Source organism: Vibrio sp. D54, from assembly GCF_021728075.1.
Classification (GTDB): Bacteria; Pseudomonadota; Gammaproteobacteria; order Enterobacterales; family Vibrionaceae; genus Vibrio; species Vibrio alginolyticus.
Genome location: NZ_JAKKCS010000002.1, coordinates 170736 through 228406 on the forward strand (window position 1 = coordinate 170736; position 57671 = coordinate 228406).

Genomic DNA, 57671 nt, shown 5'->3' on the forward strand with positions numbered 1-57671 from the left:
AATGTCGGCGTTGACAAGGTGTGCAATTGTGAAACCTCATGCGTAGAATCTGAAAGGCGTTTATATCAAATCTCAGAGCCTAACTCATCACCTGAGCGCTAAGGCTTTTGGCCCATTGCGGCAAGGTTTGCCGAAACCAGTCCAAATATTTGCTGGTCTGCGGATTATCTCTGGAGACCAGTATGTTGACTACCTCGACAACGATCCACGCTTTTGCTAGTCCGATATTGCGCGCCAATTCTGTTGTTTCACCTTTCTCTGCGCACTCTATATACTTGCCTGCTACGTTCAAGTAATCATCAAATGTGCCCATGCCCTCGATGAGCGGCGCTAAATCTATCGCGACATGCCCTGTAGAAAAGCGCTCCCAGTCGAACAGTACCAGCTCGCCATTTTCGCGCTGTCCCCAGTTTCCTGCATTGGTGTCTCCGGAGATCAAGTTCTGCCTATCAAAAAGGTGCGCCGATCGTTGTTGTAGCTGGTGGAGGAACTGTTCTGTCTCTGAGCCCAGTTTAAGTGTAGTGAGTGCTTGTTGAGTCGTTTGTGGTGTCCACTGATGGCGGTGATAAATACCATCTGATGTTGGTGGAAGTCGGTGCAGTTTGACGAGTTGTTCAATGACTCGATCATCTTCAAGTAAGAATGCTTGCTCGACTGCGTGGGGAACGTATTCAATGTGCAGAACGTTTTTCTGGTCGTCGAGTTGAATCAAGCGCGGTACGTGTATTCCAAGTGCGTTAAACTGCTCGGCATAGCGTTGATAAAACGCCACTTCTATTTGAGTAGGGTTACGTTTTTCTATTACTTGGACGCCATCTTTTTCGATGAGAAAAACTTTGGCACTGCCCATTTGATTGAGTTCTTGTTGCGACACCGGACTTCCTGTCTTCATGTAGAGAGAGCTCACCTTAATCGCTGCACTCACTTTTGCCAATAGCCACGACAAAGTGCCTCAAAAATATTAAATGCAACCGTTTAAATATGATTTTGCTGTGAGTGTCTAAATTTTACACAGTCTCGCCTGTACTCCGATAAATTCGTTCTACGCTTACTATTCGTCTTAATAAAGGAGAACCAAAATGGCTGTAATGAAGCAGGATATTCCAAATCGTGTAACGGTTTACCATGACAATATCGATCAAGAACAAGAGCTGAAAAATGCGATGCTGCCAGAGAAACCGCGCTACTTTAACGGTGCTCCGACTTACAAAGCGAACAGCATCGAAGAGTTTGAAAGCAAAATCAGTCAGATAGGTTTGTCTCTCGATAAATAATTTTTCTTTTACCTAAAAGCGCCTTCAAAATGAGGGCGCTTTTTTGTTTATGTGATTGATTTGAATCTTAGGGAATTAACCTTGTTGTGTACTGCCTTGGCAGACCTGTTTTTGCACTGCTGGTGGCGCAGGCTCGTAATGGCTTAAGGTCATACTAAAGCTGCCTTCACCACCAGTGATAGAGCGTAATCGACGAGCGTAATCTTGCAGCTCGTTTACAGGTGACTTGGCTCTGAGTAAGGTGAAGCTGCTGTCGATTGGCTCGGAGCCTTCGATTAAGCCTCGGTTGCCAGATAAATCACCAGAAACATCGCCAACATTCGCGGTTGGGATGTGCAGTTCCATCTGGACAATGGGTTCTAGCACAATAGGATCGGCGTTGTTAATCGCATCTAAAAAGGCTTTCTTACCTGCGATGACAAACGCAATTTCTTTTGAATCGACGGAGTGATATTTACCGTCATAAACGGTGACTTCCACATCCTTAATTGGGTTGCCAGAAATCGCGCCTTCCTCTAACGCTTGCAAAATACCTTTTTCAACAGCAGGAATGAGCGCGGTTGGGATGGCGCCACCCACCACTTTGTTGATGAACTTAAATCCGGCACCACGTTCGAGTGGACGAACCTTCAATTGCACTTCACCAAACTGGCCTGCACCGCCACTTTGTTTTTTGTGTCGATAATGCCCTTCGGCAGGTTTGGTGATGGTTTCAAAGTATTCGACGCTTGGTTGGCAGGTTTCGACGTCCAGTTTGTACACGTTCGCCATCTTTTCTAATGCGACTTTGAGGTGAAACTCCCCTTGGCCGCTGATGATGGTTTCGTTGGTGCGAGCGCGATGTTCGATGCGCAGCGAAGGATCTTCACTGGCAATTTTATTCAGCACATCTCCTAATTTTTGCTCATCTCCACGCTTAAGAGGTTTCAAGCACAAAGAATACATGGAGTCAGGAAGATCCAACGTTTTGAGTTGAACACCATCTTCTTCGTGAGAGTCATGAACGATTGAATCGAATTCGAGATCATCCACTTTGGCTAAAACGCAGAAGTCGCCTGCAAGCGCGCGAGGGATCTCGGTTCTATCTTTGCCCTGCAGTTGATATAAGTGCCCAACTTTAAATGCCTTGTTGCTTTCGCCGATATAAAGCTGGCTGCCCGCATTGATTTCACCCTGATACACACGTAAGTAGGCAAGTTTTCCCATATATGGGTCGACGCTGACTTTGTACACGTGTGCGACGGTGTGCTCTAAGGTTTCGCAATTTACTTTGATTTTTTTGCCGTTCTTTTCCAGTAGAGGAGGGTTACCCTCGTTTGGCATGGGCATGATCTCCGCCAAGGTGCGCAGCAGCAACTCGACGCCCGCGCCGGTTTGTGCTGAGACAAAACAGACCGGAATCACATGTCCAGTTCTCAGTGCTTCTTCAAACGGATCATGCAGTTGCTCTGCGGTGAGTTCGGAGCCTTGTTCCAGATACAGTTCCATCAGTTCTTCATCGACTTCGATGACTTGGTCAATTAAGGTCTCATGAGCTTCATCTACCGTTGCAAGTAAGGTTTCTCGTCCCAATTCTGGTTCGAAATAGCAGTCAACTACAGATTCCCCGTCAGCCGAAGGTAAGTTGATCGGCAAGCAGTGGTCACCAAAATGCTCAACGATGTTCTCCATCAATCTCTCTAACTGATTACCGTGGTTATCGAGCTTATTGATGATGATCATCTGACATTTTTGCTGCTCTTTTGCAAAGGTGAATAAGCGATCGGAAGTTTGGTTAAGCGGTGTTTGAGGGTCGATGACAAGGGCGGATGTTTCAACGGCAGGAAAAACGCTGATAGTACGGCCAAGTAACTCGTTTTGTCCCGGAGTGTCGATGATATTGAGCCGGTGTTTATTCCAGCGCAGTGCGACTGGCGTTGCTTCAATACTGTGTTGATATTGGATGGATTGAGGGTCGAAGTCGGTAACAGTATCGCCTTTTTCTACGCTGCCTAAATGGTGGGTGGCATCGCAGGTGAAGAGCAGTTTTTCTATCAGTGTGGTTTTACCGGTCCCGGTTTGACCGACAAAAGCGATATTGCGTATTTTATTGATAGGCATAGAGCCTCCTTGCAAGATGGCGTGAAAAACCTACGAATTGCTAGGAAGTGGGTTGTTATAGAAACCCACGCACTGCATTGGAGTAGGGCGGGATTACCGCCTATTCGTTTTCCACGTCATTTTCCGGATGACTCGATGCATAAGATCACCTTCTTGGACTACTGGAATCTTAGCATGCCTCAATAACCATATAATTTATGTGACTTATTTCATGATGGGGCTGATTGTTTTTTTATCGAGATCATAAACTCAGAGGTTCTGACTTTTGGAGTAAAACCTCTGGATTGTTTAGGCTATTTGGAAAGAACGATTTCGCCGTCGCGATAAACCAAGCTTGGCGTTACATCTTGTCCTAGTAACACCGGGCCATCAAGATCGACAACGCTCGCCTGAGCAGCAATGGGTAACGCGGCTCGCATCGCCAGCGACGTCCCCAACATACAACCGGACATGAGGCTAAAACCGAGTTTTTGGGCGTCGTCGGCTAATAATAGTGCTTCAGTGAGCCCGCCAGTTTTATCTAGCTTAATGTTCACCATCTCGTATTTGCCAAGCAGTTGATGCAATTGCTCTCTGGTGTGACAACTTTCATCGGCGCAAAGTGGAATGGGGTGTGGAATGCTGGCGAGTACGTCGTCGCAGTCTTGTGGCAACGGTTGCTCGATCATGGTGATATTAAACGGTTCGAGTTGAGCAAATACCGTCGCGAGGTCGAGGCCTTGCCACGCTTCATTCGCATCTAAAACAATTTGCGCGTGCGGCGCAGCATCGCGTACTGCTGCAACGCGCTCAAGCACGTGTTCACCATCCAGTTTTACCTTAAGCAGTTTTGCGCCTTGGCTAAGGTAAGCTTGTGCCTGTTTTGCCATCGCTTGCGGCGTGTCGATAGAAACCGTCATCGCCGTCACAATCGCCTCTGGTAACGTAAAGAGGTCGTGAACCTGTTGCTTGTGGCTCAAAAGCGCGTGAAGATGCCAAAGGGCGCAATCCAATGCATTTCTTGCCGCCCCCGCGGGCAATAACGATTGAAGCTGGCTTTTGAGAACCATGACATCAGCTTCGCCTTTGGCATACAAACTTTGCAGTTCATGTGCGGCGTGAGAAATCGCCTTAATCACCGATTCAACCGATTCACCATAACGAGGGTATGGCGTGCATTCACCTTGGGCGGTCATGCCTCGATGTTCAATTGTCACTCGGACTACGTGGCACTCTGTCCGACTGCCGCGAGAGATGCGAAATGGTGTCGCCATGGCAAGCGTGACAGGTTCTACATGAATTTTCATCTCACTAGTTTTCCCTAAACCACAGTTATTTTCTAAACCGTAAATGTTTCTTAAATCGTAAGGAGCTTATCTGCAACCGCATCAACGCCAAAACGTACAGGGTCGGTGACGGGCACTTGGTATTTGTCGCTCCAATCCTGGCATAACTGGGCTGCATCTTCTTCGCTGAGCGCCGAAGTGTTTAAGCAAATACCCACTAATTGAGCGTTTGGATTTGTTAGGCGAGCAGCGGCCAGATTCGCTTCTATCGTTTGTTCAATGGTTGGCAAGCTCACATGTGGTAAGTTGCGAATGTGCGGGCGACCAATCTCATGGCACAGTACCAGAGCGTCCGCTTGTGCGCCGTGAAGTAAGCCCAAACTTACGCCAGCAAACGAAGGGTTAAACAATGAACCTTGCCCTTCGATGATGTCCCAATCGTGATCGGTGAACTCAGGGCTGATCGCTTCTACTGCGCCGGAGATAAAATCGGCAACTACAGCATCAATCGAAATGCCACTGCCTGCGATGAGAATTCCGGTTTGACCCGTTGCTTTGAACTCTGCACGACAGTTTTTACGCTTCAATGCATGCTCAATGGCAAGGGCAGAGTACATTTTGCCAACGGAGCAATCTGTTCCTACAGTAAGTACTCGCTTGCCTGCGCGAGCTTTGCCATTGCCGACCTTGAGCGGGGCATCATAATGGCGAACATCATACAGTTTGGTTAATCCGCGTTGTTCTAGATCGGCAAGAGGAGAAAGTTCCGCCAAACGTTGGTGCATGCCCGATGCAATTTCAAATCCCATCTCTGCCGCTTCAAGTAAGGTTGCTTGCCAAGCTTCGGGAATGACGCCTCCTGGATTTGCCGTGCCGAGCACCAGCGTTTTTGCTCCTTGCTGCTGCGCTTGTTGTAGTGTCATGTCGGTTAAACCAAGCGATACGGTTTCTGGCGTCAGGCGGATTTGGCCAAGACAAATCTCAGGTCGCCATTGGTATATGCCACGCGCGGTTTTTGCTGCGAGTGGATCGGTTACATCGCCAAGAAAGAGTAGGTAAGGTTGAGCAATTTGCATGATGGTTCCCTTCGTCATCGTTATTGCTCATTAATGTAGCCAGACTGATTTAGGAAACCGAATGCTTATTTGTTAGGCAGGTATAACTTCAGGTTATACCTTTAACCCATCTGTTGTTTTAGGGCGGTGATAAATTGCTTTGTCGCAATGGATTGAGGTGTGTGCTCTGCGAATAAAATAGAGACGGAGAAGGACATATTTGGCTCCAAAGCATGCACGGAAACGGCATTATCTTGGCGATATTGTTTTGCAGTCCAAGGGTCTACAATCGCGAATCCTGCTTCGTTTTTCACCAGTTCAGCCGCCGCGGAGTAGCTGCGGACGGTAATGGCATGTTGATAATGCTCGTCACGCGCTGACAAGGTTTGATGTAACAGCAAGCCCAGAGGGTCTCGGCTATCTAAACCGATAATGGGTAAATCGTGACTGATGAGTTCTTCTAAAGTGACGGTTTTTTCTGTGGGTATCGCTGCGCTTTTAGGGGCAATTAGCGCCAAGTTTTCTTTTAATAACATGTGTCCCATGATCGCTGGTGGCGTTTCTTCACCGAACGCAATGGCGACATCCAGTTCATGTTTCAGTAAACCTGAGCACAGCTCATCGCGATTAGCCGTTGAGAGCTCAAAGGAGATGCCGTGCTCTTTCGACAGCAACGCGACAGTCGGCGCTAACAAGTGTGCGGCCAAAACAGGCGGAGCACCGACTCGTAAATGTTGAGTTCCCTGTTTGACTTTGTTGGTCAGAGAGCGAAATTGTCCGAGTTGTTGATAGACTTTTTCAGCCTCTGGCAATAAGGCTTTGGCTTCTTGAGTTGGAACGAGACGGCCCTTTACACGCTCAAATAAAGCGAAGCTCAGTTGTTGTTCTGTATGGGCGAGAACTCGAGTGACATTAGGTTGGGAAACGTGCAGTAAGCGAGCCGCGCCTGACACCGTTCCTGCTTGCATAATGGCGTAAAAGACTTCTAATTGCCTTAAGTTCACTGCGATTTCCCTCTGCTCATGTTGGTCACCTCAGAATACCCAACCTTGCTGATAAGCGATAGAGGTAAAAGTGCTGGCGTAAAAAATAGGAAGACGATGTTGGTTGCCTTCCTATCTCGCTTTTTCAATTTCTCAACTTCTCAATTTCTATGCTTCACTTTGCTGCTGCATGAAGGGGTAGGTCGTTAAACGGCTCGACGTCTCGACTGAGTAATCCCATCAAAATCACTGCTAACACCATGACAGCAGCCGCGATTGCAAAACCGTATTGTGTTAGTTCGTAATGACTCAATATTGCAATCAGGACGTAACTGAGAGATTGAATGGTGGTGGCAAACATGCTGATGCCGCCATCGACGCGACCTCGTTGATGAACCGCTACGGTGTGATGCATCCAGTTGACTCTCGCAATGCGATTTAGCGCGTTAAATACGCCAAACAGCGCCGTAAACAATAAGATGGTCAGCGGGCTCATCGTAAAACTCATCCCGATAAGCGCAAAAGAGACCATAACCATCGAAGCGAACATAATGTGGCTATGGGAGGCACGGCTTAGCACTTTGGTGACAATAAAGCCGGTTAGCAACGAGCCGAGGCCAAAACTGATGTTGAACCCTGCAAACCAATCGCCAGAGATGCCTTGTTCAGAAAACCAAATCGGCACCAGTTTGCTCAAATACGTCAATGCAGGATAAGAGAGGCAAGAGAGCAGAATAAAGCCATAAAATCGGGGTTCGAGACGGAATATTTGTTTGCTCTCTTTGAGTTGCGCGATGAAAGCAACGGATTTTGATGCCCTTAATTGTTGGGTATAAGGCGTCAGAATATAGAACATCGCTGCTAACGCAGAGGCGCTGGCCGCAAACAAAGCAAACTCTTTCATACCCCACATTTCAAGCAAAACAATACCCAACGCGCCAGCTCCGAGGGTCGTGGATTGCATTACAATTTCTTGCTGACCCGAAATTTTCGCATACTCATGGTGCTGATAATTTTCTTGGGTGAAGGCATTGTTGGTCGTCCATGCAAAATTACTCGAAACCCAATACACCAATTGCGCAAAAGCCAGCAACCAGTGTGACTCAAACCCTAACCAATAAGCAATGAACACCACCAAAGCCATACCCGATTGAATCCATTGATTGAGCACGAGTAGTACTTTGCGTGAATGTCGGTCAATTAAAGTGGAAAAGAAAGGTGTTGCTAGAAAAGCAATCGCGGTGCAGCTCAGAGAAACTAAAGCGACGAATGTACCCATGTTAGGTTCGGAAAGCATGACCCATGGCAGTGCCATCATGAACAAGCCAGAGGAGATACTGTCGAAGAAGCGGCCAGCTAAGTACGGCTGAGTTTTATTTTTCATTATGTTTGCCTCTAACTCCCGATGGATTTCAAAAGGTTGATGTCCAACTGTCTTGTGTTTAACAACCAAGTCGTTCGCGCTGAACACATTATCTTGAGATCGCCGGGGTTTAGCGTTAATTAAGATGGTGCAACTTTAAAACCTCAAGTAAACTTGAGGTAAAGCATTTTTTTAACAAAATTGATACACAGGGAGTCAAGGATGGAAATCAGCGTAGGAGAAGTGGCAAAACGTTCTGGAGTGAAAGTATCTGCCCTACACTTTTACGAGCAAAAAGGGCTGATTTCGAGTTGGAGAAATCAAGGTAATCAGCGTCGCTACCATCGCAGTGTGTTGCGCCGTGTTGCGGTGATCAAAGCAGCGCAGCAAGTTGGGTTGTCGTTAGAAGAAATTAAACATGCGTTAGATGAACTGCCGAAACACCAAGCCCCTAACAAAGCGCAATGGGAAGAAATGGCAAGCCATTGGCATGAACAGTTAGAACAAAAGATTCAAAAACTTAAAGCGTTGCAAAACGATTTAGGCGGATGCATTGGCTGCGGGTGCTTGTCGTTAGAAACCTGTGCACTGCGAAACCCAGAAGATGTATTAGGGAAAGACCACTCGGGGTCGAACTTAACGTTAGAAGAAGAGTAGCGATTATCTCTATTCTTTGTCGAAACTGTCGACTACGATCGCGCCCATCGAAGCAGGCATTGTGATGACGATAACGCGTTTTATCGCAATCAAAGGCTCATTCATGAGTGGCAGTTTATCAAGACAGAAAAGAACTAACGCTACCACAACGGCCGCAATGAGGTACGCGATAACCACACGAAAAATAAAGATGGATACGCGATTCTTGATGTGGCTTTGAAACACGCTTTGATACGCGAAAAAACTGAGGAAAATGACAGAAAGACTTAACAGCATGAGCAAGTTTGCCATTGGTAGGCTCTCACCCAATCGCCACGCTTCCTCCGAAAATGAGATCGGGACTGCTAGGGCAAAAGCGCCAACCAATACTTGGCTAGCGTCTTCTAGATTAAAGTGGCTGCTCATGCTGTTTATTCCATTATTCGCTTGCTAGATGTAAGAGCTTTTCAAAACGCTCATTACCGTGCAGCAATTCGAGGTCTCGTTCTTCGGCAAGTAAATCACGAATGGATGGGCTGTATTCAATTGCGCGTTCCAAGTCTTCAATAGCTTGCTCTTCGATACCAAGGCGAGAGTATGCACACGCGCGTTGATACAGTGCAGGGCCGTTGGTGTAATCGACTTCAAGTACGCGGTTACAAATGCTAAGTGCCCAATGGTATTCGTTGATTTCCATCGCTGCGTCGGCTTTGTAAGTCAACGCTTCTAAATCACCTGGACGAATTAATAAGATTTCATCATAGATTTCAATACGTTGTTCTGGAGTTTGAGAGCTTTGTGCACGTAGCCATAAGTTATGGATCTCGTTGATTTTCTCAATCTCTTTGTTGTTTTCACTGATAATGCGAGTTTTGCGTTTTAAATCTCGCTCAAGGGCGACAAACTTTTTCTCGTATTCTTGGGCGATCTTCTCCAATCGTTTATCAGCCATCTCTTTGGTGTTGTGTTTAAACTCGCGCAGAGATTGCCATCCGACAAAGGCAATCAGCGATGCGACACCAGCAATGATGTAGAAGAAGTATGTAACGGTCACGTTGGCATAGTTCAACGATTTATCTGCGACTGTTAGCTCGCGATCGGTGATCTCTGTGATCATTCGCTTTTCTAGGCTTTGATAGTCCTGACGCAGCGCTTTTAGTTCATCTAAAATATAGCGTTCCATTAATGGTCTATCTAACAGATCCGATTCTGAATACTTTTCCTCCGATGCCATTGTTGGCAAGGCAAGTATCAGCGAGAAAAAAATACCAATAAATAAGCGCATATAACGTCCTTTCACGAGAAGAGTACAGATAGACCATGCAACAATAGCAAATAGCACAAACGTTTAGCAAAGTTATTACAAAAGAAATAACAGTCGTCTACGTAGAAGTCATATTCTTGTTGTTTTTCAGTTTGTTCCTGGTGGTTATTTGTTGTGGTATCTTTTATCCTCCTTGCGAATTTATGATTAATGGAGTGAGCATGGACGCGCGAGCTAAGGATTACTTAGAACAATTCCTAGAATTATTATCACCAGAACAAAGGGAAGCTGTACCATCAGTCAGTGCTGACTATTATTGTGCCGATGAATACAACGCGAATGTATGCGCAGACTTGGTTCGTATTGGACAGAAAACTGCATCGTGCAGTTTGGAGCTTTGGTATCGAGAGCATGGTGAAACCATGCCCCAAGTCGGTCATTTACAAGTAGTGACGAATTGGGATGGGGACCCGGTTTGCGTGATACGAATTACTGACGTAAGTACATGCAAATATGAGAATGTAACCGCAGAGTTTGCCTACGCAGAAGGCGAAGGTGATAGAACCTTAAACTGGTGGCGTGATGCTCATACTGCATTTTTTAAAGCTGAATGCGATGAGTTGAACATCGATTGGCATGAGAAACGTACGCTGGTTTTAGAGCGTTTTGAAGTGGTGTATCCCGTCAATTAATCTCTGATAGCAGCACTGATTTGAAGTGCTGCTTTCTTTACTGAGAGACCATTTTTAGCGCTTTCGAGCGGTCACACTAAACATGTGCCAATGTTTTTGGCTTCCGACTACAGTGGTCCCGTCTTCATCTCTTTCATGCAATGAAATGAGGTCGTAACCTTCGAATAAGCTTTCCACTTCCTTTTTTGTTAATGCGGTAATGTTTGGGTGCATTTCGGAGGTAACCCAGGAGTCTTTCACTCCCAAGAAATCGCCGCAGAAGATACCGCCCGGTTGTAATGCGCTGTCTATTTTTGTCCAGACTTGTTTGAAGCCTGTGTCAGGGCAAAAGAACAAACTGGCATTTGCGATAACCAAGCTGCACTGAGGGTAATTAAATTCAGTAAAACAGCACTGCGAAACCGAAAATCGTTTATTACCTTCAAAGCGTGTTAAACAAGTTTTTACTGCATCTTCATTGCTATCACATGCGTGAACCTTAAATCCCTGTTCGAGTAGAAAGTGGCTGTCTCGACCTATTCCACAGCCAATATCAAGAGCGACTTTGCCTTCTATCTTAAGTTGGTTTACGGCATTTTCCACGTTTGGGCGGTGAGGTTGGCTTAAAATTTTCTGATAGTATTCATTCCATTGCGCTGGCATTGAACTTCCTTATGTTGGTTGTGTCCCCTGCCCAAAACTAGCGTCCATTTTGTTTTGCTTGACTGGGGAGGTTTGCAGTATTGGCAGCTGTTATAGCTGATCTTCAATCGGTAATATTCCGGAGAACCAAGCCCCCATTTTTCGCCATACTCCTGCTTCTGGTTCGGAGTCGTATTCTTCGCCTGTTTTTACGTCCGTCCAGACAATGTCCCCGTCGCGCAGAGTTAAGGCGTAGGCGTTACTCGACAGTTGATTCGGCAGTTGTTCTAGAAACATTTGCACATATTCTGGCTGTTCGATAACAACGGCCATTTCGGTATTCAAAGCGGCCGAACGTGGGTCCCAGTTCATCGAACCAACGAAAAGTGTTTTGTTATCAATCGTCATTGCTTTAGCGTGTAAACTTGCTCTGCTACTCCCCGTGAGGCTCCACTTACTTTTGAGTTTCGCGCTCGCTTTTACTTCCCAAAGCTTGATTCCAGCTTCGAGTAGATCTTTTCGATATTTTGCGTACCAACCATGCACGGCAAACACATCGTTAGACGCGAGGCTATTGGTCACAATCGTGATATCAACGCCTCGCTTGGCCGCGTTACTTAATGCTTGAGTACCTGCTTCAGTTGGAACGAAATAGGGAGAAATGAGCACAAATGAATCCTCAACACTTTTAACCAGTTCCGTTAAATTATCAATAAGTTGGCTCTCTCGGGTCGCGACTTTATCGGGCAGGTCAAACCATACTTTCGCTTCTCCCCAGTAGAGCTTGAGTTTGCCTTGTTTTAGATCTTGGTACATATCCAGTTGAGTGAAGTCATAGCGGCCGGTTGAAAACTTTTCCTCTAACCGGAGTTTATTGACCTGCTTTTGAATCGCTTGGTCGGTAATTTGCTGTGAATTCGGTGTAATCCATTCCATTGGTATCGAATAGGCGCTATTCCAGTAGAGGTCGAACTGATCGGCAGTTTGTTGTACCGCCTCACCATAGAGCAGAAGATCAAAATCACCAAACTCAACTTGCGATTCAAAAGAGAAGTATTCATTGCCGATATTTCTACCTCCGACAATGGCGGAAACACTGTCTGCAATCAGAGACTTATTGTGCATACGACGATTAAGACGTTCAAAATCGCTAGCAAGAGCGAACCAACGGGAGTCGCGATACTGATGCGGGTTAAATAAGCGGATTTCTATATTAGGATGTGCATTGAGGGCAGCCATCACATCGTCGTTTCGCTTTTGCATATCGTCAAGCAACAGCCTTACTCGAACACCACGCTTTGCCGCTTCATACAAGCGCCACGTTATTAGCTGACTCGTTTCGTCACCGCGGTAAATATAGTATTGAAGATCAAGGCTTTTCTGGGCGGACTCGATCAAAGAGGTTCGAGCAAGAAGGGCATCGTGTCCCTGATTTAACGGCGCAAAGCCAGTTATGGACTTAGGGTCTCTCCCGTAAGCTTCAAAGTACTGCGCAAGAACAGAATCCTTTTGATAACCGAGCTGAAAGCTGGTGGACTTTTCACTGGCGTCATTCAACGATACGGATGAGCATGCCGATAAAATAGTGAGCAGCGAGGGGAAGAGCAACTTGGCGAGCGTTTGTAACAAAGCACATTTCCTTGTCTTACAGAGTGTTACCTACTCCAAATTATAGACTTAAGCTGACGCCACATGCACCCAGAACCGTTTGATAACGAGCGATTAATCAATGAATTGCCATAGAACCTGCACTAAGTTCAACTTTTAGAGCGCAGATAATCATTTATTTTAATTATCATTATGGCCGTATTGGTCATAATCACTAATATCTGGTGATTATGACCAATAGCACACTGGATAAAATAATGGTTTTTTATATAACCATATGATTTTTAATAAATAAATGCTTGGCATGTCATTTGCTGTTTAGAATAAAAGTTAAGTTAGAGCAACTTGCGCAGTTGGTTAATTTTTTGTTAATTTTATTAACTTTGAATTGGCAATAACTATCTAGTTCGCTGCTTAAAAGACTAGGCAAGCGCCGCTTTGATGTTTATTCAAATTCAATTCTCTCACCACCATGCTTACCGGGAGCAATGGACTGAATAAAAGTGTGGTGTTGAAAACAACAATAAAAAAGGATTTTCGATGTTAGCAAAACCCATATTACGTTGGCTTTTACCCTTCGTCGTCGTTGGAGGCTCTTATGCAGGATATGCTGCAATTGCCGCAACTGCGCCGGAAAAAGAGTCAACCAAAGATGCAATTACAGAACCTACTGTTCAGGCTTCTTCTCTTTTTCCTACTGATCACAAAGTGGTGATTACCAGTCACGGTGAATTAGTTCCTTTTGAAAAAACACACCTTTCCGCGCAAGTCAGTGGTGAAGTGATAAGTTGGCACCCGAATTTTGTAACGGGTGGCATCGTGAAACGAGGAGAGGTTCTTTTCACAATTGAAAGCGACAACTATGAAGCGTCGGTTTTACAAGCTGAAGCCGATTTAGCTAGTGCACGCGCAAACTTGATTGAGGAACAAGCGAAAGCCGAAGTGGCAAAGCGTCAGGCAAAGAGACTGAGCGATAAGCAAGTGACGGATCTGTATTTACGCAAGCCTCACGTTTTGAGCGCACAAGCGCAAGTGAAGTCGGCTCAAGCGGCACTCAAACGAGCAAAAAGAGAGTTAGAAAATTGCAAAGTCGTTGCACCTTACGATGCGCTGGTTGTTGAGCGTGATATTGGTGTTGGTCAATTTGTTACATCTGGTTCTCGAGTTGCCACGTTAAACAACATCGAAGTGGCAGAGGTGCACGTACCCATTGCCGGTTTTGATAGTGCATTTTTACCCGAATCCATTGGTGAACTCACTGCGACAGTGACGCAGCAAGGTGTGTTTTCTACCACTAGAGAAGGTCGAGTAGTTCGTGATTTAGGCATGATTGATAGTGCTACCCGAATGATTAACATGGTCATTCAAATCGCGGACCCATACGGTGTCGATAACCAGCAGCCTCCAATTAAATTCGGCTCCTACGTTGAAGTGAGCTTCACTGGTAAGGAACTTAAGCATATCTATCGCTTACCACAGGAATTAGTTAAAAACCGTACCGTGTGGGTGGTGAATGGCGATAATCAACTTCAACCCAGAACCGTCACGGTTTTGAGAGCAGAAGGTGAGTTTTTGCTGGTGGGCGAAGGTTTAGAGCAAAGTGATAAGTTGGTACTGACCTTACCAGAGTACCCTCAAAAAGGTATGGCGGTACAAATCGCAAAAAAGAGTGACGACTCCGAAACCGTCGTACAGTAAGTAGGAGTTTGTCATGGAAGATACTAAACAAAAGGGCTTGATTGCCTATTTTGCGAATAACCCCGTCGCTGCCAACCTTTTGATGGTGTTCATCATTATCATGGGTGTGGTGAGTTTTCTCTTTATTCAAAGGCAGATGTTTCCGAATATTGAGGTGAACTACATTGATGTTCGTGCGACTTATCCTGGCGCTTCTCCTCAAGAGATAGAAGAGAGTATTCTCGTTAAGGTCGAGGAATCGATTAAAGACGTCACCGGGATTAAAAAAGCAGTCTCAACGGCCTCTAGAGGTAGCGCGTATGTTTCCATCGAGGTAGACGTTAATGCCGATATCAAGCGTGTCTTAGATGATGTAAACCAACGTATTGATACCTTGTCTAACTTACCAGCGGGTATGGAACCAATCAATGTCTACCAAGTTGAATGGCGCCAAGATGTAATCGAAATGGGGTTAGTTGGGGACCGACCGCTCGAGGAGCTTAAACCGATTGCTAAGCAAATCGAAGATGAATTACTTCAGTTAGAAAACGTCATGCTGGTGTATCTGAGTGCGCCAGAAGAAGAAATAGCGATTGAAGTTGACCCACTTGTTCTTCGTAAATACGACCTTACGTTGAGCGATATCAGCAGCGCGATCAGCCGTTATTCAGCTAACTTTTCTGCGGGCGAAGTAAAAACAAATTCAGGGATGATTGCAGTAAGGATTGAAAACCAATACTACCGTGGTGATGAGTTTAGAAATATTCCTGTAAAGCTTGGCGCAAATGGTGCGAAGGTTTTACTGCAAGATATCGCCACGATCAAAGATGGTTTTACGGAAGAAGAGCGCTATTTTGAATACTCAGGGCAAAATGCGATCTACATGTCTGTTGAAGCAACTCGTGATCAGAACATTATCCCTGTTGCACAGTCCGTTCGTAATTATATTGAAGCAAAAAACAAGACATTGCCGCAGGATGTTAAGCTCAAAGTCTTGGTTGATACGACTTATTATTTAAATGGGCGTCTCGACATGATGTTGAAAAACTTGCTGCAAGGCGCTGCATTAGTCGCGATTATGCTGACCATTTTCCTACGTTTCCGCTTGGCTATGTGGGTAATGATCGGCTTACCAGTGTGTTTCCTTGGTGCGGTGATGATGATGCCAGCTTTGGGTATTACAGTGAACATCGTCTCGCTGTTCGCTTTCATCATGGTGCTCGGAATTGTAGTTGATGACGCCATCGTGATGGGAGAGAGCGCTTACAGCGAAATTGAAGAAAAGGGCGGCGGTGTCGAGAACGTGGTTCGTGGTGTGAAACGTGTTGCTACGCCAGCGACATTTGGTGTTCTGACAACGATTGCTGTATTCGCACCATTCTTGCTTTCGAGTGGTATTGATAGCGCTTTCTTTTACGGCATTGCTGGTGTCGTGATTCTGTGTTTGATCTTCAGTTTGATTGAATCAAAGTTGATCCTACCAGCGCACTTGGCGCATACCCATTTTAAACCAGTTAAACCAGGTGGATGGCGAGATCGTTTCAACCAACGTTTCTTCGGCTTTGTAAACGGTCCGTATCGTAACTTTGTAACAACATGCACCCATTGGCGCTGGACAGTGTTTGCAGTGTTCTGTGGTTTACTGCTGATCAGCGCGGCTTTGATCAACGCGAATTATGTTCGGGTGATCCCTAACCCTAAAGTGCCGACTGACTATCCTGCGATCACTATTGAAATGAATGATACCGTTTCAAGTGAGCAGACAATCAGTGCACTCAAGACTATTGAACGTGTCATGCAAAAGATCGAATCTGAGACCATTGCAGAACATGGTCAAGGAATGATTCGTGATGTGCTGTCGTACAATAGAAGCCGCACCGAAGGTCGTGTATTAGTACCTTTGGTTGATGAAGAGTTACGCCCGTTCAATACATTTGAGCTGGCTCGACGTTGGCGTGAAGCTATGCCTGTTATTCCAGGTATGAAGAGCATCAAAATCCGCGAGCAGAGTGCGGGTGGTGGTGACAGAGATGAGTTTGGCTACTTGTTGTTTGGTTCTAACATCAATGAGCTCAACGAGGCTGGTCGTTACTTGATAGAGCGTTTACAGCAGGAAGAAGGGTTATATGATATTTCATCTTCTATTGATTCTGGAAGCAAAGAAGTACTCCTGTCTCTTGCGCCTGTAGCGTACGATCTCGGTCTGGATCTCACCATGATCGCAGAGCAAGTTGGTGGCAGCTTTTATGGTGGCGAAGCACAGCGCATTATTCGTGATGGTGAAGAAATTAAAGTTATGGTGCGTTACCCGCAACTGACGCGTGAAGCATTCTCATCATTGCGTTACGCTGTGATTACAACACCAGCAGGTAAGAAGGTCATGCTAGGTGATGTGGTGAAGATCAACGAGCAGCCGGGCGTGAGTAGCATTCGACGTGAAGGCGGGTATCAAACCGTTTATGTTTATGGTTCCATAGACGAAGAATTGGTTGAACCTCAAGAAATCGTGAAGGTCATTGACGACAATATCTTACCGGACATGAAGCAAGCCTTCCCAACTGTGAAAACAGAATTGGGCGGTGATATTGAAGAGCAGGCTGCGCAGCGTAATGAACAGATTTTGTTCTTTATTGCAGGCATGATCATCGTCTACATCTTGTTAGCTGTACCGTTAAAAAGTTATACCCAACCTTTGATTGTAATGTCCGTCATTCCGTTTAGTCTGACGGGGGCGATTTGGGGCCATTTCTGGCTAGGTTTAGACATCAGTATGATGTCGACATTTGGTTTGATCGCCGCTGCTGGCGTGGTTATCAACGACTCTCTGGTTATGACAGATTACGTAAACCAAGTGAGAGAAAAGGGTATGAACATCAAACAAGCGGTTGTTGAGGCGGGTTGTGCTCGTTTTCGAGCTATCACGCTCACCTCAATAACGACGTTTGCGGGTGTATTGCCGATAATGTTTGAAACGAGTTTGCAGGCGCGTTTTGTCATACCGATGGCTGTCGCTTTGGGCTTTGCGGTGTTGTACGCAACGGTTCTGACTTTAGTGTTGGTGCCTTGTTTGTATTTAATGCTTGAAGATATTAAAAATATTTTCAGATCGATTAAGAGGTTTATCCATCGTTTGATTAATCGTTTCAGAAAGTCGCCAGTGACGTCGAGCGTTGAAGCAAGCGTATCGAGTTAACAAGCTTGATGTTAACGATTAGGAGCAGCCTTCGGGCTGCTTTTTTGTTTCCGCATTTTGATTCAAAGTGATTTTTTAGTGGGCAGTTACGTAATTATCTGATGAGAAAACTGCCTGACAAAGCATTTCTAATATGTATGTTTCTAATGTTTTAAATTCGCATGGTTAATTTGACACTTGGTTAGCGAAATTTACCAGACGAAGATAACGTTGAATATGAGGATTTATTTAAGTTGTTGAAAAATAACAAAATAAAAGTTGGCATCGTATGTGCAATATATGAATTGTAATTAAAATTAACTGCTAATCCTCAAGGAGCTTATTATGAAAAGCGTATTTCTATCTACTCTAAGTCTTATTGCTGTAATGTCATCACCAATCGCTGCTGCTAACACTTTAGACAAAGAGGAGTGGAGCTCAGATTTACGTCAGGACTTTTCTGAAATGAAACATGAAGCTATAGCAGATATTCAGCAAATGAACATGGATGCCATTCACGCACGTGATGAGCGTATCGTGAAAAACATTAAAGATGAGCAAGAACAGTTAGTAAAGGTAACGTGCCACAAAGAGAAAGCAAGCAAGTCATAAACGCCGATAAAAGAGACTAACAGACGAAAATGAATCCAATACGAGTTCGGTGTTAGCTAGCAGTAAGCACTGACCTTGTTGCTCTACTTGCCAGCCTTTTAAGGCTGGCTTTTTTGTTTCTCATTTCATGGGTAGGGATCAGATCCTCAAGCTCATTATCAATAGTTGGCGTGTTTGATGAGCTATTGCTGGATGGAGCGGATGTAACTTTTAAAAGTGTAGATTTCAGTAAAGTGGAGGTGATGTTAGATATTTAAAATTTTGAAAAGATCCGATCTCCTTTTTGACCTTCATAATACCTTAGTCTGTGGCTTACCTTTACTTGAATTAGAACTCATATTGCAGGCTCTCGTTTAAAGGTATTGATGCATATTTGAAGAATAAGAGATAGACATATGAGTTTTATTAAAATGTGTAAAGATGGTTTTAGAGGGAAACCAGATTTTGCACACTTGTTACATAATGTATTCCAGATAGATGACTTAGTACTATCATTTGAATGTCCGAACAATATATATGAAGGTCATGTATACCAAGATTTTATTGAATTACAACGGTTCAATATTGATTCAAAAGTAGAGCGGCATGAAAAGTTTATAAAATTGGCCACGATTTATTTCTCTTTTAAAAAGAAAATAATAAATCCACTATTACCAATCAATAAACAAGGTGGTTTATATATTCGGTTAAGGATTAAATCTTCAGATGAAAATATTACTAGTGTTAATCAACTATCCTCATTTATAGAGAAAGAGTACGTGGATTTTTATCATGCTGTAGAGTCACCTGACGGTTCTCAAAAAGGTGATCATACAGAGTTGATGAATGATGCCATTGCGTACGCAAATCATCGTTGGGGAATAGACCCGATAAACGAAGAAAAAAAGAGAGCGAAAGAAGAGTTCCTTGTAGGAGAGTTTCTTCGTGGTTATCCTCCAATCAAATGCCAAAATATCAAGATTGGTGAAAATACATTTTCAAAATATGTAGAAGGAAATTTGGAGTATAAAAAAGACTATCGAAGAGTGTACAATTTTCCTATCAAAAATGAGTTTTACTTTAGTATTGAATTTTTATATGAAATCGAGCCTATATTTGCTCAAAAAAAGTTTTTAGATTGGGTAAGACACGCGGATGAAATCTTTGAAAAAAACGTTTTAGAGTTGCTAGCACTGTCTCCGCTTATTGATTCGCATACTACCTCCAAATCCGAAAGGTTGGCAAAAAAAGTTGATCCAGAGCGTTCATACTTAACTTAAAGAAAAAAGCCCGCGAAGAATGCTTTCACGGGCGAAAAAAGGGCACCAAATTGGGTGTCTATTCATTTTGGAGGTGGTCGAACGTCCATATAAAACTGACAATAGGCTTGGTGAGAGGCTTACCACCAGCGCGACCAACGAGGCTAAAGTTAACATTGTTGTAATGATTGTTAAAATGTTAATTCTTCAATCAATGTTTTCATTATCGTGAGTTTAAATTGTGAATGTGTTGCCTACGTGTATTTTTACTCTGTGAAATTCCGTTTTTGACAATAAGACATATTATAAATCTTGTGTTGGTTATTTGATTTGGTTATATAAAACTCAACATACTTAATCCTTAACTGTTCATATTCACACTTAATGAGACACAATAACCCTCTGTTTGTTAAGTGATTGTGTGTTTTTTAACGCATTGGTATTGAACAAAAAGCGACCTAAGCCGCTCTTGTGCATTTTGATAAGTTTACTTATCAGTCGTTTTAGATTTCTTCGTGCTTATGGACTAGGCCGAAGTCAGCTAAAATGGCATACGCAGCAGGGATCATAAACAACACCAGCAGAGTGGATGCGAAAATACCAAACACGATGGAGATAACCAGTGGTTGGATAACCTGTGCTTGCAAACTGGTTTCAGTCAGTAACGGAAGCAAACCTGCTGCAGTGGTCATTGATGTCAGGAATACTGCTCTAAAGCGTTCCCGACTGGCTTTGACTACTGAGTCGTGCACATTATCCCCTTCATCGACATGATGGCGTATGTACTGAACTAACAGAATCGAGTCATTCACCACAATCCCCGCTAGTGAGACAAAGCCCATCATACTCGGCATACTTAATGAGTGACCGAGTAGGATGTGTCCCCATACCACGCCAATAAAGGCGAGTGGAATCGCAAGCATGACCACGAATGGTTCCAAATAACTGCGGAATTGGTAACTCAGAATCGCAAACACGCCAAACAAACCAAGCAAGAAGCCTTTACCCATTGATGCGCCAGTTTCAGCGGTATCTTTGGCTTCGCCTTCAAAATCAAAGCGAAGACCAGGATACTTTTGCATAAGCTTTGGCGCTTCATCCTGTTGGAACTGACGAATAATGGCGGTTGAGTTGGCTTTCGTATTGTCGATATCGCCGAATACGCTCACGGTGCGCAAGCCATCAATGCGCTGGATTCTTACGTAATTACGTTGGAAATCCAAAGTAGCAATGGTCGCGAGCGGAATTTGACTTCCATCGGACAAGATAATTGGGAAGTTTGCCAATTGCTGTAAGTCACCAGCTTGCGCTTTATCAAGGCGAACTTCGATGGAAATATTTTCTACTCCAACTTGGATTTCGTCTGCGGTTTGGCCAAAGAAAGCCGCGCGCAATTGATTGGCGATGAGTTGGCCGTTAATCCCATAAGCTTCCGCTCCCGGACGCAGTTTAACCAAGACTTCTTCTTTACCCATACGCATGTCATCCAACACGCCATGGACACCGTCAAACTCATTCAAGTATTGCTGAATGTCGATAGAGGCTGCTTTGAGCGCATCAAGATCATCATGCTTCGCTCGAATTTCAATCGCTCGTCCACCCGGCCCCATGGTCGGTTGTTTAAATACCAGCGAGATAGGATCGGCAAGTTCACCAATGTCTTCACGCCATGCATCGATAAATTCATCGATGAGTGTGTTACGACTCTCTGCACCCAGCAAATCCAGACGTACCGTGGCAATGTGAGGGCCAGATTCATTCGCGTCGGCGTTAGCGTTGAATTGACTGGTGATGTGTAGAACCAATGGATTGCCGTCTTCCACTTTTTCTGTCCATTCTTTATCTAGCTTTTGAGCGGAAGCGACGATCTTATCGACGACGGCTTCCGTTTGAGAAAGAGAAGAACCCGGAGGAAGAATAATGCGCGCTTCTGCAATGTCGCCATCCAGTTCAGGGAAGGGTTGAAACTTGAGCAAACCGCCAACTAACGTGGCAGCGGAGATAAGAAGTAACGCAACCACGCCGCCCATAAAGGCATAGCGATACTCGACCACTTTATCGACTGCGTTGACCAAGGTGGTGTTGCGGAAGTTTTCAAAAGAAGCGAGCAGCTTTTGTTTGAACTTCGGTGTTGTTCGCTCTTGCTTTTGTTTATGTAGCGAATGAGAAAGGTGGTTAGGTAGGATCAAGAAGGCTTCCACCAAACTCAAACTCAAAACGAGGATCAGAACTTGAGGAACTGCTTTAAGTACCGCACCCATTTCACCTTGCAGGAATAACAAGCTACCAAAAATACACACCGTAGTTAGGAAGGAAGAAATTACCCCTGGCAGTACCTTTTTCACTCCTTTGATAACGGCATCATCGATCTCTTCTCCTCGGTCGAGGTGAGCGGCAATCGATTCGGCAATAACGATGGCATCATCCATCATGATACCGATGGCCATGAGTAACCCGACCAAAGACATGATGTTGATGGACAGGCCAAGTTGCGCCATCAAAAATAACCCACCTAAGAAGGCTACGGGCAAACCAGCTGCGACCCAAAAAGAGTAGCGAAAACTAAAGAACAACCACATGGTGGCGAAAACCAGAATGATACCTTGCCAACCGTTTTTGACCATCATGGTCAGGCGATCCCAAAGCACAGATGAAAGGTCATTGGTCATTTGTAGCATCACACCGTCTGGCGCGATAGCTTGTTGTTCTTCGACAAATTGAGCAACCCGTTCCTTGATACGCAGTGCGTCATCTTCTTTGTTTTTGCTGACTTTTAGTAGGGCAGAAGGGTGACCATCGAAGAGGACTTTCTGTTCGTCCAATTCAAACCGGTCGGTAATCGTCGCAATATCTCTTAGACGGATGATTGAGCCATTTGTACCAGAGCCCACGACAATAGTCTCAAGCTCTTCTGGCGTCACACGTCGTTCATCGAAGCGGATCAGAAAGTTCTTATCTGGCGTCTCGACATTACCACTTGGCAACTTGACGTTCTGACGACCAATCTGCTCAGCAATATCGCCAACACTTAAGCCAAGTTGTCGAATGGCTTGAGTGTCCAACTCTACTCGGTATTGGTGGTCAGAGAAGCCTGCAACTTCAACCAAAGACACATCATAATCGAGCTTTAATGTGCGTTTAAGTTGTTCTGCATAGGCTTTTAGCTCTGGCCATGTGGTGTCTGCAGTGATCGCGACATCCACAACTGGCTCATTCCAATCCAACTCTTGTACAACGGGGGATTCAATCTCTTGTGGGAAGTCATTAATCGAGTTGATCTGAGTCTGAACATCAACCAGCATGCGGCCGATGTCGGCTTCTTCATTCAGTTTTAAGATAAGACGCGCAGAGCCTTCTATCGCTTCACATTGCGTTTCTTCAATGTTAGCAAGGCCATCAACAGCATCTTCCATTCGGACACAGATACTCTCTTCGACTTCTTGCGGGGAAGCTCCTGGGTAGACTACACCAGCTAGGATGTAGGGCGGATCAAACTCAGGAAAAGTTTCACGCTTAATCGTGGAAAGTGAAGAAATCCCCAATATCAGCAGCGTTAGCATCAGCAAGTTGGCTGCTGTTGGATGCTTGGTGAAGAATCGGATCATGAATCAGACTCCTCAATAGTGGCTTCTGACTGTTCAGGTGACTCTTTCAATAGCATGCCGTTAATTGCGGGCAGCAAATCGTTGATGATCAGCTTCTGACCTTGCTCTAGTTCACCATCGATCACCACTTGGTTATTGCGGCGATATAACACTTCAACCGTCACGACTTGCAGACGATTGTCATCGCCCATCAGGTAAATCTTATCGCCATGAAGCGCACGCTCTGGGATGACCCAACTCGGGTTCTCTTGTCCCTCAATCAAGGCACGCACAAACATGCCGTTCACCAATGGAGGCGCAGACGTTGGGTTTAATGCACGGTAGTCTTGTTCAATTTCCAGAATCACACCGGCCGTCGCTTGGCTTGGATCAACCGTTTCGCTGATGCGTGCAACTTTCGCAGGCCAGCTTGCAGAGAGGTTACCGCTGCTGAGTTCAATGTTGGCATGAATCGCATTCATATCAGGTTGTGGAATACCAGATTCATCGCGGACAAACTCACCGATGCTCGCCGCCAAAGTTTGCATGTCATGAATGGATAGTTGAGCTTCCACTTCCATGACATCAATACCATGTCCTGTCACCATGGTTTGTTGGAGGTTAACCACTTGCTTTTTCTCAATTTCTACGTCAGCAATACGCAAATCGTAAGGAAGCGTGATGATGGTTTTATCAAGCGAGCGTTCGGCCTCATCCACTTTTGATGCATTGACCTTAACTAGGGCTTCCGCGACTCGTTTCTCATCCGGCATCAAACCAATTTGATTTTCAATATCCAGTACTAACTTACGTTGAGAGAGCGCGCTTTGCTCTTGCTGATCTACATCCGATTGCGAGGTTAAGCCTTTCTTACGTAGGTTTTGTTTACGGTCTAACTCTTTGTTGGCGATAACCAGACGGTTGGCTTCTATCTTGAGTGTGCTTTTGAGATTCGCTTCTTCTTGGTTCAGCTTAGCCAGAGAGGTTTGGGCAGATTTGAGATCGGCTTGAGCTTGAACCAGTTTCAACTCGTAATCGAGCGGGTCGATTCGCAGGATTTCTGTCCCTGCTTGCAACACTTGTCCTTTTTCCAGCTGCGGATGGCGGTAGACCACTTTCCCCGTCACTTCGGCTATCGCTTTCCATTCCACTTTTGGGGTGATCTTGCCAAACCCTATGGCTACTGGAGCAATGGCTTTTAGCTCAAGTGGAATCGTCTCGACCAACCGTGCACGATCTCCAGAGGGTTTTACGGGCAAATCTGGTTTGAGGCTAATCGCCAAAAACAGAATGACGACCCCCACCGCAAGAGCAGGAAAGAACAGCAGCTTTTTATTTATTTTCATATTGGTCGCCCGAGTCTAAAAATCCATGTTTCATCAGTTGTATGTTGTGTTCGAATAATCGGTTCAAGAAGGCTTCAGAAAGTTCAATGCCATGAATGGCGAGCAGTGCTGGTGGTGCCATAAAAGGAAACACCATCAAGCTGATGTAAGAGACGCGACAAAGTTGAGGGTCGGCGTCTTTTCGTAAAACGCCACTGTCGATCAACTTATCAAAGATCACGCCTTGCATTGGCTTACTGATATCTGCGAAGACTTTTTCGAGCAGTTTGCGTTGGGTTTCCGATGGGGGCATATTCATAACTTGGGCAACTAAGCGTGGGAACTGTGGTACCTTGATCATTTCGCGGTAGTAGGTGCGCATTAGATCGAGAAAGTTTTGCTCGTTACTGTTGGATACCAACGTCTGCATCTGCTTTTGCATCGGTGACAGTGTTTCGCGCAACATGGTCTCGAACAAGCCTTCTTTGTTGCCAAAGTAGTAACGAATCATCGCCACGTTCACGCCTGCTTTCTGCGCGACTAGGCGAGTAGAGACCTTGTCATAAGCCATAATGGTGAAGAGTTCGCGCGCGTGGAAAATCAGTTTTTCCCGTGCGTCGATATTATCTGTGGGTCTTCCCGCCCTTCGATGCGCTTCCGTCACAATCTTCTCTCTAAATATTAAACATTTGATTAATTATAAGACGCTGATTTCTCATGCGACATGTGAAAAATTAATCAGTATTTAATCAAGTGATTAATTTGTGATGAAGAGAAGTAAAAAAGAGCAGAAAGAACTGCTCTTTGAACAAATAGAAAAGTATTTACTTAGGAAGAACGGTCTTGTGAGGCTAGATCACCCCCAACTTAACACACTCCAATTCGGTCTGTTGGCGTGTTCTTTTAGTTGTGGGCATGGATTTACCAGATAAGCGTAGTTCGCGTATTCACAAAGCGGTAAATCGTTGATTGAATCGGTATAGAAATGGATTTCGGAATAAGGCTCAGGCTGATTTTCTAGCCACTGTTTTAATCGCGTGACTTTGCCTTCACGATAACTCGGAATACCGTCGATTTCAGCAGTATAACGGTTGTTTTTCTCGATTAAATCAATTCCGAGTGCGGTTGGAATATTAAGACGGCGACCAACGGCTTCCACCAAAAAAGTGACGCTGGCAGAGATGATAACCATATCTATACCATCACGAGACAGTTGCTCAATCAGGGTTTTGGCTTGAGGAAACTGTTTAGCCAGAATATGGCTTTCAACACATTCTTCAACCAAGGCGTTTACTTCTTCAATCGGCATGTTTTCTAGTGGCTTCATGGAGAACGCTAGGTAATCTTCCATGTCCATTTTGCCTTCAGAGTACAAGGCCATTAGACGCTGATCTTCCATAATAAATAAAGGATCAGTCGCGATGCCTCTATCAACCATAAACTCGTTCCAAATCATTGCGCAGTCAGCGTTTATTAGGGTTTCATCCATATCAAAAACATACAAAGGTTTGGACATGTTTAGGCTCTCACTGGTTGAATTTCGTTTAGGTTAAAGAGTAGCTCTAGTTGGCTGCCATTCGCTAGTAAGCGTTCTGAAGAGCGGTTAAGCAAGTCAACAGTGAGCTCACACTCTTCAACGTTCACTTGATAGCGAATAACATTACCTAGAAGCTGGTGGTTGGTGATCGTACCTACTTGTGGCGCTGAGATGTGGCTATCATATTGACGACCTTGCTCTTTTACATATATAGACTCTGGGCGAATCGCCACTTTCCATTCGGTATCAATGTTGAAGAGTTGCTTGGCTTTATTGGCCTCTACAAGGTTGTAGTGCCCCATGAAACCGGCCACAAACTCGTTAGCAGGATGAGTATAAATTTCTTCAGGTGTTCCTGCTTGAACAATTTCTCCTTTACTCATTAGGAAGATACGATCAGACATAATCATCGCCTCTTCTTGGTCATGAGTTACGAAGATAGTGGTGAGATTCATCTCTTTCTGAATATCTCGGATTTGCTGACGAAGGTGTTTGCGGATTTTGGCATCAAGCGCAGAAAGTGGTTCATCAAGCAATAATATGCGAGGTTTCACCACCAACGCTCGAGCGAGTGCGACACGCTGGCGCTGACCGCCAGAAAGTTGATGCGGATAGTGTTTTTCTTTACCTGCCAGATCCACCAGTTTGATGACTTTAGCCACTTCACGTCGAATATCATCATTCGCAAGCTTTTTCATTTTTAAGCCAAATGCAATGTTGCCTTCGACGGTCATATTGGGAAACAGCGCATACGATTGAAAGACCATCCCAATACCACGCTCTTGCGGGACTTGATGCGTGATATCTTCTCCGTTTACCCAAATCTCGCCTCCATCGACAGGGTTAAGCCCAGCAAGGCTGCGAAGTAGTGTCGATTTACCACAACCGCTAGGGCCCAAAAGCGTAATGAATTCACCTTGCTCGATGTTAAAGTGAATGTCCTCAAATACGGTGTTATCACCAAAACGTTTAGTCAGATTTTTCGCTGTTACGTAGCTCATTGTTTGACTCCTCGGCTGAAACGACTTGCCAACCAAGTCAGTAAAAAAATAAATAGGAAGTAGGTCATCACTAAGGCAGACGTAAAGTGGCCGCTCGTCTGACGCATGTTATACAAGTAGATTTGCAGGGTTTCATAACGTGTGCCGACTAAAATATTGGCGAACACAAACTCTCCCAATAGAAATGAAAATGAAAGGAAAAGCGATGCCATCAGTCCTTTTTTGAGGTTAGGTAAAATGACCATCAAAAACGCTTTGGTTGTGCTTGCTCCTAGCAAGTGTGCAGCGTCCATTAAATCGTTAAGGTTAATTGCTTCGAAGCTATTAGAAATCGCACGATACATGAACGGTAACGCTATGGTGAAGTAAGTACCTACTAGAATCCAAGGAGTACCGATAAGGGAGATTTCACTGTCAGCATAAAGTTGAAGCAAGCCGACGGAGGACACCACTGGTGGTACAGCGAATGGTAGCAAAATCAATACGTTCATGAGCTTATCGAGCTTCGGAAAGTAGTAAAACACCACGAATATCGCTGGCAGAACCAGAATCACACTGAGGGTTAGCGAAGCAATACAAATAAACAGCGAACGCCCAAACGCTTGCAAAAAGCGTGGGTCGGTCAGCAATTTAACGTACCAATCAAAAGTGAAACCATCTGGAAGCACCGTGGCGCCCCAGCGTGATGAAAGCGAATAGACAAAGGTCGCTAAAATCGGGATGAGCATGATCCCAACAATGGAATAAACCACTGTTTTATGGAATCGAGTATTAACGTTGTGCATGACTACTTCCTACCTGCATAGCTTTTCGAAATGAGCCATTGGTTAATCAATGTGATAAAGGCAAGTAACACCATTAGAATCACCGAAATTGCAGCGGCGAGATTAGGTTCAAGGAACAGGTCTCCCGATACCAGACTCGCAATTCGAATTGTGATGACGTTATAGTTACCGGAGGTCAACGCATAAACACTCGCATATGCGCCGATTGCGTTGGCTATTAAGATAATAAAGGTACCGAATAAGGCTGGTGAGAGCACTGGCAGCGCGATTTTCGCCCAATACTGTGATGTTTTGGCTCCCAGTAGCGCAGCAGCGGCTTGCCAATCATCACTCAACGCGTCGAACGCAGGGTAGAGCAACAACACCGCCAGCGGGATTTGGAAGTAGATGTAAATGGCCAGCAGGCCCCATTTACCATAAAGGTCGAAATCACCGAGTAAGCCATACTGCTTGAGAAAAAGGGTAATCGCCCCATTGGTGCCCAAAATAATAATAAAAGCGAATGACAGAGGTACGCCTGCAAAGTTGCTGCTCATGTTCGTAAACGCAATCACACCGTCGCGGACTTTAGAATCGACTCTGCGCAGAGAAGAGACCAACAGAGTCGCAATGGCTAAGCCAAAAATGCTCGACCATACAGCTAACCACAAACTGTTGCCAAACGCCTGCATCATAAAGGCGGAGTCGAGCACTTCAATGTAGTTATCGAAGGCAAACTCGCCATCGTAGATAAAGCTGTTTAACAGCACCCAAATCATTGGTGCGAGTTGAAATAGGTAGAAAAACAGCGCGAAAGGCACCAACCAAATGGCTGGCTTAAAGCGCTTTAACCAAGTACTTGCCAAATTTGAGCGTGATTCGCTGGAGCTTGGGGAGAGGACTGAACTGCTCATAGTGCTAACAATTCCTGAGTGTATGGCTTCGTGTGGTCAAGGTTTAGCAATTGACAAACGGTGCCACAAATATCAGTTTGCTTAATATGACAATCTTGATGGGTAAACTTATCACCAATGACAAACAGGGGAACTTCTCGCTCTTCAGGTAAAATCCCACCGTGAGAAAGATCGTTGTTCATGCCATGATCGCTGGTCACAATGATTTGATACCCATCAGCAAGCCATTGATCGATGTAGTTGGAAAGAATAATGTCTGCACCTCGCGCACAATTGCGGTATTGGCGAGAGTCTAGGCCAAACTTATGTCCTGTATCGTCGATATTCATCGGATGGATCAGTAAGAAATCAGGTTGATAGTTTCGACGTAAATACTCTGCGTCCAGGAACAAGGCTTCATCAGGATAATGATCCCAATGGTAAAAGCAGCCGTGCTGGATATTCAGGGTTTCATCATGCGTGAAACGATCGCGAACAGGTTCAAATGGCGCGCGATTATAAAGCTCACTTACCCAGTGGTAGGCAGCCGCAGCGGTCACTTTTCCTTGGGCTTTTGCCAAACTGAAAATGGAATCGTGTTTGGATAGACGGACGATATTGTTGTTTACGATGCCGCTTTCTACAGGGCGAACGCCCGTTAAAATGCACTCATAAAGTGGGCGAGACATAGAGGGCAGCTCACACTGCACAGGATAAAGCGTTGCGCGAGTTTCTTGTTGGGAACGACTTTGTTCTAGAAGACCATTGAGGTAGCCCATGCAATCACGGGCTACCTGATAGTTCAGTCCATCTAGAACAACAAGGATGACCTTATTGCTCATAACGACTTACTCTTATTGCTGGTGGATTAAGACACTTTCTTGCCATTGACGTGGCAGCTTACGTGCGGACTTTTCCCAAGCTGAGAAGTCAGTCACTGGGTGAACATTGCTGTATTGGTCATTAGCAATTAGCTTGTCTTGCACTGCTTGAGGCAGCGTGATGTTGGTGCGGATTGGACGCGCATAACCTTCTGCTAAGTTGATTTGCCCTTGATCGCTGAAGATGTATTCACGAGCAAGCTTTGCTGCATTAGGGTTCTTCGCGTATTTATTGATTATGGTTGTATAACCAGAAATCACAGAGCCATCTTGAGGAATGCTCACTGTAAAGCGGTCGCGGTCAATTTTGTCGCGGTAGTTCAATGCATTGAAGTCCCACATGATCGCCACTTCCACTTCGCCTTTTTCTAGGTTGGCGATGTTCGGATCGGTAAATGAAAGACGACCTTGCTTCGCGAGTTCAGAAAAGAATTTGAGCGCAGGCTTGAGGTTGGATTCGTCCCCACCGTTGGCGAACGCTGCGGCGAGAACCGCGTTGTTTGCCTGTGCTGCTACGCCTACGTCACCTACGGTCACTTTGTAGTCGCCTTTTAATAGGTCATCCCACGTTTTTGGCGCGTCTTTTACGAGGTTATTGTTGGAGATAAAAGAAATAGTGCCAGTGTAAGCAAGTGCCCAATGACCATCTTCGTCTTTTGCCCAATCTGGGATGTCATTCCAAGTTGTTGGTTTATATGGCTGAGTGACGCCTTTTTTAACCGCTACACGTGCGAAGGCAAAGCCTACGTCACCAATGTCTGCGGTCGCGTTTTTCTTCTCAGCTTCGAATTTTGCGATTTCTTGAGCCGAGCTCATATCCGTGTCTTGGTGCTTAAGGTTGTAATTTGACTTTAAATCAGCCCAAGTGTCTTTCCAGTTTGCCCAACTGTCAGGCATACCCACACTGTAAACCGCCCCTTCTTTTTGTGCTGCAGCTACCAAAGATTCAATATCGGCTTCTTTCGCTACTGTTGGCGTAGCGAGCGTTACCGCAATGATTGCCGCTGGTGCGGTAATTGAACGACTTAGCAAAGTTTTCATTGTCTCCATCCTTCTGGACTAGGTCAGTAAGTTCGCTTTGTATGCTATGGATGGAATGTGACGATTTAGCGCAAGTAATTTGACAGTTTTGCTGATTTTATATGGCACTTATATTTCATACGTTCAGTATGTGTTCTGTTGATTAATGTCATATTTTTGTTACGTAAACGCCTTATGTTATTCGTCAAATTATCCTTGGACTAGATCAGAATGAGAGCGACAGGCACCGGACAATTTGGTACCCAATTAGGAAAAATTAGAAGCAGCTTAAAACAGCAGATTCTTTCCGGCATCATGTCGGAAGGACAAAAACTGCCGTCAGAGAGAGAGCTCAGTGAGCTGTTTTCTACGACTCGAATCACAATCAAAGATGCGTTGGTGTCTTTGGAAACGGAAGGTCTTATTTATCGAGAAGAGCGCCGGGGTTGGTATGTATCTCCTGAGCGTATCTGTTACAACCCGTTGTCTCGTTCTCACTTCCATCAGATGATTCGAGAGCAGCATCGTATTGCAGAAACTAAGTTACTCAATGTGCGAAGTGAAATGGCCGCAGGTGAGTATGCCAAATCGTTAGAGGTGGAGCGAATTACCCCAATTTATGTAATTGAACGGTTACGTTTTATTGATGGGCGAGCGGTATTGTTTGTTGAGAACGTGCTCAAAGCGGCACTGTTTGAGGGTATATTGTCTGAGAACCTCACAATGTCCCTGACGGGTATTTATCGTGAGAAGTATGGTTACGAAACAAAGCGCTCTCGTTTTGATGTGATTCCAACGTCAGCACCTGCTCATGTCGCTAAAGCGTTGAACTTGGCTGAAGGACAACCCGTTCTGAAAATTCGGCGGGTAAACTACAAACAAGATGGGCATTTAATGGACTGCGAATTCGAGTATTGGCGTCCAGACGCAGTGATGATTCGCATTGATAGCGTAGGATAAAGCGCAGAATTAAAAAGAGCCCAATGAAGGGCTCTTTTTCGCATATTGGTTAGAGAGGCGGTTTAAACGAGGCCTTGCTCTTTCGCCATTCTGCTTGCAATGCCGGGTGCTTTCCAAATGCTTGGCAGCAAAATGAAAGACACAGGTACGGCAGTAATTACAATGAAAGACTGCAATGCAGAAATACCACCAGAGCCCATTGAGATAAGCGCAATAGCGACAATACCCATAATCAGCCCCCAGAACGAGCGAATCACTGCGTTTGGTTCTGTTGAGCCCGTCATCACTACACTGATTGTGTAAGTCATCGAGTCACCCGTCGTCACGATAAATGTTGTCGTTAAGATCAGGAACAGAACCGAAATGATCATTGGGTAAGGTAATTCACCAGTAATCGCTAGCAGTGCTGCGGGCAAGTTAAAGCCTTCAAACGCAGATGAAATCAAACCAGGGTTATCAAGTTCAAACGCAAGGCCACTGCCACCAACAATACTAAACCAGAAGCAAGTAATCAGCGGTGCCGCGATGCTAATAGACATGATTAATTGGCGAATTGTACGACCACGAGAGATACGAGCAATAAAGATCGCCATCATTGGGCCATAACCGATAAACCAACCCCAGAAGAATACTGTCCACCAGCTTAGCCAGCCTGTATCACCACGGTAAAGTGCCATAGGGAAGAAGTTATCCACCATACGACCAACGCCTTGCACGTAGCCATCAACGATAAAGCTTGTCGGCCCGAAGAACAGGATGTAACCAATTAATAGTACAGACAAAATGATGTTGTAACGACTGACGATTTGAATACCCTTGCTCAAACCGCTCAGTGCGGAAAGGGTATACATCAGGATCGCCGCCATAATAACCATACTTTGCGTTACGAACGTATCTGGCAGGCCAAACAATGAGTTTAGCGCGTAGCTAATTTGTAAACCTAAGAAGCCGATAGGACCGATGGTTCCTGCTGCTACTGCAATGATGCTACATGCGTCAGCAACATCACCAATCCAGCCTTTAATGGCTTTATCACCAAAAACAGGGTAAAGCAGAGTACGCGGCTTAAGAGGCAGGCCTTTATCGTAATGCAAGTGCATTAAGACAATGGAAGATAGACCACCAAGGATCGCCCAAGCTAAGAAGCCCCAGTGCATAAAAGACTGAGATAGGGCATTGATTGCGGCAGTTTTCGGTGAGGCTTCCCCGTATAGAGGCGGAGCAGTCACAAAGTGCGCGATAGGCTCAGCTGCGGCCCAGAACACACCACCACCTGCAAGTAGAGTACAGAGTACGATTGACAACCACTTAAAGTTATCAATATCAGGTTTCGCTAGACCACCTAGGCGCACATAACCAGTGCGACCAAACGCAAGAGCCAAACCAATTAGGAAATTCAGAAGAAGCAGTACTTGCCAGTAAGCTCCGAAATATTTAGTAGCAAAGCCGAAGCCGGTGTTAACCATTGCGGTTAGAGAGTCGGTATTCGTTAGAGCAAGTAAAACGAATAGAGTGAGGAAGCTACCACTTAACCAAAAGACAGGATTGGTGAGTTCGAGGCGCTTGAGTAAAGATGGGGGATGAATAGCAGAATAGTCAGCATCCTGAATAGGCGCTGTGTGGGAGGCGGCATTCGTCATATTTGACATAATTACTTCGCTTTTTAGGGCTATGAAGCCGTGCATTTCCCCTCACATCGTTTCAACGAAAAGTGTGAGGATGTTCAAAAAGCCGATGATGTTAACATGTCGAAGTTGCAAATATAACCTTAGATTTCGATTAATTTTTAACAGGTTAGCCAAGTTGCTGATTTTTGGGTAGAGATCAAAAGAAAGAGTTTTTACGTGAAATGCACCGCATTTCGTATGTAATTAACATTTCCCTTGTTTTTGCATGGGATTATCAGGATTACATTGAGAAAACATGTTTTTCCCAAGCTAAGGTTTAACTCGATGGCTCACTTCGAACTTAACGGACAGTGGATGCTTACCTCGCCACAGCGCCCCAATCTTGAAATTCCAATGTTTATTCCGGGCGATAATGTGTCGGCGCTTTTACAAGCAGAGCAGATTCCAGATCCTTATTTTGCCGATAATGAAAACAAAGTTCGATGGATTGAAGAGTGTGAGTGGCATATCTCACGTGAGTTTGACGTCGACGCGTTTACGTTGTCTGCCAAGCAAATTTGGATGACGCTAACTCGTGTCGATACATTGGCAACCTTCTATGTTAATGGTGAGTTAGCACTAACTTGCAGCAACATGTTTACCCAGCAACGTGTGGATATTAAACCGCATTTAAAGCAAGGTACTAACACGATTCGGGTTGAGTTTGCTCGGGTGGATTTAGAAGGTATCGCAAGAGCAAAAAAACTGCCATTTCCTATTCCATCGGCAATGGGCAACAACCAAATTCCACACATGAACTTGATCCGCAAAACACAATGCCATTCCGGATGGGACTGGGGCATTTGCTTGATGGTATCGGGTATTTACGACCCCATTCAAATCGACATTGTGAATGAGCTTTGGCTCAAAGGCTTCTCGACAGAGCAGCAATGGCAAGCCGATGGGAGTGTGTTTCTTGATGTAGTAGTTGAAGTGGAAACGGACAGTCAACGCCATGAAATGATGGTTGAATTTAATGGTGAGCGTCAATGTATTCAAACAAAAGGAAGTGGTCACTATCATTGCCAGTTCCACATTTTGGAGCCTAAACGTTGGTGGCCATCGGGTTATGGCGAAGCGTATCTCTATCCCATTACCATTTCTTGCAGAGAGCAAAAGTTAACGCACAACATTGGTTTGCGCCAGTTAACCCTAAATAACCAAGCTGATGAGCACGGCTCTGCAATGGAATTTATCGTCAATGGCGTACCGATTAATGCTAAAGGTGCCAACTGGATCCCTATTGACGCAATGCCGGGGCGAGAGTACGAAACACGTTATCGCAACCTTTTGCAAAGTGCGGTTGACGCCAACATGAACATGATTCGCGTATGGGGCGGTGGTCAGTACGAGAGTGAAACCTTTTATAACCTTTGTGATGAACTTGGCTTGTTGGTGTGGCAAGACATGATGTTCGCCTGCTCGTTGTACCCATCAAACGACGAGTTTTTAAAAGACGTAGAAGAAGAACTTAGATTCCAAATCCCGAGGCTTAAGAAGCACCCATCAATCGCACTTTGGTGTGGTGACAATGAAGTGATTGGAGCTATTGGTTGGTATGACGAATCTAAGCGCAGCAAAGTCAAATACACGGTTAACTACGATCGCCTCAACCGCATGATTGAGAAGGAGATTACCGAGCAAGATAGCACTCGCCGTTTCTGGCCAAGTTCCCCATGTAATGGTGAACTGGATTTCGGTGATGCGTGGCATGATGATAGTAAAGGCGATATGCACTTTTGGGACGTTTGGCATTCAGGAAAATCATTCAGTGCCTACCTTGACGTGAATCCTCGTTTTTGCTCTGAGTTTGGTTTTCAATCTTGGCCATCTTTTGCTGAAGTTAAGCGGTTTGTCCCTGAGCAAGACTGGAATATTACATCCCCAACTTTCGAACAACATCAGAAGAACCCTCGAGGTCATAGTATTATCACAGAGATGTTCACGCGCTATTTTCGTTTTCCCTCTGGATTTGAGAGCATGCTGTATTTAAGTCAAGTTCAGCAGGCAATCGCGATCAAAACTGCATGCGATCATTGGCGTGCCATTTCTCCAGTTTGTCGCGGCATGCTGTACTGGCAACTCAACGACAATTGGCCTGTCAGTTCTTGGTCTAGTTTGGAATACAGTGGTCGATGGAAGCAGTTGCACTACCATGCAAAACGCTTTTTTGCGCCGCAGTATTTGGTATTTTCCGAGCATACAGGCGAGTTGAGCCTACATTTGCTCAATGATGCCAAAGAGTCCGCAAGCGTCAACGCACTGCTCAAGTGGGTAGATTGGCAAGGGGAAGAAAAGCAATGTTGGAGCTTAGAGCAAACAATCATAGCAGACAGCAATACGATTTTGTGGCAGTTGGATGAATTGATCAAGAAGGACGAACTTACGTCAGGCTTCTTCTATGTTGAAGCGCAAATCGGTGAAGACAGAATAAGCAACACATGGTTTAGTACTCACGAGCTAAAAACCTTGCCGATAGCGAAAGCCAATATAGATGTCTCTATTGAAGGGAGGCGAATTACATTGATTGCGGATAAGCCTGCGTTTTTTGTTCATTTGGAGAGTGATGCTGATGGAAGGTTCAGTGACTCTAGTTTTACTCTGTTGGTCAATGTTCCAATGACGGTTGAGTATTTAGGTGATGATGTTTCAGGTATGCAGCAGTCGTTGAGGGTATACCACCTTAATGATTAAAGCGGGCATAGAACATCTATATGCTGATAACTAAAAAGGGAGCATTTGCTCCCTTTTTAGTTATTAAGTATCCGTTATTAAGCTCAGGTTGAGACAGAAGTTTATTTAAGTTTCTGATGGACCCGATAGCTAACGACAAAGCCAATGTAGAATAGTGCAGCAAGAGTAATCACTGCCGTCGCGTACGCCAGCAGGCTGTTTAACCCTAAACCAAAAGCCAAAGTGAAGGCGATACCATGAATGGCTTCCGCAGGGATTCGGTACCAAGCAGAGTGGACGGAAGATCCGAAGAGGATAAAGGTACTAAGTAAGACAATCGTGCCGCCTATAAAGCCGACCCATCTGCTGTTGTTCATGTTGCAGTCTCAGGGGTTACCGAGGTAACGTAACAAAATATTTCAGGATCGTATTATACAACCGATCATCGCGAAAAGCGCTAGAGAAATTTCGCGGATAAAACAGAGTGTTTTAATTCGAACAAAAGAATACGACATAGCCAACTTAATACAGGAATAACAAAACATGTTGAGATTTATACAACGTCGCCGCATTAAGAAAGTGATTAAACTAATGAGCACCAGATTGGTGGTGGGATACGGCAGTCGTGAGTACTTTTCGGTTGGTCAGGTAAAGACGAGCACCAGCGAGTTAAGCGCGTGCCAACAAAAAATCGCGTTGGCATTATATGCGGATCCGCAAGATCTTGATTTGGAAAACCAACCAGAGTTGCAAGCCATCCGCTCTGATGTGGCGCATGACTTCTTCGCTGGTGTCGATTATACCGCTCAAGATGTGCTTAATTTACTCGGTTCTGGTGGCTGGAAAGGAGGTCGAATGGAAGATGGAATGTCTCATCATTTTGGTATGCACAGTCGCTATTAAAAACATGCGTTAATTTTATAAATTCGATAAATATTTTTGCTGTTAAAGATTAATTAAATTTTCTTTCAATTGGGTAACAATTACCTAATTATGCACCCGAATCCCAGCGCGTCGCTGGACTGGTTGGATTGCATACCATGAAATTAATCATCAAAGGATTGGGGCTGAGTGCTCTTGTGCTCAGCATGTTTGCTCATGCAGATAGCAAAACGTTGAACGTTTATGCATGGGGTGGCTATTTGCCGGAAGCATCGTTAAAAGCGTTTGAAAAACAAGAAGGCGTTACGATTAATTATTCGACCTTTGAGAATAATGAATCAATGTATACCAAGCTAAAATTACTAAAAGGTTCTGGTTACGATGTGGTTTTTGCTTCTGCGTACTTCATTGAAAAAATGGGTCGAGAAGGACTGCTTTCGAAAATAGATCACGCTCAAGTGCCAAACATGCAAGACACAATGGACGGCTTACTTGGCCAAGCGCACGATCCGAAAAATGATTACTCGCTGCCTTATATTTGGGGCATTACAGGGATCAGCTACAACGAATCCATGGTTGAGCAACCAGTGACAAAATGGGCTGACTTATGGGAGTCTCAATACGAACAACAAGTTATGTTGATTGATGACGTCCGCGACGTGTTCGGTATGGCGCTGAAGAAAAATGGCCATAGCGTGAACACAAAAGACGAAGCTGAAATCGAACAGGCTTTTGATTCTCTAGTTGCGCTGAAAAACAACGTATTACTGTATAACTCAGATGCGCCGCAAGTCCCTTACGTGTCCGGTGAAACATCGGTCGGCATGCAATGGAACGGCAACGCATTCCAAGGACAGGTTGAAATGCCTGAGCTGAAGTTCGTGATGCCGGAAGAGGGCGCGGTATTATGGATGGACAACTTCACTATTCCGTCTGGCAGTAAAAACAAAGCATTGGCGCATAAATTTATTAACTTTATGTACCAATCAGAGAACCAAGCGGAAATCGTGACCAGTTTGGGTTATGCGTCGGCAACGAACGCTGGGCGTGACAAATTGCCAGAAGAGTTGAAAAATAACCGTACTATTTTCCCTTCATCAGAAGACATGAAAAAAGGCGAGTTTATTAATGATGTTGGCGCAGAAACGTTAGCGATTTACGAAAAGTACTGGCAACGTTTAAGAACGCAATAAGCAACGCCTTTGCCTATTGTTAGGCTTAAAATCGTTCAAATTTGAATTCCCCTCATCACGAAAGTGGTGAGGGGAATTTTTTATGGGCTTTGTACTTCGAGTGTTACTACGCGGCACGCTTCACGAGGCAGAAGTGCTTTTTACCGCGTTGCAGTAACCAATATTGATCAAACAGTGGGAAGCTCAAACTTGGGTTATCAGCCGCCACTTTTTCACCGTTTACACTGATGGCGTTGTTGCTGATGTGTTCGCGTGCAACACGCTTCGAACTTGCTAAACCCGACTCAATCAACAGCTCAACCAAATCTTGTTGTGCGCTCTCAATGCTTGGTAAACCATCCAACTCCAATTGTTTTAATTCACCCAAACTCAGTTGTTGCACATTACCGCTGAATAAAGCTTGAGTGATGCGCTCGGCGCTAGCTAGGCCTTCTTCGCCATGAACAAATCGCGTCATTTCCTCAGCGAGAATACGTTGTGCTTGTGGCTTACCTTGGCTTGCTTGGTCTTGCGCTTCAATGCTGGCAATTTCTTCGCAGCTCAAGAATGTGTAGTAACGCAAGAAGTGGTAAACGTCGGCGTCTTCTGCGCCAAGCCAGAACTGGTAGAACGCGTAAGGAGAGGTTTTGCTAGGATCTAGCCATACTGCACCGCCTTCGGTTTTGCCAAATTTGGTGCCATCGGATTTGGTGATCAGCGGCAGAGTTAAGCCAAATACTTGCTCACCATTTTGACGGCGAGTTAAATCGATCCCGCTGACGATGTTTCCCCATTGGTCATTGCCACCGATTTGCAAACGGCAACCGTATCGACGGTTTAGCTCGGCAAAATCGTACGATTGCAGTAGGGCGTAGCTAAATTCGGTGAAGGAGATACCTTGGTCAGGTCGTTGCAGGCGTTGTTTTACCGATTCTCGGTTGACCATAGTATTGATTGAGAAGTGCTTACCCACATCGCGGAAGAAGTCGATCACATTGATCGCTTTCATCCAGTCAGCGTTGTTTACCATGATCATCGGCTTGGCCAGTTGGTGATTCATCAACTGCTGAATTTGATTAGAAAGATCGTTAACCCAGCCTGAGACGATTTCCTCTGAGTTCAGACTGCGCTCAGTCGCTTTAAAGCTTGGGTCGCCAATCATGCCCGTTGCACCGCCAATCAAGGCAACAGCTTGGTGTCCGGCATCTTGAAAGCGCTTAAGCATAATCAAAGGCACGAGGTGGCCGATATGTAAGCTGCCAGCTGTAGGATCGAAGCCGCAGTAAACGGTTTGTGGCTGTGAGAGAAGTGTCTGAATTTCTTCCAAATCGCTGGCTTGTGCAATCAAGCCGCGATCTTGTAAATCTTGCAGTAATGGTGTCGTCATTCTTTTTGTCTGTTTTAGTGGTTGTTACATTCAGACTAAAACGCGACACCTTTTCTCGATATATCCCTTAAGGGACAGTTTTTTATCTTGAATGGAGAATGAGGTGATTGAGGAAAAGCTGGAATAACTCACTCAATGAAGACACATTTAATTGCGAGTAAATTCGCTTTCGATGATTTTTGACCGTGCCTTGAACTAAGTGTAACCGCGCGGCAATTTCTTTGGTGTCAAACCCTTGAGCGAGAAGCGAAGCCACCTCTTGTTCGCGACGGGTGAGTGATTCTACGCCAAACGTTGCTAAAGCTTGCTCAATGGCTAATCGCATACTGCCAGAATAAGCACTCTGTGCAAAAACAGGCTCAGAAAAGGTAAATTCCGTTTGTTTCCAATGCTGCTGACAAAGCGACTGAATTATCGGGAAATAGGGCTTTAGCTTATTGATTTGTTGCTGAGAAAAGTATTTTCCATCAGTCATATATCCGAAGTACAGCATGACCCAACGGCCAGATTCAACTTCGACTAGCATGCTAAGTTCGTCTTTCCACCCTGTTTGATGATAGAACTGCTCGCAGTATGAGGTGAAGTCAACGCCTTTACGCGCCACGTCTTTGAGCGTAAATACGCCTTGTTGCTTTGTCTCGTTTAGTTTGAGAAAAAAAGGGTCATTTTGAAATGAGTCAGTAAGGTAGCGTTGAAAAAGTAACTCTCGCTCGTTCTCAATTGAGTCGTAGAGATAAATAGGATGTTTACCTTCTCGGTAACCTAAAATAACTGCGCAATCAAAATGAAAAAGAGTGCGAATGACACGCATAAGTTTAGGAGTAAAGTTAGGCGTGTTAAGAGCAGAAATTGCTTCTGCTAGCAGATTATTAAAGTTATTGTCAGGCATGGGATACCGAATTGCAGGTGGTTTTGCGCAAGCATAACCAAAAGCAATCCAACGAGAAAGGGAAGTCGCCATCTTCTGGTGACTTCCATAGAGAAAGTTGCGTAAGTGCTCAGTTTTGAGGAATCATATCCCCGTTAACTTATTGATAAGGGTGCATAACAACGGTTTTATTTAAGCGATTAGTTGCTATGCATTACTGCGAGTTAGTGAGCTCTTCGTTAACCCAATATTTAGAACCAGACACGTTAGCATCGATGAGCAAACCTTTAGCGTTCAACTGATAGACGGCGACGCCGCTGTTAAATTGTTTTGAAAGTTGCTCTGAATCTTCGCCCGCAACAGCAGAGGCTTCACTTGTGGCCTCCCATCCTTCGTTGACGAACGTATCAAAGTCTTCTTTGCTCTCAAACAGAACCACTTGTTGGTAAAATTTGCCGCCAGCCCCAAGTGCAACGCCCAAACCAAACATATTCATATAAGTGCGTTCTTCTGTTTCCTTATTCACTGCGACTCCTGACCCTGAGTTGGTGTGAAACAGCAAAGATAATTTACGAGAATCAAAGACCGCGTAGCCGTACGCGTTGTCGTAAATAGCTTTTGCCTCCGGCTTTTCATTAAATAACTTGAGCAAAGCGCTATCTGCCATTAAGTCCACGGCTTGGCGAGCTTCTTCTGGCGTATCGCCTTCCATCAGCTCATCAATTTTTTTGTCGGCAGCATCTATCCATTCTTTGCTTTTCTCGATGCTGGCTTCTGTCCATTCGCCTGCGGTATTGATCGCTTCCTCGGACCAGTTCGTGAAATCTTGCCACGCTTGTTTTGAAAACGCTTTGGTGTCGTCCCAAGCATCTTGTGCAGTATCAGAAACTGCGTCGCCAAGCTCAGACATTTTATTGGAAATTTCATCCCAATCGGCATAAGCAGGGGATGCCAGGAGCATCAATGTAGTAAGGAGTGCGATAGGCTTTTTCATCAAATTCTCTCTGGAGTTATCGATATACCATTCATTTTAGGTCATCAGACTTTGATAATGAAATTGACTAAATGACGAACTTGAGAGAGGAATCACGAACTGATTGTGAAATGACGTGTGAATAACAAAGCCCTCACAAGTGGAGTGTGAGGGCTAGAGTTTATCGTGTGTTACTTGCTGCTAACTTTACCGAGTTTTAACCAAGTATCGATAACCGTATCTGGGTTTAGTGATACAGAGCTAATACCTTGATCCATTAGCCATTCCGCTAGGTCGTCGTGGTCTGATGGGCCTTGACCACAAATACCAACGTATTTGCCTGCTTTTGTTGCCGCATCAATCGCCATCTGAAGCATCACCTTAACCGCTGGGTTACGCTCATCAAATAGATGTGCAACATCGCCAGAGTCACGATCAAGTCCAAGCGTTAGCTGAGTCATGTCGTTTGAGCCAATCGAGAAGCCATCAAAGTACTTCAAGAACTCATCGGCAAGAACCGCGTTGGATGGCAGTTCGCACATCATGATGACTTTAAGACCCTGATCGCCACGGCGCAGATCAAACTTCGCTAGCAAATCAATCACTGATGCTGCTTCGCTTGGTGTACGCACAAATGGGATCATGATTTCAACGTTTTTCAGACCCATTTCGTTACGAACGCGTTTGATTGCTTGAGTTTCTAGCTCGAAGCAGTCTTCAAACACTGGAGAAATGTAACGAGACGCGCCACGGAAGCCAAGCATTGGGTTTTCTTCATGCGGTTCGTATGCTTTACCGCCAACCAAGTTGCTGTATTCGTTAGACTTAAAGTCAGACATACGAACAATAACGCGTTTCGGCCAAAATGCCGCAGCAATGGTTGCGATACCTTCTGTCAGTTTGCTTACGTAGAAATCGATAGGATCTTTGTAACCACGAATACGCTGAGTGATTTCTGCTTTTAGCTCATCGCTTTGTGCATCAAAGTTAAGTAATGCTTTCGGGTGGATACCAATCATCTTATTGATGATGAATTCAAGACGCGCAAGACCAACACCTTCATTTGGAATTTGTGCGAAGTCAAACGCGCGATCAGGGTTACCCACGTTCATCATCACTTTTGTTGGTAGCAGTGGCAGTTCATCAACAGAAGAGCGTTTTACATCAAACTCAAGTTCACCTTGGTAAACGTAGCCCGTTTCACCTTCTGAACAAGATACGGTCACGGTTGCACCATCGGTTAACTTGCTTGTCGCATCGCCACAGCCAACGATTGCAGGAATACCAAGCTCACGAGCGATGATGGCAGCGTGACACGTACGGCCACCACGGTTGGTTACGATTGCAGATGCTTTTTTCATCACTGGTTCCCAATCTGGGTCAGTCATGTCTGTAACTAGCACGTCACCTTCTTGGACTAAAGACATTTGGTCCAGAGAGTCAACCAAGCGAACCACGCCTTTACCGATGCGCTGACCGATTGCACGACCTTCAACCAAAACATCTGCTTTGTTTTGTAGCTCGTAGCGCTCAATCACGTTTTGTTCCGTTTGTGAACATACGGTTTCAGGACGCGCTTGAACAATGTACAGCTTGCCATCAATGCCATCTTTTGCCCATTCAATGTCCATTGGACGCTGATAGTGCTTTTCGATGATCATTGCTTGTTTTGCGAGCTCTTTGATCTCGTCGTCGTTCAATGAGAACGTGTTGCGCTCTTCATCAGAAGTATCAACGATATCAACTTGTTTGCCGATTTCTTGGTTATCTGAGTAGATCATTTTGATCAACTTAGAACCAAATGTTTTCTTAACGATTGGGTGTTCGCCTGCTTCAAGCATTGGCTTGTGAACGTAGAACTCGTCAGGGTTTACTGCACCTTGAACGACCATCTCGCCTAGACCCCATGAAGAGGTGATGAAGACAACTTGGTCGAAACCCGATTCAGTGTCTAGTGTAAACATAACACCCGACGAGGCTTTATCTGAACGCACCATACGTTGGATACCCGCAGATAGCGAGATGCCACGGTGGTCGAACCCTTGGTGAACGCGGTAAGAAATCGCACGGTCGTTAAATAGAGAAGCGTAAACGTGCTTAGTTGCTTCTAGTACTGCGTCGATGCCTTTCACGTTCAAAAACGTTTCTTGCTGACCAGCAAAAGAAGCATCAGGTAGGTCTTCTGCCGTAGCAGATGAACGAACTGCGACTGAAAGCTCAGGATTGCCTTCGATCAGTTCTTGGTAATTTTCACGAATCTCTTGTTCAAGGTCCGCAGGGAAAGGGGCCTCTAATACCCATTGACGAATGTTTGCACCTGTCTTACGCAGAGCTTCTACATCTTCAACGTCTAGTTCATCGAGTAATTGGTGAATACGCTCATCCAAACCTTCGTGGTCAAGGAATTGGTTAAACGCGTATGAGGTTGTCGCAAAACCATTTGGTACAGAAACGCCTGCGTTTGCTAGGTTAGAAACCATTTCGCCAAGTGAAGCATTCTTACCGCCGACTTTGTCGACATCATCCATGGATAGGCCATTGAACCAGAGGGTGTTCTTTTGCATGTCTTTCTCCAGAAACATTGCAGCTTAGTAGGGGGACTTAAATCGATCTAAACAATCGCATGTTGGCTGTTATTACACGTTGACCATACATTGCTTCATTTAGATTGATATCAAAGGCAAACGATTACGTTCTGGCTGAAAAAAATTCAAAAGAATTTTTAAAGCTGTGGTGAACCTAACTGAAAGCCAAACTGATTTATTAATATTATGTGTACCATCCTACTCAAAAGATTTTGAAAAATTAAACAGAAATGCAAATAAATAACCAAAGTCGTGATGTGTTCTATGTTTCTGACGGTACGGCGATAACATGTGAGACATTAGGGCATGTTGTTCTCGGTCAATTTCCGTTCATTCCTAACGAAAAAACCTTTCCGTTTGTAGAAAGCCAGGACAAAGCTACTGACGTAGTCAAAGAAATTGAAACTTCCTACCAGCGCAATGGCGTCAAACCTCTGGTCTTTTTCTCAATTGTCGTTCCAGAAGTACGTGAAATGCTGCTTGAAGCGCCAGCATACAGTTACGATGTGTTGGAGAGTATTGTGCAGAAAGTGCAAGACGACATTCAGATGGCACCAAAGCCTAAGTTGCAGCGTTCTCGCAGCGTGGGGAAAGATTCCGACACCTATTTTGACCGTATTGCGGCTATTGAATACACATTGGCGCATGATGATGGCATCACACTAAAAGGGTTGGAGCAAGCTGATATCATCTTACTTGGCGTGTCGCGTAGTGGAAAAACGCCGACTAGCTTGTATATGGCGATGCAATTTGGTTTACGTGTTGTGAACTATCCGTTTATTGCGGAAGATGTGAAGATGATGCGTTTGTTACCTGAGTTTGAGATCCATCGTCATAAGTTGTTCGGGCTTACTATCGACCCTGAACGTTTGACTGAAATCCGTGAGAATCGTTTGTCTGGAAGTGATTACGCTAGCACAGAGCAGTGCAAGCTGGAGCTAGACACTGTTGAGGCTTTGTTTAGAAGAGAGGCGATCCCATATATCAATACGTCCTCTCTGTCTGTTGAGGAAATTACTACGCGTATTCTGGAAAAAGCAGGAATGAAGCGTCGCTTGTTTGGCTAGCAAGAGACGCTCATGTCGCTATGTGTAAGAGGAGGTAAGGTGTGTACCTCCTCTATCGAATGAACCTTAGACAGAATTAATAGTATTGGAACATCTTTTGGATGTCTTGATAGTTTTTGGTCTGAGTCAGTGACAGCATCAGTAAGATACGTGCTTTTTGTGGGTTCAATGTACCAGCGGCAACAAAGCCGTATTTTTCGTCATCAATTTCAGCATCCAAAGTGGTTGAGCCGCTAGGCGTTCGGGAGCTTCTTACAACAACAACGCCATCTTTACTCGCTTTCTCTAGCTCATCAAACACAGTGTGGTACAAGTTACCATTACCGACACCAGCACTTACGATGCCGTCAAACTTCGCATCCACAAAGGCTTTCACTGGCAAATTGGAGGCATTTGCATAGTTATAAACAATACCGACCTTAGGCAACTTAGTAAGCTTTGATACATCGAATGGGGTTTCTGTCGTATGTTTACGCTCTGGGCTTCGTTGATATTTGGCATCGCTATTATGAATGTAGCCGATAGCACCAAAGTTGGGTGACTGGAAAGTGCTGACGGAGGTTGTATTGGTTTTTGTCACATCTCGCGCATCGAAAATCGTGTCATTCATTGCGACTAGCACGCCACGTCCTTCTGAATCTTCATCGGTGGCTGTTACGACTGCATTGTATAAGTTGACTGGTCCATCAGCACTCATTGCGGTGGAAGGACGCATTGCACCGACGATCACGACAGGCTTTTTGCTCTTGACGGTCAGATCAAGGAAGTAAGCGGTTTCCTCTAACGTATCCGTACCATGAGTAATGACAATGCCGTCAACATCATTTTGAGCGAGTAGCTCATTAACTCTTTTCGATAATTTTAGCCACACTTCATCATTCATATCTTGTGAACCGATACTGACCACTTGCTCTCCAGAAATATCGGCAATCTTGGTCATACTCGGCACCGCAGAAATCAATGATTCAACGCCGACTTTACCTGCTGTGTAGTTTGACTCGGTTGCAGATTGACCTGCGCCTGCTATGGTGCCGCCAGTGGCAAGAATTTTAATGTTCGGAAGTTCGGATTGCGCGAAAGACAAAGAACTAAGGCACAAACCAAGGGTTATCGTACTGAGGCGGAAAAGATTTTTCGTCATGGGAATCACCTGCTGTTAGGTTGGATGTTGGGGAACTCATCTATCCTAAAAACAGCGGGTTAGATTTTTTGAGTACTAGTTCAACAAATTGCAGATGAAGATCGTGATCAACTAATCACTTAAAGAATATCAAATCAACCAGTTAACCTAATTGACGTGCTTCTTTAACAAGTGAGATGTGCTAGTAACGTGCACAACGTGTTAAGTCCTATAATTTATTGATTTATAAATAAAGGAGGTAGGAGTCTCGTGATGAGGTTATTAAACATGAATTTAGCCGTGCAATTTTCCAAAGTTTACAGTGTAAAAAAAGCGGCTTTACCCCGGAACAGATAAAAGCCGCTTGCCAATGATGTGTTAATTCACATCTTATCGCATAATCATTTGTTCACGACCAGGACCCACAGACACCATTTTTACTGGTACGCCCATGAGTTCCTCAATGCGTAGAACGTATTTCTGTGCTGCTACTGGAAGCTCTTCAAACTTACGACAACCTGTGATGTCCTCGCTCCAGCTTTCCATCTTCTCGTAGATTGGCGCAAGAGAGGCAGTTTGAGGCCAGATTGGGTTTTCGCTGTGGTCGCCTTCGTAGCCAACACAGATTTTCAGATCGTTAAGGCCAGTCAAACAGTCTACTTTGGTTAGTGCAATTTCAGTTGCGGCTTGCAGTTCAACGCCATTCTTCGTAGCGACTGCGTCGAAGTAGCCCATGTCGCGTGGACGACCCGTAGTTGCACCGAACTCGCCAGCAAGTTCGCGGAAAGCGTCTTGCTCTTCCATTGCAGTGATCAACGTACCAGTACCCACTGATGAGCTGAAGGCTTTTGCAACCGCAATAACGCGTTCAGGACGAAGTGCCGGAAGGCCACTACCGATACCCGCGTACATTGATACAACGTTAGAAGATGTTGTCCAAGGGTACTCACCGTAAACAAGGTCACGACCCGCACCAAGCTGCGCTTCGAACAATAGAGTTTTGTCTTTCGCTTGTAGTTCTTTTAGAGGAAGCGTTACGTTGCAAATTGAATCGCGCCAAGGTGCAGAGACTTCTAGCAGCCAGTTCGCCAGTTCTTCAGCGGTTTGTTCAAACTCGAACGTCGGGTAAAGTGCACGCAGTTGCGGTAGTTTCCAATCCATCATGAATTGAAGGCGTTCAACCAATACTTCTGGTTGCTTCAACCAACCAACTAGGATGCCTTTCTTCATTACGCGGTCACCGTAAGCAGGTGCAATACCTTGACGAGTTGAACCGTATGCTTTGTCGCCTAAACGTTGTTCTTCTAGCGTATCTTCTAGTGCGTGTAGAGGTAGACACAGTGTTGCGCGATCTGAGATGCACATATTCACTTTTACGCCCGCTTCTTCAACTTCCGCAATCTCCTGAGACAGCAACGCAGGGCTGATAACCATACCCGGACCTAACACTGCCAAACAGCCTGGGTTGAATACGCCACTTGGTAGCTGGTGCAGCTTAAACGTACCTAGATCGTTAACCACGGTGTGACCCGCGTTGTTACCACCTTGGAAACGAATGCTCGCAGAAGCTTGCTCTGCCAAAAAGTCAACGATGCGGCCTTTGCCTTCATCACCCCAGTTTGCACCCACAACAACGATAGACGACATAATTTAATCTCCAAAAACAGATGCAAAAATCTTAAGGTGTTCGCCATAATAAGAGAAATTAATTATACTCATTAACATGATAAGAATCTCATATCGGAATTGGCAATGTTAGATTTGAACTGGCTGCGAACCTTCGTAACTCTTGCAGAGGTAAAACACTTTGGTAAAACAGCGACGGAACTGCACATGACGCAGCCGAACGTAAGTTTGCATATCAAGCAGTTGGAGCAAGCTACGCGCACGAAATTGATTGAGCGAAATCCCGTGCAGTTGACGCAAGCGGGGAAGCGTTTGTTAGCTACGGCGCAGCGGATGCTCAATGAGCTGCAAATTTGTCAGTCGGATCTCAATGCCATCAACGATCTTACGCAGGGGACGCTTTCTATTGCGGCGAGCGATATTGTTTCACGTTTACTGCTTATCAAACCATTTCAGCAATTCAAAAGTGAATACCCGGGGATCGACTTGGCATTGTTCAATACCACATCTTCTCAAGCGGTGGATTTGGTGAAAAGTGCGCGTGCCGATATCGGCTTTGTTATCGCACAAAAAGAGAGTCAACCGCTGCATTTTACGCCTCTCACGCAGATTCACTGGTGTGCGTTTGGCGATAACATTTTTGAGTGGCAAGACAATCGAAAAGAGAGCCAGACGCTGATCCTGCTAGGGCACGATACTCGAACCCGAGAGCTGATTGATGCGTCTTTACCTGAACTAAATCTGCCTAAGCATCGCGTGATGGAAGTGGGCAGTGTGGAAGCACAAATCGACTGGGCGGAAGCGGGGTTTGGGACTGCTATTGTGCCGGATTTCTCGCTCGATCCGAGATTAAAGCTTTCTCGTGAAGTTACGCCTTTGCCAAGTTTTCCAAACACTGATTTCGGCTACATCGTGCGTCAAAATCAGGTGTTATCCAAAGCGGCAAAACAGTTGCTGGCTTGGGTTGGCGAGAATGTGTCGGTGGTTGAGGGCTAAGACGATGAAAGAAAAGGCCATGAAAGAGACGAAGATTACGATTTCGCTCCCATCCTTGATTCACCGTATTGGGGGCGACCATGCCAAGCGAGCGAAAACACTCGCAGCAGAAAAACAGTGCGATCTTAAGAGAATTAGACGATCTCGTCACTGGCAAATCTCAGGCGAGGCTTTGGATGTAAAAGCGTTTTTAGAGCATCTAAAAAACGAAGAAGCAGAGACGATGCGATTTGCGATCAACAAGATCGAACAAGCTCTACTTGCTCACCAAGACAAATTGGAACCTTTGGACGTGAAGTTGATACGTTTGGTGAGACAAAACCCAAACATCACCTTAGCGGAGCTGATGGCTGAAACGAACTGCACGTTAGTTCAAGCTCGCACGGCACGATTTGATGCTGAGTTGCTTTAAGATCGGTTTGTGGTTTACTCACTTTATTAACAGATGTTAGGGTACCGATCAAAATCACTCACTAAGACCATTTTATTATGGATATTTGGCAGCTTCTCCTTTTTATTCCTGCTTGCTTTGCTCTCAATATGGCTCCTGGCCCAAACAATTTATTGGCAATGAATAATGCGCGTTGTTACGGCTTTAGGGCCGCGTTTACGGCCAGTTTAGGCAGAATTGCTGCTTTTTCAGCGATGATTGCGTTGTCTGCATCAGGTCTGGCTGTGATTTTGTATACGTCAGAAATGCTATTTTTGGCAATAAAGTTGGTAGGGGCGTTGTATCTACTGTGGATTGCGTTCAACCTTTGGCGTTCAGAGTCCAGCCCGATCTCTGACTTGGACAATTCGCGCAATTACGCAGGACTTGCGAAGCAAGAATTTACGCTTGCTGCTGGCAACCCGAAAGCGATACTTATTTTTACTGCATTCTTGCCGCAATTTGTTGATGCCAATGCCAACGTTCAAGAGCAGTTTTTTGCCCTTGGCTCCACGTTTTTGATATTAGAAATGGTCGCCATTTCAATCTATGCCATCTTTGGTTTGTACTTGAGACACTGGTTTTCAAATCCAAAAATGGCGAAACGTTTCAATCGCGGATGTTCGTTGTTTTTAGCCGCATCAGGTGCGAATTTGCTACTAAGTAAGCAATAACAACACATCATCTCTGTAGATTATTTTTCTATAAAAAAAGCCGCTGATGTTACATCAGCGGCTCTTTTCGTTGATGCATCGATTAATTTATTGTTACCACATCAAATCGTCAGGCACGACGAAATCTGCGTATGGATCGTCTTCTGCTGGAATGTCCGATTCAGGTTCTTTTTGTTCGATGATGACGGACTCATCACGTTGAGCAATTTTATTCGCTACTCCACGTGGAATGACAACATAGCTTTCACCAACAATTGCGATTGCCAAAATACCTTTGATCAACTGCTCGCGGATAAGTGAATCTACATAAAGTGATTTCACTAGCGTACCGTGAGTGAAGTTGTATTTGATGTCGCCATCTTTTAAGTCGATCTTGTTCATCTCAATCAATTGATTGATCTGCGCTTTGATCTCTTTATTTAATCGCTCAGCATTTTGTTGCTCGCTCAATTGTTTATCACGCTCTAACTGTTGGCGTTTATTCTCTTCAACCGCCGCTTTTACTTCGCGTGCTTGAACGCGTGATTTTTTAGAGCCTTTCTTCGCTTTCTTTAGTTTCTTTTCATTAACTAAGCCAGCTTTCAGCATTTGTTCTTGAAGGGTAAGTTTTGCCATGTTTTATCCAGTTAGTGCGCAATTTTGGGCATTTTACCCACTATTGCCACTTGTAGTAAATAATAGTGCTTTCTATGGGGCTAAAATGTTTGGTTGGCTTGTTATCTCTTTAATGGAAAGTGCAAAGCGGGCCTTCTCCAAAGCCCGCGAGCATTACTGAAATCTAGGTGGGTTATGGCTGCCACTGTTTAGATGTGACGAGGTTATCCATCACTTTGTTTACCGCTTGATGCGCTTTGTCGACAATGGTGTCTATATCGTTACGATTCGCGATAAGCGGTGGAGCAAAACCGAGGATGTCACCATGTGGCATGGCGCGAGCGATTAAGCCTTGCTCTAAACAGGCCGCCGCGATTTGCGGGCCTACTTTCAAGTTTGGATCAAAGTGTGCTCGGCAAAGCTTGTCTGAAGAAAACTCCAACGCATGCAACAAGCCAACGCCACGAGTATCACCGACTAATGGATGATCGTTAAACGTCTCTGCCATACGTTGCTGCAAGTAAGCGCCGACTTCGGCCGCGTTTTGCACTAAGCCTTCACGTTCAATGATATCGAGGTTGCAGTTCGCGGCTGCCGCTCCCATTGGGTGACCAGAGTAGGTATAACCGTGTCCGATAGCGCCCCATTGGTCCGTGCCGTTTTCTAGCACACTCCAAACTCGTTCACCGACGATCACGCCAGACAGCGGTTGATACGCTGAGGTTAACCCTTTCGCTACCGTGATGAGATCTGGTTTCATGTCGTAGTGGAGTGAGCCAAAATCGGAGCCGAGGCGACCAAAGCCACACACCACTTCATCTGCAATCAAGAGTACATCGTATTTGTCGAGCACTTTGCGAATCGCCTGCCAGTACCCTGCTGGTGGTGGCACAATACCGCCAGTACCGAGCACTGGTTCTGCAATCATTGCTGCTACCGTTTCTGGGCCTTCTTCCAAGATCATCGCTTCGAGTTGATCTGCGCAATATTGAGAGAATTCGAGCTCAGACATACTCTCGTCTTCACGGCGATAATAATATGGCGCGATGGTGTGTTTGATACGCTCAAGTGGTAAATCAAAATGGGCGTGGAACAGCGGCAAACCTGTCATTGAACCGGACGCGATACTTGAACCATGGTAGCCGCGGTCACGCGAAATGATTTTTTTCTTCTCTGGTAGACCACGAGCATTGTTGTAATACCATACCAACTTAAGTTGAGTTTCGTTCGCGTCGCTGCCTGACATGCCGTAGTAAACTTTGCTCATGCCTTCAGGCGCCATTTTGATGATGCGATCTGACAGTGTCACGAGCGCTTCGTTCGTATGACCGACGTACGTGTGGTAGTACGCCAGTTCTTTGGCTTGCTCATAAATCGCATCGGCCATTTCGGTCCTGCCATAGCCAATGTTTACACAATACAACCCGGCAAAGCCGTCTATCAGCTCGATGCCTTCTGAATCGGTGATGCGTATTCCGCTTCCGCTCGAGATAATTCTTCCCGGAAGCTCCCCGGCCGCATACTGCTTCAGGTGGGTTGAGGCATGAAATACTCTCTGACGATCGATCTCTAAAAGTTGTTGGGTTTTGTTACTCATGATCCTTCTCCTCGAATAATTGGATATCCATATTTCGTGCCTCAACTGCCACTGACGGTTGGTAAAGCGCCTAAGCAGCAGTATTTGATTTCACTGTATTCTTCAAATCCGTGACGGCTTCCTTCTCGTCCAAGACCAGACTGTTTCACGCCGCCGAATGGGATAGGGTGCCCTGTCATTTTGACGGAGTTCACGCTCACCATGCCAAACTCCAAACCGCGCATGCAGTGCCAAATTTGGTGAATATCGTGACCATAAACATAGGCAGCTAAGCCGTACTCAGTGTCGTTGCTCATTTCAATCACGGTATCTAAGTCTTGGTAAGGCAATACGCCTGCCACAGGACAAAAATTCTCTTCGCGATACACCGCCATTTCAGGGGTTACATCGGCTAGCAATGTCGGCGCGAAGAAATTTTCGCCTGGTACGGGCTGGTGGTATCCCGCTACCAATCGCGCGCCTTTGTCGAGCGCGTCACGCACCAAATCATGCGCTTTATCCACCGCAGTGCGATTAATAAGCGGTCCCATGGTGGTTTTTTCGTCTAAGCCATTGCCCAAAACGATGTGGCTCATTTCTTTGGCAAACGCTTCCAAAAACACTTCGTACTTATCGTCAGGGACGAAAATACGGTTTGCGGCCAAGCAGTCTTGTCCTGCGGTTTGAAACTTCGCATCCACGGCGGCTTTGGCTGCTTGCTCGACATCCATATCTGGCAGCACGATGAAAGGGGCGTTACCACCGAGCTCCATACTGCACTTCTTCACGGTTTGTGCCGCGTCGCGTAGCAATAGTTTGCCTACTCGAGTTGAGCCTGTGAACGAGAGCGCTTTGACTTTATCGGAGTGACACAAGGTTTGTGACACCATCACCGCATCGCCAGTGATCACGTTAAATACACCAGGTGGAAAGCCAGCTCGGTCTGCTAACTCTGCCAACGCTAACGCAGAAAAAGGCGTTTCACTGGCAGGCTTAATGAGCACCGGACAGCCTATTGCTAGTGCGGCTGCGGCTTTGCGTGTGATCATGGCATTAGGAAAGTTCCATGGCGTAATCAGTGCTGCGACACCAATTGGCTCGCGCACCGTTGATAGCTGCGCATTCGGAATATGACTTGGGATGGTTTCGCCATAACAGCGGCGTGCTTCTTCGGCAAACCAACGAACAAAGGATGCGCCGTAGTCAATCTCACCTACAGCATCACCTAGTGTTTTTCCTTGCTCCATCACCATCAAATGAGCAAGATCTTGCTTTGATTCTAGAATCAGGTCGTGCCAACGCATGAGAATTTCAGCGCGCTCTTCTGCTTGCATTTTTCGCCATTGACGAAAGGCTTGGTCGGCTTCATCAATCGCTTGATAGAGTTGTTGCTGAGATAGCTTAGTGATGTAACCTATGACCGTGCCATCTGCTGGATTATCCACCGGATGAAATTGATCACCACTTACCCATTTGCCATTCACGTACGCTAAACCTCTCACCAAACGTACGTCTTTCATTATCGCCATCATGTCGTGCGAGGCTTTTAATTCTTCAGCGTGTAAGCTGTGCAGTGCTGTCATGAGTCCTTCTCCCAGCATCGTTGTCCATAATGAAACTGTAATGGAGAAGTGACCGAAATAATTTCTGATACCGAGGTTTAAAACGTCAGAACTTTCTTTTTAGTGCCGTTAAATATGGTGTTTTTTCTGTTCACGTCTGATGCGCATTTTCCCTTTTATAACAAGGCGTTTTGGTTTACTTCGAATGTGCCCGCATCACGTTTGATTGTTTTTGTCACAATGTAAGTAAAGTAGCGCTCAATGCCCACATCTGAGTCTAACCAGTTGTCGATAAGCCGCTGATATTGGTCGATATCTTCTGACTGAATTTTAAGGATGTAATCGACGCCACCGCCCGTGGCATAGCAATCAGTGACTTCTGGTGAATGTTGAACCAGTTGCTCGAAGCGTTTGAACGCTTGGGCGTTGTGTTCTTTGAGCGTAACTTCAACCATAACCGACGTTCGTTTGAACAAAATATCGGTATTTACTCTTGCTCCGTAGCCTTCAATGATGCCTGCTTCTTCCAGTTTTTTGACGCGCTCCCAGCAAGGGCTCACGGATAGGTTGATGGCCTCGGCAAGGTGAGATTTGGTGATACGACCATTATCATGAAGTATTTGTAGAATTTTTACGTCGTAGCGATCGAGGCGCATAATGAGTCTCCCTGTAGAATACTAATCATTTCATGAAAGGCTGATGACTGGTCGCTGTTATAAGGTGCTTTCCAGTTTGCTTCTGGTATGCCATTTGTTTTGATTTCTTTAGTTGGCTTTTCAATCAGCCTATCTCGCCGCAGTCTTCGGCTATAACTGCGATAGTGTCACCGATATTCACCATAGCAGGAAAACGACGCGCCGCGAAAATACCATTGCGCTGTGACTTGTACTCAACGGGGGCGGTACCTGTGCGCTCGGTCGAGAAGATTCTCACTAATACATCGCCCTTTTTGACGGTATCGCCAAGATCAAATAAGTATTCTGTGATGCCGTGGTGTTGGCTTTGCACATAACAACTTGCATCAGGCATATCTAATAACTTAGTTGGTTGGGTTGGTTGTTCGTAGTCACCGGGCAAGTTGCCTGAGAAGCGCAAGAAGTTGCGAATGCCACGGTCGGAATAAGCGATGGTTTCTGGAGTGCTGGTTCCGCCTCCTCTTAGTTCGGTGGTAACAAAGATTTTTCCCTGAGACTCCACGGCAGTGTCATACAGGCTGGTGGCGTCCATTTCGAGCAAGATCATGGTGTAAGGTGCGCCAAACAGTTTTGCACCTAATATGCAGGCTTCTTCTTGATCGAGATTGTTGAGACGATGGGCAGCGGCGAACGGAACGATATCTAACGTTTTACCACCTGAGTGAATGTCTAACGCAAAATCGCACTTAGGAACTAGGTAACGAGTAAAATAATCCGCAATTTTCTCGGTCACTGTGCCTATGGGGTTGCCGGGAAAGCTGCGATTTAAATTCCCCTTATCGATAAACGACGTACGTGAGGCATTTTGTACCGCAGGTAAGTTCATCATGGGTACAATAATGACACGACCTTGGATTTGATCTGCCTGAAGCGAGTTCGTCAATTTTAGCAGGCTGGTGATGCCTTCGTATTCGTCTCCGTGATTACCGCCAGTAAGCAGTGCGGTTGGTCCGTGACCATTTTTGATCACGGTGATAGGTATCATAATACTGCCCCAAGCGGAGTCGTCATGTGAATAGGGCAGCGTTAAAAAGCCGTGCTGTACACCTTCTCGGTCAAAGTCTATGGTGGCTGTGATCGAGCTTTTTTGCATATCAAGTCCTTTTAGTTCTCAGACCTGGCTCAACAGAGCTTAAGGTTTGAAAAATTAGTGTTTAACAAATAAGTGGCGTGGAAAGTCACACAGCGTTTTTGCTCCATCATGGGTAATGACGATACTTTCCGTTGTTTCTAACCCCCAATCTTTGAACCACAGCCCCGGCATAAAATGGAATGTCATGCCTTCTCTCAAGATGGTTTTATCGGTGTCTCGCAAACTCATGGTTCGTTCCCCCCAATCTGGTGGGTAGCTCAAACCTATTGGGTAGCCACAACGGGCACCTTCGCGTGAGAATCCCGCTTTATCGAGAACCTGGTTTAGTGCATTGGCGATGTCGGCGCAGGTACTTCCGGGCTTTGCCACTTTCAAGCCCGCTTCAAGTCCTAGAGTCAGGGCTTCGTCGGCTCGTTTAAACTTGTCGTCAGGCTCGCCAAGAAAAATAGTGCGTGAGAGTGGGCAATGGTAACGGCGGTGCGCCCCTGCGATTTCAAAAAACGTCCCTTCGCCTTTCTTGAAGGGTCTGTCATCCCAAGTCAGGTGAGGTGCGGAAGCATCAGAACCTGATGGCAAAAGCGGCACAATCGCGGTGTAATCGCCAAAGTGGTCTTCATGCCCGAGCACGGCTTGACGGTTAATCTCGGCAACAAGGTGGTGTTTCGGTAATCCTGGTTCAATCATGTCGAACGCGACGCGGTGCATATTTTCAACAATGCGAGCGGCACGGTACATGTACGCCAGTTCTTGATCGGATTTAACGGCGCGGCACCAGTTGACTAGTCCGGTTGCATCGAGAAGTTGAGCATTCGGTAGGTGCGTAGTGAGTGATTCGTAAGCGGTGGCGCTAAAGTAATAGTTATCTTTTTCTACACCGATACGACCACGATCCCAAAGGCGCGGAGCCAGTACGGCTTCGACCAGGAAATCCATCGGGTGTAGCGGCGGATTCATTACATAATGGTCTGGATAGTAGGTGATGTTTTCTGCCGACATATACGCAGTCCTGTATGCTCCGTTGGCATCTTGGCAGCGTCCAAACCAAACTGGCTCATCAGATGGACCAACAACGACACATTGTGGCACGTAAAAAGACCACCCATCATAGCCTGTCAGCCACGCCATGTTAGAAGGGTCATGAATGATAAGGACATCCAATTCTCTTTCTTCCATCGATTGCCGAACTTTCGTTAACCGATCCTGGAACTCATCCAGTGTAAAATGCAAAGCAACGCCTCTCATATTTTCTCCTTGTTAGAAATCCGACGCCTTATGGGCCTTCGGAGACGCTGAGGTATTTCTACCTTCTACCAGCTAGCCAGATCTGCGTTAAAAATGATTGCAATTTACCTCTGGGGTTGTATTTGGATTGAACGATGCTGTTTAACATGTTTGTTTAACCCATACATTTCATGTCAATCATTACAATTGTGGTTTATTTTTGTGCATTTCACCTCGTTTTGTGAGTTAAAGTTCGCCATTTGTTAAATGGAAGTTACAATGAGCGTTAAAAATGAATCAATTAAAATATTGTGTCATGACAATTTCTTTGAACCCGATCATTCGGCCAGGCACCGCTAAATACATCTCCATTGGTAACTATCTTGTCGAATGTGTCCGCAGTGGTTATCTAAAACCGGGAACTCGATTACCCACACATCGTGAGTTTGCAGAGCAAATTGGCGTCAGCGTACAAACGGTGAGCCATGCATATGGTTATGCAGAGAAAAAAGGGGCGATCGAGTCTTGGGTTGGGAATGGTACTTTTGTCAAATCAGGTTTTGTGGATGAAAGTACGGACACGGAGTTCATGCTGACACAAGAGATGAAAGAAACGCCGGATGAAATTGATATGTCGATTGCACATCCAGTGGTGACCGATCGCCACATTACGCTTTTTAATCAGGCGTTAATGGAGATTGCTGGGCAAACAAGCAATCGTGGTTTGATCAGTAAAGCAAAGCCGGTAACAGGTCAGCCTCATCATATTGAGTCAGGAGTACGATTTCTAAGTAGCCAGGGGCTGGATGTGGGTGCCGATCAAATATTACTCACAAATGGTGCATGCCATGGTTTAACGTTGGCTTTAAGCACAGTCGTTGAACACGGTGATTTAGTTGCTTGTGGTCACTTGGTTGATCATGGCTTGATCTCTCGCTCGAGAATGCTTGGATTTAAGTTGCAACCACTTGAAATGGATGAGTTTGGTATAACGCCGGATGCATTTGAATGGGCATGTAAACACAAACCAATCAAGGTATTGTGTTGCACACCGAGCATGGCTAACCCGACTAGTGCGCATATGGATGTTGAACGCCGAGAGGCGATAGCGAATATTGCGCAGCAATACGACATCTATGTCATTGAAGATGACGTGTATGGAGCACTAGAACCTAACCGTGTCCCACCCCTTGCCACATTGTTACCCGAACAAGCTTTCTATGTCACCAGTTTAACCAAAGTTGTAGCGCCAGGCATGCGCACTGGCTATCTGACGGTCCCACGT

General features: G+C 45.3%; 50 protein-coding genes (2 of these 50 cut by a window edge). 17 read left to right on the forward strand and 33 right to left on the reverse strand.

Annotated features, from left to right (window positions below):
- Positions 1–102 carry the final stretch of a (Na+)-NQR maturation NqrM gene (nqrM, locus tag L3V37_RS03435; protein ID WP_237305841.1) on the forward strand. Its footprint begins 108 nt before the window's first position, so 102 of the gene's 210 nt are visible here — the last part of the coding sequence; its start codon lies beyond the left edge, outside the window; the stop codon is at positions 100–102.
- Here the strand turns inward: nqrM and L3V37_RS03440 are convergent.
- Entirely contained in the window at positions 80–892 is an 813-nt protein-coding gene (locus L3V37_RS03440) for an aminoglycoside phosphotransferase family protein (RefSeq protein WP_237305842.1), read from the reverse strand. The two genes, nqrM and L3V37_RS03440, sit on opposite strands and share 23 nt — an antisense overlap.
- Before the next feature lie 187 nt (positions 893–1079).
- On the opposite strand from L3V37_RS03440, the gene L3V37_RS03445 reads away from it, so the two are divergent.
- A complete protein-coding gene (locus L3V37_RS03445) occupies positions 1080–1274 on the forward strand; it encodes a hypothetical protein (RefSeq protein WP_005373920.1) in 195 nt (64 codons plus the stop codon).
- Positions 1275–1349: 75 nt separating this feature from the next.
- Here L3V37_RS03445 and fusA read toward each other — a convergent pair whose 3' ends face one another.
- The 5 genes from fusA to L3V37_RS03470 all read right to left on the reverse strand — a co-directional run bounded on the left by fusA (position 1350) and on the right by L3V37_RS03470 (position 8061).
- Positions 1350–3374, reverse strand: coding sequence for an elongation factor G (gene fusA, locus L3V37_RS03450; protein WP_005387204.1), 2025 nt, complete (start codon positions 3372–3374; stop codon positions 1350–1352).
- Positions 3375–3667: 293 nt separating this feature from the next.
- The gene (gene dgcA, locus L3V37_RS03455) at positions 3668–4660 is read right to left on the reverse strand and encodes an N-acetyl-D-Glu racemase DgcA (protein WP_237305843.1); all 993 of its coding nucleotides are present in this window, start codon (positions 4658–4660) and stop codon (positions 3668–3670) included.
- A 50-nt stretch (positions 4661–4710) separates the two neighbouring features.
- Positions 4711–5715: an N-acetyltransferase DgcN gene (gene dgcN, locus L3V37_RS03460; RefSeq protein WP_237305917.1), complete on the reverse strand. Its 1005-nt coding sequence runs from the start codon at positions 5713–5715 to the stop codon at positions 4711–4713.
- 101 nt (positions 5716–5816) lie between these two features.
- Positions 5817–6698: a LysR family transcriptional regulator gene (locus tag L3V37_RS03465; protein WP_005373905.1), complete on the reverse strand. Its 882-nt coding sequence runs from the start codon at positions 6696–6698 to the stop codon at positions 5817–5819.
- 154 nt (positions 6699–6852) lie between these two features.
- Positions 6853–8061 (reverse strand): MFS transporter, encoded by a 1209-nt coding sequence (locus L3V37_RS03470; RefSeq protein WP_237305844.1) that lies wholly within the window; start codon positions 8059–8061, stop codon positions 6853–6855.
- Between the two features lie 201 nt (positions 8062–8262).
- Here L3V37_RS03470 and soxR point away from each other — a divergent pair, with 201 nt between their 5' ends.
- The gene (gene soxR / locus L3V37_RS03475; RefSeq protein WP_005373898.1) at positions 8263–8697 is read left to right on the forward strand and encodes a redox-sensitive transcriptional activator SoxR; all 435 of its coding nucleotides are present in this window, start codon (positions 8263–8265) and stop codon (positions 8695–8697) included.
- 9 nt (positions 8698–8706) lie between these two features.
- Here soxR and L3V37_RS03480 read toward each other — a convergent pair whose 3' ends face one another.
- Complete coding sequence (locus L3V37_RS03480) at positions 8707–9102, reverse strand: DUF2391 family protein (protein ID WP_237305845.1); 396 nt, start codon at positions 9100–9102, stop codon at positions 8707–8709.
- A gap of 13 nt (positions 9103–9115) precedes the next feature.
- Positions 9116–9961: a tetratricopeptide repeat protein gene (locus L3V37_RS03485; RefSeq protein ID WP_005373890.1), complete on the reverse strand. Its 846-nt coding sequence runs from the start codon at positions 9959–9961 to the stop codon at positions 9116–9118.
- 200 nt (positions 9962–10161) lie between these two features.
- Between L3V37_RS03485 and L3V37_RS03490 the strand changes: the two genes are divergently transcribed.
- Positions 10162–10632: an ASCH domain-containing protein gene (locus L3V37_RS03490; RefSeq protein ID WP_017819794.1), complete on the forward strand. Its 471-nt coding sequence runs from the start codon at positions 10162–10164 to the stop codon at positions 10630–10632.
- 54 nt (positions 10633–10686) lie between these two features.
- Here L3V37_RS03490 and L3V37_RS03495 read toward each other — a convergent pair whose 3' ends face one another.
- Positions 10687–11274, reverse strand: coding sequence for a bifunctional 2-polyprenyl-6-hydroxyphenol methylase/3-demethylubiquinol 3-O-methyltransferase UbiG (locus L3V37_RS03495; RefSeq protein WP_017819795.1), 588 nt, complete (start codon positions 11272–11274; stop codon positions 10687–10689).
- 90 nt (positions 11275–11364) lie between these two features.
- Complete coding sequence (locus L3V37_RS03500; RefSeq protein WP_054576161.1) at positions 11365–12882, reverse strand: phospholipase D family protein; 1518 nt, start codon at positions 12880–12882, stop codon at positions 11365–11367.
- A 519-nt stretch (positions 12883–13401) separates the two neighbouring features.
- Here L3V37_RS03500 and L3V37_RS03505 point away from each other — a divergent pair.
- The 4 genes from L3V37_RS03505 to L3V37_RS03520 all read left to right on the forward strand — a co-directional run bounded on the left by L3V37_RS03505 (position 13402) and on the right by L3V37_RS03520 (position 19581).
- Positions 13402–14559: an efflux RND transporter periplasmic adaptor subunit gene (locus L3V37_RS03505; protein WP_025767993.1), complete on the forward strand. Its 1158-nt coding sequence runs from the start codon at positions 13402–13404 to the stop codon at positions 14557–14559.
- A 13-nt stretch (positions 14560–14572) separates the two neighbouring features.
- Positions 14573–17731 carry an efflux RND transporter permease subunit gene (locus L3V37_RS03510; protein ID WP_025767992.1) on the forward strand — a complete coding sequence of 1053 codons (3159 nt, stop codon included), beginning with the start codon at positions 14573–14575 and terminating at the stop codon, positions 17729–17731.
- 324 nt (positions 17732–18055) lie between these two features.
- Positions 18056–18322, forward strand: a complete 267-nt coding sequence (locus L3V37_RS03515) for a hypothetical protein (protein WP_005373876.1) — start codon at positions 18056–18058, stop codon at positions 18320–18322.
- Between the two features lie 395 nt (positions 18323–18717).
- Entirely contained in the window at positions 18718–19581 is an 864-nt protein-coding gene (locus tag L3V37_RS03520; RefSeq protein WP_237305846.1) for a DNAase, read from the forward strand.
- 482 nt (positions 19582–20063) lie between these two features.
- On the opposite strand, the gene L3V37_RS03525 is transcribed toward L3V37_RS03520, so the two are convergent.
- The 9 genes from L3V37_RS03525 to L3V37_RS03565 form a co-directional block, all read right to left on the reverse strand.
- Positions 20064–23165: an efflux RND transporter permease subunit gene (locus tag L3V37_RS03525; RefSeq protein WP_237305847.1), complete on the reverse strand. Its 3102-nt coding sequence runs from the start codon at positions 23163–23165 to the stop codon at positions 20064–20066.
- Positions 23162–24490, reverse strand: a complete 1329-nt coding sequence (locus L3V37_RS03530; RefSeq protein WP_151515781.1) for an efflux RND transporter periplasmic adaptor subunit — start codon at positions 24488–24490, stop codon at positions 23162–23164. Before L3V37_RS03530 ends, L3V37_RS03525 begins: the two co-directional genes overlap by 4 nt.
- Complete coding sequence (locus L3V37_RS03535; RefSeq protein WP_005387092.1) at positions 24477–25133, reverse strand: TetR/AcrR family transcriptional regulator; 657 nt, start codon at positions 25131–25133, stop codon at positions 24477–24479. Before L3V37_RS03535 ends, L3V37_RS03530 begins: the two co-directional genes overlap by 14 nt.
- A gap of 192 nt (positions 25134–25325) precedes the next feature.
- A complete protein-coding gene (locus L3V37_RS03540; protein WP_005373864.1) occupies positions 25326–25985 on the reverse strand; it encodes an HAD family phosphatase in 660 nt (219 codons plus the stop codon).
- A gap of 2 nt (positions 25986–25987) precedes the next feature.
- Positions 25988–27007 (reverse strand): ABC transporter ATP-binding protein, encoded by a 1020-nt coding sequence (locus tag L3V37_RS03545; protein WP_005373862.1) that lies wholly within the window; start codon positions 27005–27007, stop codon positions 25988–25990.
- Positions 27004–27792, reverse strand: a complete 789-nt coding sequence (locus L3V37_RS03550) for an ABC transporter permease (RefSeq protein WP_115386500.1) — start codon at positions 27790–27792, stop codon at positions 27004–27006. The genes L3V37_RS03545 and L3V37_RS03550 overlap by 4 nt, the downstream gene beginning before the upstream one ends.
- A gap of 2 nt (positions 27793–27794) precedes the next feature.
- Positions 27795–28685: an ABC transporter permease subunit gene (locus L3V37_RS03555; RefSeq protein WP_237305848.1), complete on the reverse strand. Its 891-nt coding sequence runs from the start codon at positions 28683–28685 to the stop codon at positions 27795–27797.
- Positions 28682–29506 (reverse strand): alkaline phosphatase family protein, encoded by an 825-nt coding sequence (locus L3V37_RS03560; protein WP_005373854.1) that lies wholly within the window; start codon positions 29504–29506, stop codon positions 28682–28684. Before L3V37_RS03560 ends, L3V37_RS03555 begins: the two co-directional genes overlap by 4 nt.
- Before the next feature lie 12 nt (positions 29507–29518).
- A complete protein-coding gene (locus L3V37_RS03565) occupies positions 29519–30586 on the reverse strand; it encodes an ABC transporter substrate-binding protein (protein ID WP_005373851.1) in 1068 nt (355 codons plus the stop codon).
- Positions 30587–30796: 210 nt separating this feature from the next.
- On the opposite strand from L3V37_RS03565, the gene L3V37_RS03570 reads away from it, so the two are divergent.
- On the forward strand, positions 30797–31525 hold the full coding sequence (locus tag L3V37_RS03570) for a UTRA domain-containing protein (protein WP_005387087.1): 729 nt from the start codon (positions 30797–30799) through the stop codon (positions 31523–31525).
- A gap of 62 nt (positions 31526–31587) precedes the next feature.
- Here the strand turns inward: L3V37_RS03570 and L3V37_RS03575 are convergent, their stop codons facing one another.
- Entirely contained in the window at positions 31588–33174 is a 1587-nt protein-coding gene (locus L3V37_RS03575) for a BCCT family transporter (RefSeq protein WP_005373846.1), read from the reverse strand.
- A gap of 303 nt (positions 33175–33477) precedes the next feature.
- On the opposite strand from L3V37_RS03575, the gene L3V37_RS03580 reads away from it, so the two are divergent.
- The gene (locus tag L3V37_RS03580; protein WP_237305849.1) at positions 33478–35886 is read left to right on the forward strand and encodes a glycoside hydrolase family 2 protein; all 2409 of its coding nucleotides are present in this window, start codon (positions 33478–33480) and stop codon (positions 35884–35886) included.
- Positions 35887–35987: 101 nt separating this feature from the next.
- Here L3V37_RS03580 and L3V37_RS03585 read toward each other — a convergent pair whose 3' ends face one another.
- Positions 35988–36242: a hypothetical protein gene (locus tag L3V37_RS03585; protein ID WP_017819806.1), complete on the reverse strand. Its 255-nt coding sequence runs from the start codon at positions 36240–36242 to the stop codon at positions 35988–35990.
- Between the two features lie 166 nt (positions 36243–36408).
- On the opposite strand from L3V37_RS03585, the gene L3V37_RS03590 reads away from it, so the two are divergent.
- Positions 36409–36768, forward strand: coding sequence for a DUF6559 family protein (locus tag L3V37_RS03590; protein ID WP_054574548.1), 360 nt, complete (start codon positions 36409–36411; stop codon positions 36766–36768).
- A gap of 137 nt (positions 36769–36905) precedes the next feature.
- The gene (locus tag L3V37_RS03595) at positions 36906–37940 is read left to right on the forward strand and encodes a PotD/PotF family extracellular solute-binding protein (protein ID WP_047102765.1); all 1035 of its coding nucleotides are present in this window, start codon (positions 36906–36908) and stop codon (positions 37938–37940) included.
- A 106-nt stretch (positions 37941–38046) separates the two neighbouring features.
- Here L3V37_RS03595 and tyrS read toward each other — a convergent pair whose 3' ends face one another.
- From tyrS to ppsA, 4 genes are all read right to left on the reverse strand, one after another.
- Positions 38047–39306, reverse strand: coding sequence for a tyrosine--tRNA ligase (tyrS, locus tag L3V37_RS03600; protein ID WP_054576154.1), 1260 nt, complete (start codon positions 39304–39306; stop codon positions 38047–38049).
- 82 nt (positions 39307–39388) lie between these two features.
- Positions 39389–40195: a response regulator transcription factor gene (locus tag L3V37_RS03605; protein WP_021707696.1), complete on the reverse strand. Its 807-nt coding sequence runs from the start codon at positions 40193–40195 to the stop codon at positions 39389–39391.
- A 193-nt stretch (positions 40196–40388) separates the two neighbouring features.
- On the reverse strand, positions 40389–41168 hold the full coding sequence (locus L3V37_RS03610; RefSeq protein ID WP_005373824.1) for a hypothetical protein: 780 nt from the start codon (positions 41166–41168) through the stop codon (positions 40389–40391).
- 170 nt (positions 41169–41338) lie between these two features.
- On the reverse strand, positions 41339–43711 hold the full coding sequence (gene ppsA, locus L3V37_RS03615) for a phosphoenolpyruvate synthase (protein ID WP_005373822.1): 2373 nt from the start codon (positions 43709–43711) through the stop codon (positions 41339–41341).
- 251 nt (positions 43712–43962) lie between these two features.
- On the opposite strand from ppsA, the gene L3V37_RS03620 reads away from it, so the two are divergent.
- Positions 43963–44799 (forward strand): pyruvate, water dikinase regulatory protein, encoded by an 837-nt coding sequence (locus L3V37_RS03620; protein WP_005373820.1) that lies wholly within the window; start codon positions 43963–43965, stop codon positions 44797–44799.
- 76 nt (positions 44800–44875) lie between these two features.
- Here L3V37_RS03620 and ansB read toward each other — a convergent pair whose 3' ends face one another.
- Positions 44876–45940, reverse strand: coding sequence for an L-asparaginase 2 (ansB, locus tag L3V37_RS03625; RefSeq protein WP_237305850.1), 1065 nt, complete (start codon positions 45938–45940; stop codon positions 44876–44878).
- A 369-nt stretch (positions 45941–46309) separates the two neighbouring features.
- Positions 46310–47566 carry an adenylosuccinate synthase gene (locus L3V37_RS03630; RefSeq protein ID WP_237305851.1) on the reverse strand — a complete coding sequence of 419 codons (1257 nt, stop codon included), beginning with the start codon at positions 47564–47566 and terminating at the stop codon, positions 46310–46312.
- A 105-nt stretch (positions 47567–47671) separates the two neighbouring features.
- Here L3V37_RS03630 and L3V37_RS03635 point away from each other — a divergent pair, with 105 nt between their 5' ends.
- The 3 genes from L3V37_RS03635 to L3V37_RS03645 all read left to right on the forward strand — a co-directional run bounded on the left by L3V37_RS03635 (position 47672) and on the right by L3V37_RS03645 (position 49645).
- Entirely contained in the window at positions 47672–48541 is an 870-nt protein-coding gene (locus L3V37_RS03635) for a LysR family transcriptional regulator (protein WP_005373812.1), read from the forward strand.
- Positions 48542–48560: 19 nt separating this feature from the next.
- Positions 48561–48953 (forward strand): ribosome recycling factor family protein, encoded by a 393-nt coding sequence (locus tag L3V37_RS03640; RefSeq protein ID WP_017819813.1) that lies wholly within the window; start codon positions 48561–48563, stop codon positions 48951–48953.
- 77 nt (positions 48954–49030) lie between these two features.
- Positions 49031–49645 carry a LysE family translocator gene (locus L3V37_RS03645; protein ID WP_017633575.1) on the forward strand — a complete coding sequence of 205 codons (615 nt, stop codon included), beginning with the start codon at positions 49031–49033 and terminating at the stop codon, positions 49643–49645.
- A 93-nt stretch (positions 49646–49738) separates the two neighbouring features.
- On the opposite strand, the gene L3V37_RS03650 is transcribed toward L3V37_RS03645, so the two are convergent.
- The 6 genes from L3V37_RS03650 to doeA all read right to left on the reverse strand — a co-directional run bounded on the left by L3V37_RS03650 (position 49739) and on the right by doeA (position 56407).
- Positions 49739–50260, reverse strand: coding sequence for a DUF2058 domain-containing protein (locus tag L3V37_RS03650; RefSeq protein ID WP_017633576.1), 522 nt, complete (start codon positions 50258–50260; stop codon positions 49739–49741).
- A 172-nt stretch (positions 50261–50432) separates the two neighbouring features.
- Positions 50433–51836 carry an aspartate aminotransferase family protein gene (locus tag L3V37_RS03655; protein ID WP_213970308.1) on the reverse strand — a complete coding sequence of 468 codons (1404 nt, stop codon included), beginning with the start codon at positions 51834–51836 and terminating at the stop codon, positions 50433–50435.
- A gap of 41 nt (positions 51837–51877) precedes the next feature.
- Entirely contained in the window at positions 51878–53398 is a 1521-nt protein-coding gene (locus L3V37_RS03660) for an NAD-dependent succinate-semialdehyde dehydrogenase (RefSeq protein ID WP_237305852.1), read from the reverse strand.
- 155 nt (positions 53399–53553) lie between these two features.
- Positions 53554–54033 (reverse strand): Lrp/AsnC family transcriptional regulator, encoded by a 480-nt coding sequence (locus L3V37_RS03665; RefSeq protein ID WP_054576150.1) that lies wholly within the window; start codon positions 54031–54033, stop codon positions 53554–53556.
- A gap of 124 nt (positions 54034–54157) precedes the next feature.
- On the reverse strand, positions 54158–55165 hold the full coding sequence (doeB, locus tag L3V37_RS03670; RefSeq protein WP_115386511.1) for a N(2)-acetyl-L-2,4-diaminobutanoate deacetylase DoeB: 1008 nt from the start codon (positions 55163–55165) through the stop codon (positions 54158–54160).
- Between the two features lie 54 nt (positions 55166–55219).
- Complete coding sequence (gene doeA / locus L3V37_RS03675) at positions 55220–56407, reverse strand: ectoine hydrolase DoeA (protein WP_237305853.1); 1188 nt, start codon at positions 56405–56407, stop codon at positions 55220–55222.
- 271 nt (positions 56408–56678) lie between these two features.
- Here doeA and L3V37_RS03680 point away from each other — a divergent pair, with 271 nt between their 5' ends.
- A protein-coding gene (locus L3V37_RS03680; protein WP_115386512.1) for a PLP-dependent aminotransferase family protein crosses the window boundary here: on the forward strand, positions 56679–57671 show its 5' portion. It continues 441 nt past the right edge of the window; only the first 993 of its 1434 coding nucleotides appear in the window; the start codon lies at positions 56679–56681; its stop codon lies off the right edge, out of view.

What these genes read in the sequence shown, in the direction of transcription:
- L3V37_RS03440 (WP_237305842.1), bottom strand. Translation starts at nt 892, where the DNA reads ATGAAGACAGGAAGTCCGGTGTCGCAACAAGAACTCAATCAAATGGGC.
- L3V37_RS03445 (WP_005373920.1), top strand. Translation starts at nt 1,080, where the DNA reads ATGGCTGTAATGAAGCAGGATATTCCAAATCGTGTAACGGTTTACCAT.
- fusA (WP_005387204.1), bottom strand. Translation starts at nt 3,374, where the DNA reads ATGCCTATCAATAAAATACGCAATATCGCTTTTGTCGGTCAAACCGGG.
- dgcA (WP_237305843.1), bottom strand. Translation starts at nt 4,660, where the DNA reads ATGAAAATTCATGTAGAACCTGTCACGCTTGCCATGGCGACACCATTT.
- dgcN (WP_237305917.1), bottom strand. Translation starts at nt 5,715, where the DNA reads ATGCAAATTGCTCAACCTTACCTACTCTTTCTTGGCGATGTAACCGAT.
- L3V37_RS03470 (WP_237305844.1), bottom strand. Translation starts at nt 8,061, where the DNA reads ATGAAAAATAAAACTCAGCCGTACTTAGCTGGCCGCTTCTTCGACAGT.
- soxR (WP_005373898.1), top strand. Translation starts at nt 8,263, where the DNA reads ATGGAAATCAGCGTAGGAGAAGTGGCAAAACGTTCTGGAGTGAAAGTA.
- L3V37_RS03480 (WP_237305845.1), bottom strand. Translation starts at nt 9,102, where the DNA reads ATGAGCAGCCACTTTAATCTAGAAGACGCTAGCCAAGTATTGGTTGGC.
- L3V37_RS03485 (WP_005373890.1), bottom strand. Translation starts at nt 9,961, where the DNA reads ATGCGCTTATTTATTGGTATTTTTTTCTCGCTGATACTTGCCTTGCCA.
- L3V37_RS03490 (WP_017819794.1), top strand. Translation starts at nt 10,162, where the DNA reads ATGGACGCGCGAGCTAAGGATTACTTAGAACAATTCCTAGAATTATTA.
- L3V37_RS03495 (WP_017819795.1), bottom strand. Translation starts at nt 11,274, where the DNA reads ATGCCAGCGCAATGGAATGAATACTATCAGAAAATTTTAAGCCAACCT.
- L3V37_RS03505 (WP_025767993.1), top strand. Translation starts at nt 13,402, where the DNA reads ATGTTAGCAAAACCCATATTACGTTGGCTTTTACCCTTCGTCGTCGTT.
- L3V37_RS03510 (WP_025767992.1), top strand. Translation starts at nt 14,573, where the DNA reads ATGGAAGATACTAAACAAAAGGGCTTGATTGCCTATTTTGCGAATAAC.
- L3V37_RS03515 (WP_005373876.1), top strand. Translation starts at nt 18,056, where the DNA reads ATGAAAAGCGTATTTCTATCTACTCTAAGTCTTATTGCTGTAATGTCA.
- L3V37_RS03520 (WP_237305846.1), top strand. Translation starts at nt 18,718, where the DNA reads ATGAGTTTTATTAAAATGTGTAAAGATGGTTTTAGAGGGAAACCAGAT.
- L3V37_RS03525 (WP_237305847.1), bottom strand. Translation starts at nt 23,165, where the DNA reads ATGATCCGATTCTTCACCAAGCATCCAACAGCAGCCAACTTGCTGATG.
- L3V37_RS03530 (WP_151515781.1), bottom strand. Translation starts at nt 24,490, where the DNA reads ATGAAAATAAATAAAAAGCTGCTGTTCTTTCCTGCTCTTGCGGTGGGG.
- L3V37_RS03540 (WP_005373864.1), bottom strand. Translation starts at nt 25,985, where the DNA reads ATGTCCAAACCTTTGTATGTTTTTGATATGGATGAAACCCTAATAAAC.
- L3V37_RS03545 (WP_005373862.1), bottom strand. Translation starts at nt 27,007, where the DNA reads ATGAGCTACGTAACAGCGAAAAATCTGACTAAACGTTTTGGTGATAAC.
- L3V37_RS03550 (WP_115386500.1), bottom strand. Translation starts at nt 27,792, where the DNA reads ATGCACAACGTTAATACTCGATTCCATAAAACAGTGGTTTATTCCATT.
- L3V37_RS03555 (WP_237305848.1), bottom strand. Translation starts at nt 28,685, where the DNA reads ATGAGCAGTTCAGTCCTCTCCCCAAGCTCCAGCGAATCACGCTCAAAT.
- L3V37_RS03560 (WP_005373854.1), bottom strand. Translation starts at nt 29,506, where the DNA reads ATGAGCAATAAGGTCATCCTTGTTGTTCTAGATGGACTGAACTATCAG.
- L3V37_RS03565 (WP_005373851.1), bottom strand. Translation starts at nt 30,586, where the DNA reads ATGAAAACTTTGCTAAGTCGTTCAATTACCGCACCAGCGGCAATCATT.
- L3V37_RS03570 (WP_005387087.1), top strand. Translation starts at nt 30,797, where the DNA reads ATGAGAGCGACAGGCACCGGACAATTTGGTACCCAATTAGGAAAAATT.
- L3V37_RS03575 (WP_005373846.1), bottom strand. Translation starts at nt 33,174, where the DNA reads ATGTCAAATATGACGAATGCCGCCTCCCACACAGCGCCTATTCAGGAT.
- L3V37_RS03580 (WP_237305849.1), top strand. Translation starts at nt 33,478, where the DNA reads ATGGCTCACTTCGAACTTAACGGACAGTGGATGCTTACCTCGCCACAG.
- L3V37_RS03585 (WP_017819806.1), bottom strand. Translation starts at nt 36,242, where the DNA reads ATGAACAACAGCAGATGGGTCGGCTTTATAGGCGGCACGATTGTCTTA.
- L3V37_RS03590 (WP_054574548.1), top strand. Translation starts at nt 36,409, where the DNA reads ATGTTGAGATTTATACAACGTCGCCGCATTAAGAAAGTGATTAAACTA.
- L3V37_RS03595 (WP_047102765.1), top strand. Translation starts at nt 36,906, where the DNA reads ATGAAATTAATCATCAAAGGATTGGGGCTGAGTGCTCTTGTGCTCAGC.
- tyrS (WP_054576154.1), bottom strand. Translation starts at nt 39,306, where the DNA reads ATGACGACACCATTACTGCAAGATTTACAAGATCGCGGCTTGATTGCA.
- L3V37_RS03605 (WP_021707696.1), bottom strand. Translation starts at nt 40,195, where the DNA reads ATGCCTGACAATAACTTTAATAATCTGCTAGCAGAAGCAATTTCTGCT.
- L3V37_RS03610 (WP_005373824.1), bottom strand. Translation starts at nt 41,168, where the DNA reads ATGAAAAAGCCTATCGCACTCCTTACTACATTGATGCTCCTGGCATCC.
- ppsA (WP_005373822.1), bottom strand. Translation starts at nt 43,711, where the DNA reads ATGCAAAAGAACACCCTCTGGTTCAATGGCCTATCCATGGATGATGTC.
- L3V37_RS03620 (WP_005373820.1), top strand. Translation starts at nt 43,963, where the DNA reads ATGCAAATAAATAACCAAAGTCGTGATGTGTTCTATGTTTCTGACGGT.
- ansB (WP_237305850.1), bottom strand. Translation starts at nt 45,940, where the DNA reads ATGACGAAAAATCTTTTCCGCCTCAGTACGATAACCCTTGGTTTGTGC.
- L3V37_RS03630 (WP_237305851.1), bottom strand. Translation starts at nt 47,566, where the DNA reads ATGTCGTCTATCGTTGTTGTGGGTGCAAACTGGGGTGATGAAGGCAAA.
- L3V37_RS03635 (WP_005373812.1), top strand. Translation starts at nt 47,672, where the DNA reads ATGTTAGATTTGAACTGGCTGCGAACCTTCGTAACTCTTGCAGAGGTA.
- L3V37_RS03640 (WP_017819813.1), top strand. Translation starts at nt 48,561, where the DNA reads ATGAAAGAGACGAAGATTACGATTTCGCTCCCATCCTTGATTCACCGT.
- L3V37_RS03645 (WP_017633575.1), top strand. Translation starts at nt 49,031, where the DNA reads ATGGATATTTGGCAGCTTCTCCTTTTTATTCCTGCTTGCTTTGCTCTC.
- L3V37_RS03650 (WP_017633576.1), bottom strand. Translation starts at nt 50,260, where the DNA reads ATGGCAAAACTTACCCTTCAAGAACAAATGCTGAAAGCTGGCTTAGTT.
- L3V37_RS03655 (WP_213970308.1), bottom strand. Translation starts at nt 51,836, where the DNA reads ATGAGTAACAAAACCCAACAACTTTTAGAGATCGATCGTCAGAGAGTA.
- L3V37_RS03660 (WP_237305852.1), bottom strand. Translation starts at nt 53,398, where the DNA reads ATGACAGCACTGCACAGCTTACACGCTGAAGAATTAAAAGCCTCGCAC.
- L3V37_RS03665 (WP_054576150.1), bottom strand. Translation starts at nt 54,033, where the DNA reads ATGCGCCTCGATCGCTACGACGTAAAAATTCTACAAATACTTCATGAT.
- doeB (WP_115386511.1), bottom strand. Translation starts at nt 55,165, where the DNA reads ATGCAAAAAAGCTCGATCACAGCCACCATAGACTTTGACCGAGAAGGT.
- doeA (WP_237305853.1), bottom strand. Translation starts at nt 56,407, where the DNA reads ATGAGAGGCGTTGCTTTGCATTTTACACTGGATGAGTTCCAGGATCGG.